The organism is Pseudomonas artemisiae, assembly GCF_057128685.1.
The window spans coordinates 55,425-110,307 of record NZ_JBSKHS010000006.1; the positions used below are offsets into that span (position 1 = coordinate 55,425).

Here is a 54,883-nt window from a genome sequence, read left to right on the forward strand (position 1 = left end):
CCGGCCGCTCAGCGACAGCGTGGCCACGGGGTTAGGTACTGTTGCCCAGGGACTGGCGCAGGCCGCTGATAACGCACCCAAGCTGACTGCCGCTGTGATTGGCTTGGGCGCTGCCATGGTTGAGGTCAGGGCCAATGTCGCTGCCGTCCGGCTGGCAAAAGGCGGGCTTAACCTGGCGCGAGGCACACTGCTGGGGAACCCTAACCTGGTGCAGCGGGTGTTCGTAACCAATCAGCCCAGCCCTGGCAGTTCGAACGTCGCAGAGAGCGGCGGTCGAGCATCAACAGGCAGGCGCAAACCTAAAGCCCGTAGCCGCCTGGGTAGCATCGCTAAAGGCATGAAGGGAGCAGCGCCACTGGCCGTGATCGGGGCAGGGCTCACCTTGGCCGATACTGCCCTGAATGCGGAAACCCGCAATGAACGGGCCGAAGGCTATGGCAGCGCTGCAGGGGGTCTGGCCGGTGCCGCTGCTGGGGCTGCCGCAGGTGCAGCAGTTGGCTCAGTTGTTCCAGTCATCGGTACAGCGGTAGGGGGCGTGCTGGGGGGACTGCTAGGTGGGTATGGTGGAAGTGAAGTGGGCGGGTGGACGGGAAGAACGCTCTTTGGTGATGATGAGGCTGACCGCCTGGAGCTGCCAGCCAAGCCGCTGATATTCCCTCTCGCCAAAGCTGCCCAGACAGTTCCTAGAGAGCAACGCATCGACATTCAGGCCCCGGTAAAGGTGATCTGCAGGGCACTGTCGATGACCCGGACAAGCTGGCGCAGAAGCTCGCGCCTCACTTCGAGCGACAGTTGAAGGACATCGCCGTACAGTTCAAGCGCGACGGGGAGGGCGCTCGGTTGTATGACGCACCGCACGTGTAGCTCTTGCAGGGAGTACCGTTTTTGGTACACTTGATCACATGAGCAATGAAGCCCCCATACTGACGGTAAGGTTCTTTTGCACGGAAGCAGGTAACGAACCAGTGCGCGATTGGCTGACTGAACTGCCACGCGATGATCGCAGATCAATAGGTACGGACATCAAAACAGTGCAATTCGGTTGGCCGTTGGGTATGCCGGTTGTACGCAAGCTTGAAGCAGGGTTGTGGGAGGTCCGAACAGATTTGGCCGATACCATTGCTCGTGTGCTGTTCACAGTGGTAGGCGATGTCATGGTATTGCTGCACGGTTTCATCAAGAAAAGCCAGAAGACGCCCACCCCGGACCTCGACATTGCCCGGCGGCGTAAGGCCACGCTACAGAGGTAGGGTATATGAACAAGCATATTGGTTCTGATTTCGACGACTTCCTCGCAGAACAAGGTATGAGCGAAGAGGTGTCCGCGGCCGCGCTCAAGCGTGTGATCGCCTGGCAACTGGAAGCATTGATGAAAGCGCAGAAGCTTTCCAAAAAAGCTTTGGCTGAGCGTATGCATACTAGCCGTACTGCAGTGGACCGGGTGCTCGACCAGAATGACCCCGGCATGACCCTAGCGACGTTGGCGAGCGCTGCGCGGGCATTGGGGCAGCGGGTGGAGGTGCGGCTAGTGCCGTGTGACATGTTGCCTATTTAATGCTGGTAGTACGCCGAATCTTGCTTTAACACTGCCACTGCTCAATTTTACGTCTTCGCTCCCCTGATACTATTAAGTGGATGGCGTTTTTCCTAGTCCGTTTGACGTCATCAGAGCCCCAGCCGCGAATGTGGTTGGGGCTTTTTTGTGGGCGCTGATCCGCCGATTATTTGAAGAGGTGCTCATGCCATATGGCATCGATGAACTGCAGTCGGGCATCCGCTACCTGGCAGAAGCAGGCGAGGCCGGGCGGCGTTCGCTGGATGGCGTCGTCGGCCCACTCAACGGCGCCATTGGGGACGTCACCGGGGCTGCGGCCCAGCTTGAGGATTTGCCCTTTGTGGGTCCAGAGGTGGGCGTGAAGTTGCAGCGCCTCCTCCGAGGGCTCAACGCGGCCCAGGCGCGGGTCAATGGCGTGGTGAATGTTTACAACCAAGCCTCCAGGCTAATTACAGGCGTAGATGAGCGCTTAGGGGCATTGAGCGAGCAGGCGGGTAAGGCAGCGGCGGCCGTCAATCGTATTGCCGGTAAGCTTGATCCCTCTCTGGCCAACTTGGTACCGACCGGCGCGATCGGTGCTTCGCCTACGCCTGGCCCCGAAGCAGTACCGCCGTTTCCGCACTTGCTCGTGATGCAGCCCATCAAGCCCGGCGTTGAGCCCTATTTTTTCAACCTCAACACGGCGGCCTTCGATTCCTTGCAACGGCAGACGGCTTACCGCTGGGCTAGCCAAGAACGCCTCACGCGCCGCCCGGCCCTGCAAGCCATAGGGCAGGCCGAAGACAAGTTGACCCTTAAAGGGGCAGTGTTTCCCTTGTTCCGTGGCGGCATTCGCCAGCTCGACAGCTTGCGCAGCATTGGCAACCAGCTACTGCCCCTAAACCTTACCACCGGCTATGGCGATGTGCTGGGCAGTTGATGCCTGCTCAAGGTCGACGAAGAGCAGGGCGGTTTATTGCAGGGCGGCATTCCACGTAAGCAATCGTTCACCCTGGAGTTCTCCCACTATGGCGACGACCTATCGAACCGCAGCCGGTGATCTGCTCGACACCCTGTGTTATCGGCACTATGGCCACCTCAATGGCACGGTTGAGGAGGTGCTCAGCGCCAATCAGGGGCTGGCTGAGATTCAACAGCCGTTTCCTGCCGGCGTACTGGTGAGCTTGCCCGACCTGCCTGCGCCGTCCGACACACGCAACCTGCAGCTCTGGGACTAAGCCATGCGCCCGCGTTACCGCATCGTGGTCGACCAGGCTGACATCACGGCGTTAGTGGCCGATCGTTTGTTACTACTGCGAACCCTTGATAGACCTGGCATGGACTCGGATGAGTTTGAGCTTCGTCTTGATGATCGTGACGGGGCTGTAGTCTTACCCAACCGCGGTAAACAGGTCGAGATATACCTGGGGTACGAGGGGCAGAAGCTCACCCTGATCAACCGCTACGCAGTGGATGAAGTTCAGGTCAGTGGCCGCCTGATACATTGCTGATTAAAGGCAAAGCTGCCGACATGCGCGGCACAGGCAAAACCGTGCGCAATGGTGCCTGGGAAGATGCACCACTGGCGCAGATCGTTTCCGATATCGCCGCCCGAAATGGTTGGAAGCCCATATGCCCGCTCACCGTGGTGGTGCCGCGCGTTGACCAGTTAGGCGAATCGGATTTTAACTTCCTCACCCGCCTGGCTCGCCATTACGACTGCACCGCCAAAGTGGCGGGGGGCAAGCTTTTGGTTATGCCGCGCCAGAGCGGTACCAGCGCCAGCGGCAAGGCTCTGCCGGCCCTAATACTCAAGCGGAGCGACGTAAGCCGCTTCCAGTTTCGCTTGGGCGACCGTGACAGCCAAAGCGCGGTACACGCGCGTTATCTAAACAAGCAGACCGGCAAGCTCGCCGTTGTGACGTTGGACAACACCGCCGCCCCAACCGGCCTGCCCTCGGTTCATAGCGACCGCCACCTTCATCCGAACAAAACCGCCGCCGAAGCCGCTGCTAAGGCTAGGCTCGCCGCATTCAATTGCTCCACCGCTGGCGTGCGCCTTGAGATGCCTGGGCGCACCGATCTCTTTGCCGAGCGCGAAATCATCGCCCAAGGCTTCAAGGATGGATTGGACGGTGAGTACCTGGTCGACCTGGTAGAGCAGATCTTCACCCAGGCTGGCTGGAGTACCGCCGTGGAATGTAACGGTGGGCGCAAAGGTAAGGCCATGGCCAAAAGCAAAAAGGCCAACAAGCCCCTGAAGGTCGAACAGCTCTAGCATTGTCATAGATCACCCAGCCCGCGCCCTGCGGGTTTTTTTTCGCCTGGAGAAAACCATGGGCAAGCCCCCACGCGGAATTCGCAACAAGAACCCTGGAAATATCGACTTCAACCCCCGCAACGACTGGATCGGTCAATTGGGGCTCGAGCAAGGGGTGTTGAAACCACGCTTTGCGTGCTTCGACACCCATGAGAATAGCATTCGTGCCCTGGCCAAGCTGCTGCTCAACTACCGCGGAAAAGATGGCATGCCCAGCATTGGCGGCCCCGGTATCGATACTATGCGAGAAACCATCAGCCGTTGGGCCCCAGGCAGTGAGAACGATACGGAGGCCTATATTAGATATGTGGCCAACCGCCTGGGCGTGAGGTGTGAGGCGGTAATAGACGTGCGCCAGCTCGAAACCCTCCGCACGCTGGTGGAAGCCATCATTGAGCACGAAAACGGCAGTAACCCATACCCAAGTCAGGTGGTGGAGGAAGGGCTGCGCAGGGCGCTGACGTGAGCGCTTTGCCCGGTAAAGCGGCTGCGTACAGCGGCGGGCTTGTGGCGGCTGCTGCCTTGGGCTTTGCCATAGCCTGGTGCTGGCAAGCGAATGCCTACACCGCCCGCTTAGCCACTAAAACCGCCAACTTTGCCCAAGACCTGGGGATGATCGCTAACGCCAGCGCTGCACGATCTCGCCAAGCCCTGGAGGCGCAACAAAGAGCCCAGCAGCTGGCCGCCGAAAGCGATGCCAAACGTACCCAGGAGAAGGCCTATGCACTGGCTAAAAACGAACGCCTGCGCCGCGCTGTTGCTGATGGGGATCGCTGGCTGCGGATCGCAGGCACCTGCAGTAACGGTAGTGAGCGCATGCCCCAAGCCCCCGGCGCCGCCAGCCTGGGCGATGGCGCCACCATCGAACTCGCTCCAATTGCTAGACGCAACCTTTTCGATATCCGAGCCGGGATCATTGCCGACCAGGCAGCCCTGACCGCCCTGCAAGACTATATCCACTCGAGTTGCCCGCTACCTTAAAAAAAGGAGCGGCCAGGCCACATGTTGACGCATGCCTCCTGGCCGCCAAACCCGCAGAACACCCCTGCAAGTCCAGCCAAGGCTCCCTGCTCTGTACAAAGCCAGAGGAGCCTAGCACCTGTTGTTCTTCACAGAGAAGGCTTGCTATATGACTAACCCTTTCATCCCTTGGATGGGCGGCAAACGCCGTCTGGCCAAACATCTGCTCCCGCTGTTTCCCGCCCACGACTGCTACGTCGAAGCATTCGCCGGCAGCGCAGCGCTATTCTTCAAACGCCCAGAGCCCGCCAAAGTCGAGGTACTCAACGACCTCAATGGCGACCTGGTGTGCCTGTACCGCGTCGTGCAAAACCACCTCGAGGAATTCATCCGCCAGTTCAAATGGGCGCTTACGTCGCGGCAAATTTTCGAATGGCAAAAGATGACCCGCCCGGAAACCCTAACCGATATCCAGCGGGCAGCGCGCTTCTTCTACCTGCAGCATCACGCTTTTGGCGCTAAGGCCACCGGGCAGACGTTCGGCACGTCCACGGTGGGCAGGCCCATCAACCTCATGCGCATCGAAGAGACCCTATCCGTCGCCTGGCAGCGGCTTGCCGGGACCTATATCGAAAATCTGCCATGGCTACAGTGCGCGGAAAAATAGGACCGTAGCCACACCTTCCATTATATGGACCCGCCTTACTGGAAGACTCAGGGGTATGGTCAGGGCTTCGGGTTGGACCAGTATGAGTTGATTGCTGAATTCATGAGGGCAGCGAAGGGCAGGGTGCTGCTTAGCATCAATGACCATCCGGATATCCGAGCGGTCTTTCGGGGGGTTCGATATGCGGAGTTTAGTATTCGCTATAGCACCACCAATCAGCGGCAGCGCCTGGCTGAGACGACAGGCGAGCTTGCGGTTATGAATTGGGGTTAGTGTTCTCGCTTCGGTTTGTAGCTGCTGGTAAGACTCCTTTTGCCTGCTGTGACTAAGCGGTGTCCCACGCCGGTCAGCAAAAGATTTAGCTTCGCTGGCACTCCTGTTACCCCACGGGGCGGTCGAAAGAATGCTTCAAAGGTCGTTCGGATACTCCTGTGCCAACGAATGGAAATTTTTGTACACCCATTGCGTCACGGTTGCGCGACTAGGCGAGGTCGATTTGAAATGCTCCTTGATCATCCATTCGGCCATCATCCGTTCTTCGCGCGTGAAATCGAGCCCACTTGGCCACTTGAGTGAGTTCAAGTAGGGCAGCATTTCATAGCCTTGGCTTCGGCTCAGGTGATGGGCGTCCTGCTTCGTTTTTGTTGGGTCATCCCCTTTACCTGCTTTCCACACGTAGGTGAATCGAAGGTCCTTACGGGTGAGTCTGGACATGGTCGTCGCTCCTTGAATTGCGTCAAGGATCAACGCGTAGCGGTTGCTAGCCTATGAGGTCGAATCTGAAACGATCAAGTCCGGGCCTGCTGGAACGTTTTCACTACGGCGGGCGGCAAGCTACCGATGAGGTGGAATGAACCGTAAGCTGACCACTTTCTGGCTTACGTGCCGTGTTGGCGTCTAACATTGTTCTATTCTCACGATCCGTGCATTCTAAGGATCTGTGGATTTTGTGAGTTGTAACTGAATCTATAGATACTGGTCATGCATACAGTATTATGGTAGGATGACCTTACCTATCGAATGTGTGCAGCTGTGTCAAGGAAAAAATTGACAGTTGGTCTTGAATTAGGCAGACTCGCGCCTCATTTTCATACGGCGGATTTACTAGGGAGGGCAAATTATGAGTAAAGATGCACGCGCTGTTGCCCAGCAAGTCCTTAACGAGTGCCGGGCTGCAGGAGACCAAGCCGTTACCCCTATGCAGCTTTTAAAGCTTGTCTATATTGCTCACGGATATATGCTCGCTAGGCATGGAGTTCCGCTCATTAATGAGCCTGTCCAGGCTTGGCAATATGGGCCAGTTGTCCGTAGCGTTTATAACGCAGTTAGAGATTTTCGGTCATCGCCGGTGACAAATGTTCCTAATGCTCCTCCAACTGCCTTCACGCAGAACGAACTTGCAGTCATCAGAGAAGTATCTCAGATTTATGGTAAAGCTGACGGCGTAACATTGTCGGCGGCTACACACCGTCCTGGTACACCTTGGAGCGTGACCTGGAACAACCAAGGGCAAAATGCTGTGATTTCCAATGATATGATTGAGGGATTCTATCGCTGGATTTTGGCCCAACCGACTCATTCAATGCTATGAGCCAGTTTGGGGGAGGTGAGAATTCTCCAGAGCGTTTTTCAAGCGCCTTTCAGCCTCTCCCATCCTCCGATGATTCGCCATTGTTGGACCCTGTCCTTGCAAACGAAGCAGAGGCCTTTGCGGAAAACGTCAACCAAGCAAGAAGCGAATTCAAGCCACCGCCTGTCTCATCTGAATCTCCACTTTTAGATAAGACCATTGCCAATGAGCTTCAGGCCTTCGCAAACGACGAAGACCAGGCTCGAAAGCGGAAGCGGGACGACGACATTCATGGGATGAGGATGTCCCATTCTTGGATGCTACTCGCTTTAGCTATTTTATGGATATTTGTAGTTTTAATGGTTGTGCTTTTACAAGGTTTTGGTAAATGGTTTACGCCGCTCTGGGGTGGTTTTAATTACATAAGTTTCAAACTCTCAGATTCTGTTGTGGTGGCTTTTATCACATCAACAACTGCAACCGTATTGGGCTTGTATTGCATTTCGGCGTACTGGTTGTATGGAAAGCCAAAGCAGGACTCCAAGCTAAATAGTGATATGAATGATAAATCCAGCTAGATTAATTAGCATTTCATTGCTGAGTATTTTATATAAAATTTAAAGCCGTGGAAAAATATGCAAATAGGTGCACTTATAGACAGACATAACCTCCCGCATTGAATGCGGTCCATCTGCTAAGCCTATAATGCAATAATTCTTAAGCTGCAATGCGCAAAGTGCTGGAGATTGGAGTTGCCTAGCCGTACGGGTGCACCTTAACTGCAGAGAAGAGGATCGGTTCCAAAACTCAATACGGGAACCGCACTAGAATGCGGCCTGTAGCTAGGCGGTATCACAAAAGTTTCGGAATCGAAAAACACCTCAAAGCTCCGTCATCTCAAGATTTCAAAATCGGTCTTGAAAACCGCCGACGGGCGACTATCCTAGAGTTCGAATCTCTACGCCTCCGCCATATTCAAACCCCTGAGAAATCAGGGGTTTTGAATCGCCCCCAGTTTCCTAGACACTCTCCAAGCTCAGAAAATAACGTTTCTCATACTCTACCGGCGATAGCTGCATAGCACTACTGTGTCGGCGTTTAGGGTTATAGAACATCTCGATGTAATCGAAAATATCACTTCGGGCTTCATCACGCGTCGCGTAGATTTTTCGTCGGATTCGCTCCCGCTTCAACAGCTGGAAAAAGCTCTCGGCTACGGCATTGTCGTGGCAGTTTCCTCGCCGACTCATACTGCTAATCACGTTGTTGGCCTTCAAGAAACTTTGCCAATCTGAGCTACTGAACTGGCTACCTTGGTCTGAGTGAATCATCACTTGCTGCTGTGGCTTGCGTCGCCACACGGCCATCAGCATGGCGTCGATGGCCAGGTCGCTGCACATCCTGGGCTTCATTGACCAACCGATGACTTGTCGAGAGAACAGATCCAGCACTACCGCCAGGTACAGCCACCCTTCATACGTGCGGATGTAGGTAATATCGGTCACCCAGACCTTGTTCGGCTCACTGACCTTGAACTGCCGGGCAAGGTGATTAGGCGAGGCCACTGTTGGCTTTGCGCCATAAAACCCTGGACGCCGTCGATAACCTGTTTGCGAACGCAGCCCCTGCGCCTGCATCAAACGTCCTACCCGATTTCGCCCGCAGCGCTCACCCAGTTCTCGAAGGTCATCGTAAATTTTGCGATAGCCATACACACCTGCGCTTTCCAGCCAGGCATGTTTGATCAAGCCCAGTAGACGTTGATCTTCTTTTGCTCGGGTAGCGTGAGGCTCGGCGAGCCAAGCGTAGTAGCCGCTGGGATGCACCTTGAGGGTTTGGCACAGGCGACGCACCGGGTAATCAGTCGAGTGCTTCTTGATAAAAGCGTACTTCAGCCGCACTCCTTGGCAAAGTACGCGGCGGCCTTTTTTAAGATGTCTCGCTCTTCGGTCACGCGCTTGAGTTCAGCGCGAAGCTGACGCAGCTCGGCTTGCTGATCATCGTCTTGCTGACGCTGATCTTGGGGCTTGCTGTAGAGCTTGATCCAGGCGTAAAGGCTGTGCACGGACATGCCCAAGCGCTGAGCCACATCAGCGACAGGTTTGCCTTTCTCGGTCACTTGCTTGACCGCTTCGATTTTGAATTCTTCGGGGTAACGCTGACGACTCATGGCACCTCCTATTTGGGCCTCATTATGAGGCTTGGAGGTGTCTACGAAACCAGGGGCGATTCATTTTTGCGTTTTTGGGGGTGGACGATTTTGGTCCTGCCACGCCCTGAATCGGCAACACGACCACTACACACTGCGCGAAACTGAAAAGCTATTAGAGGAGTGGGAACGGTGGCGAATGGCCGCGATACCCCTCGAGCGGGCGCAGCGGCACGGCCTGCGCGCGGCTGGTGTCGTAGTCGAAGGTATAACGGGCGTGTCGGGTGGCCCGCCGGCCCGCACCCACATCCAGGATTGTGCCGCTGGGTCGCGCGTCGGTTCGTAGAGGACCTGCAGGGGGCGCCGCAGTGGAGCACCGCGCTTTCCAGCAGCCTGTCGCGCAGCAGGTTCAGCAGCGGCTGGAATTGCCCGCCGCATTGAATCACCTAGCACGCCAGGGTTTGCCGGGAAATATCAATACCGTGGCGATTCAAGACGTTTTCGAAGCGGTACAACGGCAGACCGTAGGCGTATTTGGTGGTCAGCAACATGGCCAATACGCTGGAGCTGGCCAGGCTCTTTTCGGTTACCTGGGCGGGTTTGTCGGCGGTGACCGGGGCGCTTTCGCAGCCTTCGCAGACGTAGGTCTTGCGAATGTGGCGCAACACGCGAATCTGCATCGGCCCGATATCCAGTTGTTCGCTGGTTTATCCACCGATGACCTGCCTGCGGCAACTACAGGCGCAGATAAGTTCGTATTCAGGCAGTTCGTGAACGATTTCGATACGAGGCACGTTGGCTGGCAGGGCTTGCGCTTGCCACGGCGCTTGGTGGGGGCAACGACTTCTTCTTCGTCGGCATCGGCTTCAGCAGCAGGCGCGTCGAGTACGTGCTCGGCTTCCTGCGGCAAATGGCTGATCACTGTTTGCCAAAGTACGAACTCGACGATGGGCCGCTGACAGACGAAAAAATTGAAGCTATTCGGGCCGCCAGCGCTGCTACAGGTATTCCCGAAGAACGCGCTACTAAAAGGCTTTTTTGAACGATGGCGGTGTTTCAGCGACCAAGTTCGATCTCAACCGTACGGTCAAACTTTACTTCGATGCCAATTGGTTCAGTGCTGCCCCCGGCGTGCACATCAACGCTCCGCTTCCAAAAATAGGGTCCCTCCACGCCAGCTACATGCGAGCGGCGGGTGCTGCGTACAAGCACGTTACTTGATTCAGATCACCAGCCGTTCCATTCACTGGGCGATACTCTAGTCGCTGCCGTGGGAGCGTCAGCACTGTGATGGCGTTTTTCCTAGTCCGTTTGACGTCATCAGAGCCCCAGCCGCGAACGTGGTTGGGGCTTTTTTGTGGGCGCTGATCCACCGATTATTTGAAGAGGTGTTCATGCCATATGGCATCGATGAACTGCAGTCGGGCATCCGCTACCTGACAGATGCGGGCGAGGCCGGTCGGCGTTCGCTGGATGGCGTAGTCGGCCCACTCAATGGCGCCATTGGAGACGCGACCGGGGCCGCGGCCCAGCTTGAGGATTTGCCTTTGTGGGCCCACAGGTGGGCGCCAAACTGCAACGCCTACTCCGGGGGCTCAACGCGGCCCAGGCGCGGGTCAATGGCGTGGTGAATATTTACAACCAAGCCTCTAGGGTGATTACCGGTGTAGACGAGCACACAGCCGTGCCAACGGCTCAGCCAGGTTACCAGTCATTTAGTCTTTCACTATGCTGGTGCAGGATCCGGAGTACTTCAGCTCTGTCTCCTTTAACCCGATACGCTGCCAGGAAGGGGTACTGACTTGGAATAAGCTCACGGCTATCTGGCAAACGGCCGGGCCGGCCAGCGTGGGGGAAGGTTTCCAGCATTTCGAGTGTTTCGATAATACTGAGTACCGCGGCGACCCCGCCTGCTGGCCCCATCTTCACGGAGTAATGCTCATTAATCGCGTCCAGATCACTTTCCGCGTTCAGTGTCAGATAAAGCTTCAGCACGTTTCACCCACTTATGCTTGATAGTCTCGAGGTCCTTGAGATTTCCTGCATCGGCTTGTGCAATTCCTTCTGCGATAGCCTCTACGTGCCACGCCTCGTCCTCAAGATAGCGGGCGACGGCGCGTTTGAGATGGTATTGGCGATCCCTGTCGGTAGCGGCTGCTAACGCATCAAGACGCGAGATGAAATCCGGTTCAACCCGGAAGGACAACACGGGTGCTGCCATAGAATTCTCCTGGCTAATGGCGTATACGCCACTGAGAACTCTCATGGCGACTGTATACGATGTTTACAATAGAATTTAGCGTACACAGATGACTAAGCGTTTTCCAGCCTGGCGTTAGCTGGAGGGTAGCGGTCAGGCTGTGGCTATCGGTGTCGTACTGAATAACGGCGCCGTCCCGGTACTGGCGCAGGTGAAGCGACGGCGATTCACTCGGCGCGGGGAAGCGGTGGTTGAACAGGCCGACTAGCACGAATCCACAAGCGGTACGCCCACCCGGGGCGATGACAATGCATTGCTCGTTCAGGCTAGGCAGGTCCCATACCCGATCTTCTCCGGCGCGGGGCTGGAAGAACGGCAGCCAAGCCGTGACCAGGCCACCGGTGGCGACCCGACAACGGGCAGCCTTGGCATCCAGCGCGGCGACGGTGCCTGCACGGATAAGGTTTTCTAAAGCGCGGTTGAGTTCGGTGATGGGGTCCATGGGCCGATGGTGGCCTAGACCGCAGAAGAGTGCATCGAGCGGGAGGTAATCCCTGTGCTTACAGACCCCATCTAAGATCCCGCACGCAACTATGTAAGTTTAAGCCTGCGCGTTGAATAGCTGGATCAGGGTCGTCGTGGAGAGTACCAGCCGTAGCGGGTTATTAACGGAGGGTATGAACCCTAGTTTGGCATGGTAGTAATCGGCAGCCTGTTCATCTTTCGCGTCCACTACCACAAAAGCGACCCCCGACTGCTGGGAGATCAGGTAAACACGCCTAAAGAAATCGGCCATCAACCGCTGACCTAGCCCTTGGCCTTGCATGCTTTGATCAACTGCCAGGCGGCTTAGTAAGACTGCGGGCATCGGGTATCGAGGTAGCTTCTTCTTCTGCGCTTCGCTGAGTTCGTTCAGGGCTACGGAGGCATTAGCCAACGTGTAGTAGCCGCGCAATGCACCGTCTTCGAGGTACATGAACGTACGCGACACATTGCGCTTTTCGTCCTGCCCGGCCTGCTGGGCGATATAAGTGCTGAGGGCCGGATGCGCCTTGCAATCAAAGGTGGTGCGATCAATCGTTTTATCGAAAGCGACCGTGATGAACTCCATCGACTGCCCTTAGCGTAGGGTAAGCAGATTGCGGAGCCCTTCTGTAGGCTCTGGGGGATTGTCCAGCAACTGGTACGCGGTGTCAGCATCAAGCACGGTCATGCCTTCGGTATCGAGGCTAGTCACGTTCTCTTCATGAGCCACCGAGCGAACGGCCAGGGCAGCTACCACCTTTTTAAGTTCGGCTAGCTCGCGCTCGACCTGAGTAAGGTGCGGCGCACGCGTAGAACGGGAAGTCGACACGCTGCTGCTCAGGGCGCTCGAGGCGATACTTTTAGAAGCATGCCGCTCAATTACTGCGTCTGCGCTTGACAGGAAAGCGCTGGCCTTGATCTTTCCGCTGTGAACGAAGAGCAATGTCTTTTTGCCGGCGGTTTGCCGCGTTGGTTTGTGTTCAGATGATTTCACGGTATGCCTCCCGGTGTGCGCACACTTTACCACAGGGGTCGGCGCTATAAACCAAGATGCTCGATCAGCGCATCACGAACCTGATTAAGCTCCGCTTCGGTCAGCCCAAGCAATTGCCGAGTCGGATAAGCCACCTGTGCCTGCCCCGGTGCGGGCCGGTCGTGCAGGCCGAGCTGGTGGACCCGTGCGATGCGTGAAGCTCGGCCACCAAAGCCCACCGTCACGGCGGTATCGCTGGCGGTGAACTTTAGGTGCCGCGCGAGGCGTAGCCTGGTGAACATCTGCCGCTTGATGCGGCCTTTGCGTCGGTGCAGACGAGGTTTGGGCTTGCGGCGTTCATAGGGGCTGCCGTCGGGGTTACGCTGTGCCTGGATGCGGGCCTGTTGGCCTTTGTGCAGGTCGCGGGCTACGCGCCTGAGTAGCTGTTGCCGGGCGCTGGGCGTTAAGCGGTTGAGTAAGCTGCTGGCCCAGTCTTCGAGTGCTACTGCCCCTGGTAGTCGACGATGGCGTCTACCTGGGCGGCGCACCGGGCCCAGTCAGCTTCAGCGGCATTAAGGGCGGCTTGTAGATCGCCGTTACTGTTCGGCGCGGCTGGGCTCAGTGTGCAGCGCACCACGGCCGGACAGCCAGTCTCGATAAGCATTGGCGCCGGTGAGGGTGGGGCGCTGGTGCAACCGGCGAGCAACGTCAGGCAAAGGCTGGCTAGCCCAGTGGGCCAATTGGGCGTTGTCATGTTTAAGCTCCTCGATCAGACGTTGGCGCTGGGCCGCCAGTTGGGCCAGGTGGTCTTGTTGCTGGCGCAGTTTTAGTTGTGCACTGCGCTCGCGCTGCAGGCTTTCCCAGAGGGTGTCGATGGCAGCTGCGCTAAGGCGTTGAGCCTCTTCGGCGGCTTGCACCTGGGCCTGGGCGGCTTGGCGCTCAAGGAAGCCCAGGCGCAGCGAGAGCCCGACCGCTAGCAGCAGAGCCAGCCCCCAAAGCGCCTGGCGCAGCAGGCTCACGCTGCCACCTCCAGCGCTTGGGCGTGGCGTTCATAGGCCCGTGCTAGCTTGGCGTCGTAGAGGTTGCGGCGGTAGGCGGGGCCGTTGTAGCCCTCGGCGAAGGCCGCCCAGCGCTTGGCCTTTAGCGCTTTGTGCAGGGCTGGGTCTGCTTCCACGGAGCGTAGGAAGGCTTCGAACTGTGCGGCTTCGTGTTCGGCCATCGCCTCGGTAAAGGCGACGACGTTGGCATAGCCCAAACGCTCGGCGTGATACCCCATCACTTGAAAAGCGCCCCAGCTGGCAGCCTCCAGCGCCAGGTCACCTACAAGGTTCCTGGCCAGTGCTAGGCGGGTATGTTCGCCTTCGCCGCCCCCGTATCCGCCAGGTACCGGGTTAACTAAGCTGGGGTGCTGGGCCGCCAAGCTATTGCGCAGTGGCGTTTGCAGGCGTCGGTGTAGCACATGCCTTTCGAAGAGCACCTTGGGTTTGCCGTTGGGTAAGAAGCCCATGCCTAGGCTTTCGACCTCGTTCACCGCCAACATGGCGGCCAGCTCCACGCCAAGCCGTTTGGCGCCCTTGGCTAATACCCCTTGGCTGAGCAACCGCGACAGGTCGAAACCGGCAAGGGCAGCCTGGGTTTTCTCGCCCGCAATCCCGTCGGCCACCAGCCCGCGGCTGAGCTGATAGGCCTGTATGGCCGCTTGGGTCGCGTCGTCGAACAACCCGGTGACCACAACGGCCATGCCGACCTGGTTAAGGCGCTGCTGCAACTGCTGCACGGCAAGGCCACGGTGGCCGTGGCGCAGCGAACTCATGCTTTATCGGCCTGGCGAATGAAGAGGCGCAAGGCGAGGGCGCGCACGGCTTCCACCCCCAGCAGGCCGATCATGCCGCCAAAGAAGGGCCCGGCAGAACTGGCGATGCCCAGCATTTCCAACCCGGAGCTGCCTGCCAGGGCAATGGTGCCGCACAGCAGCGACTCCAGTAAGGTGCGGCGCCAGGAGCCACCGCCGTAGACCACGCGCAGGGCAGCGATCACCCCAGCAAGCAAGCCCACATAGGCGGTGGGCCAATGTTGTTGCAGCCAGGCAGCGAGCCAGGCCCAGGTATCGGGTTTGTCAGGCATGGGGGGTGTCCTTTTCGATAAGGGGTTCAGGTCCATAGCTGTATCTGCTCCTTGCGTTCAGCCAGCGGCGCGGCGTCGGGTAGTTCCACCAAGGTCCCATGGGGTAAGGTGGCGCCGTGGTCGGCCAGGCCGGGGTTGGTGGCCAATACTTGCTCAACCATGCCTGCGGTGCGCCCGTAGGCACGCCAACAGAGGGCGTCTACGGTGTCGCCTTGCTGGGCTCGCACGCGCCGAGCCATCTAGATCAGTTCCACGGTCATATGGCCTTGGCCCAGCAGGTCGCGCACGGCGTAGCGGTAGTCGCGGCGGTACTCGTCCACGGTGGGGGTCAGAGCTTCGGCGCGCTGTGCGCCATCGCCGGTGCTGTCATAACCCCGGTAGCGCTCGCAAAGCTCCGCACCAGCGGCGCAATACACGGCGCGGCGGTACAGCAGTACCCACTCGCTGTGCTCGCCCATGTGCTCGGCGGGAACATCCTCAAGGGTGGCGTAGCCCTCGGCGCGGTAGCGGTTTTTCAGCGGGCGCAGTTCCCGGTTAAGGTTCAGCATGGCGGTCAGCACGGCTTGCTCCAGGCGCACGGCGGGTACGCTGCCGTCCAGGCGCAGCACGGCCGTGACGTCCTTGGAATGGATATCCGGCCAGAAGCCGTCGTTGTCTACGGTGTTACCGGCCACAGGGCCGGCGGCGATAAAGCCACTCATGGGGGCCTCCCTAGATCGGCGGTGGCCGGGGTCCTCAACGCAGTGTTGGGAGCATGGTCGTCAGGGCAGGGCGCGGGGGCAACGCGCGGCAACTGTGGAGGGCGCAGGTACAACCTGGCGGGCTACGGGTTCGCGTGCTGGGCAGGCAGCATCGCCACCATGACGGCACTTGATCAAGCCCCTGTTCGCGACGACCGCCGCCAAGCCAAGTTCCTGTATTGGACCGGCCTGCGCGTGTGCGCCATCGCCGAGTTGCTGGGCCTGAACGAAAATTAAAAGTCGGCAGATCGGCGCGACTTTTTACTTTGCCCGCGAGGCCTTGGTCGATGCGTTGGTAACGGGCCCTCGATATTTAGGTCCCCGGTAAAGATGATCGTGCAGAGCAACGTCGACAATCCTGACACGCTGGCCCCCACCTGTAACGGAAGTTGAAGGACATTGCCGCATAGTTCAAACACGACGAGGAGGGTGCTCGGTTATATGACGCGCCGCATGTTTAGCCCTCGCTGGGAGTACCTTTTTGGTACGCTAGGCCGCATGAGCAGTGAAGGCCCATACTAACGGTAAGGTCGAACCTCGACATTGCCCGGCGGCGTAAGGCCCGCTACAGAGGTAGGGTATATGAATAAGCATATGGGTTCTGATTTCGACGACTTCCTCGCAAAACGAGGTATCAGCGAAGAGGTGTCCGCGGTCGCGCTCAAGCGCGTGATCGCCTGGCAACTGGAAACCTTGATGAAAGCACAAAAGCTTTCCAAGAAAGCTTTGGCTGAGCGTATGCATACCAGCCGTACTGCGGTGGCCCGGGCGCTAGATCAGAATGACCTCGGCATAACCTAGCGACCCTGGCGAGCGCCGCGTGGGCATTGGGGCAGCGAGTTAAGGTGCGGCTAGTGCCGTGTGAGATGCTGTAAAGCCCCAACCGCAAACATGGTTGGGGTTTTCATGGCTCTTTATCCGTTGATTGTTTCAGAAGGTCGTTCCAACCCCTATTAACCCACCACATGCCCCTGATCAACCTCTGCCGCCACCCCTATCAACCCCACCTGATCACCGCCGGCAAACACCACGCTGCGGTCATCAAGGCTTTCTCTCCAGTCACCACTGATCGCCACCTGAAACTTATGCCCTTGGGCATCTGCTTCCACATCCTGCAAATAGGTACGGTCCAGGTTGCTGTTGTAAGCCACTTTGAGGGTGGTACCGGTACCATCGCCGAAGCCGGTGTACCCCAACTGTGCCACATCGATCTTGTCGTCTACCGTAAAGCGCTCGATCAGGTCGACGAAGCTCTGGGTGGCGGTGCGGTAGCTGTCCTCGGTTGAGGTGTAGCGGAAGATATCGTCGTTCTGGTGGTTGTCGGTCCATAGGGAGATGTCGGTTCTGTCGCCCCCGTCGAGGTGGTCTGCGCCAGCGCCACCGATGATTACATCCGCGCCAGCGCCGCCGTTGATGCGGTCATTGCCGCCCAGGCCGTAGATGATTTCCGATAAGGCAGAGCCTGTAATCGTGTCTTTGTCAGAGGTACCTCCAAGGGTAGGGGGGGTGAACACCAGGTTGCCAGTGTTCAATTGGCCCACCAGGTTGCCGTCCAGGGCCAGTTCGAAGCGTTGCCCGGAGGCATCGGCGTCGTAGCTTTTAAGGTAGGTGCGGCTACCATCAGCACTGCCTTGCACGGCCAGGGTGCCGTCTTGGCCATCGCCGATGCCGGTGAAGCCCAGGCCGATCAGGTCGATACGGTCATGGACGGCGTCGAAGTCCTGAATGCGGTCACTGCCGTTCTGGAGCGCGGTGCGGTAACTGTCGCTGAGGGCGTTGAAGCGGAAGATGTCTGCGCCAGCGCCGCCTTGCAGCAGGTCGCGGCCGCCATTGCCCTGGAGCACGTCATCGCCCGCCAGGCCATGAATCACCTCAGCAGCATCAGTGCCCTTCAGGATTTCTTCGCCGGTGTAGCCGTCGATATGCAGCTTACCGTCGTGGCTGCCGAAACCGGTATCCACGCTGCCGTCAGCATTGAAGCGGATGACGCTGAAATCGCCGTTGGTAGTCCCCGTGGCGAGAATTTTGCCATTGGCCTGTACGGTCAACGCCATAGGGGTGTCGGTTTCGAAGGTTACTTTGCCGTTGTCGCCGAAACTTTTATCGAAAGAGCCGTCCGTATTAAGCCGCACCAGGTTGGCCTGGGTATCCTGGTTGCCGTGGCCCATCACGATGATCTTGCCGTCGGCCTGCACGGTAAGCACGGAGTCGTCGCCGAACCCCATGGCAGCGTCTAAATAGAGATAACCCTTGTTACCAAACCGGGTATCCGCTTGACCGTCCGCGTCGAAGCGCTGGAGGGTGAAGGTGCGATTGTCCCCGCCAACAGGGCTGTATGCGCCCCCGAACACAAACCCGCCGTCTGCCTGCACAGCGGTGGAAACGTCGCCGGTGTAGTAGTCGTCCATGGAGATGGTAACGGTCAGTGTGCCTTTATCGCCAAAGCTGTCGACCAAGGTACCGTCATCGCCAATCTTGGCCACTGTGGCCTCGTCAAATCCGCGGGCGCTGATCTGGAAGGTCCCATCTGTGTTAGCCGTGAGGTCAAAGCCTGTGAAGTCGTGGCTGATATCGATTGCAATAGCGCCTTTTTGACCAAAACCAAGGTCCCGCGTCCCGTCGCTGTTAAAGCGCTCCACCTGTATGCCGGTTTTCTGTTCCGTGGCGACCAGCACCTTGCCGTCGGCTTGCACCGCCGTGAGTTCATAGCGCGAAGCGGGGGCTATCGCCGCAGGCACGATGTCCACGCCCCCATCATTGAAGCGGGTGTCCAGGCTACCGTCTGCGTTCAGGCGGATAACCGAGTGATTCTGCTCGTAGCCATAGCTCTCCTCACCGGCGGCGCCGGGGTAACCCCATGCCAGGTACTGGGTATACCCTCCCAGCAGGATCTTGCCGTCGGGTTGAATAACAATGCTTTGGTTGTCGTCAAACTGGCCGGTGAGGTCCACCTGTACCGTACTTGGGCCGGTTCTAACGGTATGGGTGCTTGCAGTGCTATTGGCGGTTGTCATGGGGTAATCCTTTAAGGGGATGAGCCCATCACGTTAGTCGAGGTATATGGATTTGCACGCTGCTTCAAAGGTGGGGTTGGGCGTGGCGGATGGGTGGTTTTGAGGGCAGCTGGTTCGCGGCTAAAAAATTTAGAAGCCAGCGCCGAAAATTTCTGATTTCTGTCCCCCCAACAACCCTTAACTGGCAAACGCGCGATAATGTGGGGGTTGATGATGATAAGATTTTTCGAAATCTCAACAAGCCGCAAATGGGTTCTATTAGACCTGGTTACAGTGCATAGGGATCGACTTCGTAAATTACGTTTAGCGCTTTTGCAGGAGGCTCCAGCAAAGGTTCGTAATCAAACCTATATCCAGAGAGCACTTTGTTTAGTCGACTATCAAAAGTTTCATTGCCAGAACTTTGTAATATTTTAATGATAGCAATTAAGGTGCCCTCAGTGTACCTAATCTGGATTTTGGCAAGCTGGGGATTCAGAGCCCTTGGATCTGGTCCGAGCAAGAATTGACGCTGAGCAGCGAGTCTATTAAATAAGGATTTTTCTACTTGGCCAATCCAGATATCTTCATAAAGTGATTTCTGTGAATCATTTAATTGAATGCCACGTGCCTGAAGGCGGTGGATGCCTTCCAAAGCCCTATCATCCCGCCCCAAGGCTTTTAGATAAAATTCCACAGCGCCAGGTAAGTCTATAGCGCCGCCTTTTCCAAACTCCAAAAGTTGGGCTAACCGGATAGAGCTTTCATGATTTTTGGTGGTATTAAATGACTCTAAGTAGTAATCTCGAGCAGCTTCGAAATTTACAGGGCCACCTATTCCATCCTCCGCCATTCGTCCAAGATAAAAATACGCTATTCCTTCGTTTTGAGCCGCCTCAAGATAAAGTGCCTTGGCATGGTAAGTGTCTTGTTTGATGCCAATTCCCCGCTCGTAAGAATAGCCTAGATAGAGCTTGCAGGTTGTGTTTCCGCGCTCGGCAGTCTTAATCAGATACTGAACATTGTTAATCTGAGAAAGGGCTGCGTAGGCCCGCAGGCACAGGATATCCTCGATTTGCTGAGCAGATAGATTTGTGTTCTCACTTGAAGAGGGAGACTGGCATCCAGTTAGAAAGTAGGCTAGCGTCAGAATCAGAATCAAGATCTTCGCGGCGCTACTTTTCATTGGCGATAGCCCTTCAAGGCATGAAAGAGTTTGTGGAAAGGTAAATATACGGCTTCTGTTGTAGTGAGTATTATTTTACATTTAATTCGGCAGCCAAAGCCTTGAGGTTTTATAAAAAATACTCAATTGGAAAATGCATACGGTCTGCCACCCTCTGGGTAATGGAAATGATGCTAGTTCACCCCCAGCGGGATAAGCCGACACCATTTCATTGCTTCTGTGGCTTGACCAGCCGGTACATGGGCATACCGGGAAAAAACTCCTCTCCACTGAAACGAGCGTCCTCGACGGCACCTAGTGTCCTGCCATCTGCAAATGGAGATTCCCCAACTTCATGGCTTATGAAGTAGGCCATGCCTTTTTGAAGATTGATTTCAAATGCGGTATTTTTCATTGTGCTGAGAATTGGAGGAGAGGTGGACTCTATTTTGTAATGACCAGCAGGTAGCACGACAGAAAAATAACCGCCAGCGACCAAGAAAGCCGTAGGCTTGCCATTGATCGTTATTTTGGGCGCAACAGATCCGTACATGGTAGTGTTGTTCCTATAGAAATAAAGGGTAGCCTGATCAGTCACCACGGGTAGGGCGCCTGTGAAGAAAGGACGCCCCTCAAGTGATGGTCCCGTGCAGCCGCCAAGCAAGACGATTAACGCGATCCAGAATATAGCCCTTAATTTCACTTTCGTAATTCCTATTACTTGCGGTTTAAAATGGATTGCAAATCCCTTTGCCGTGATCCTTCGCATCGGAGCTAGGCCAAGGAAGGAAAGCGCTTTGCGGCGTTATATTAGTGATATTGTATCGCTCAAGTACAGGGTACTTAACTTTCAGTATGTTTATAGAGTTATCATGGTTGATATTTGAGAGGCAGTAAGTTAATGCGTTGACATACAGGTCGCCTATGTATGCTATTTCTCCCGGCTTAACCGTAAATATAACAGGTGTAGGCCGTGGGATTGATGTTCCAAAGTAGAACTTGTAGCGCCAGCTTTTTATTTCATACTGGCCCGCTGGGACCTCGTACATGAATAAATTGCCAAGAAGATTAGGTGACGGCGTATCGTCTTCAACCCCAAGCGTTTGTAGCTGAATAGAGCTTGTAGGTTCGGATACCTTGACTACAGAAACCTGCAGCCCATGGGGCTGGGTAAGATAGCCCTCCACTATCGTGCCTATCAGGACGGCCTTGGTAGGATCAGGAGGACGATTCCCCTCATAACGAGGCGTAGTTGTCTCGCAGCCAGACAGTATTAAACCTGCTGCGAGGATTCCTATACAAGAAAACCTATATTGACTAGCTTTCCTTATCATTGAAAACTCCATAATTACAATGTTTCTAGGTGCGCATGATCGGGACTGTAATTCTTTAGTGGTGCTGCGCGTCCCTGCATGCGTGTTTGCTACTGATCAGGTCGGGTTGCAAGACTGAAGATCTATAAGGTGCGAAAAATAGTCGCTGCGCTAAGGCGTTGCAACAAAATATTTTGAAGGCCAGCAACAGTATTGGTCTACGTAGTTTATGCCTCGCTCAAACAGGTCTTGTCGTGGACGACATCGTCAAGCCAGTTCGCCATTTTTCTGCACAAGAGAATAGCACGCTCGGCCGCGTGCACGGCTATGGCTGAAGCTATCAGTCACAGGCTTGAGAAAGATCTGACGTAACGTGGATTTTTTCCTAAAGCTTTCCGTTATCCCGACGATAACGATGGCGAGAAGAGGCAATGCGTTCTATTCCTATGCAGCGTGAGAGCGGACACCCTGATTGCGGGTTATAAGCACAAAGGCCCTATGCACCCATGCTAGTCGGCGCATGAGATGATTTGTCTTAGTATGTATTTGAAAAACTGAATGTCGGATTTCGTAAAAAACATGGAGTACGTCGTGACCGCAGTAGCAATGGTACCACAGAAGCGAAAAGTTAAATTTTCCCTCGCCTTAGGGATTTTGATTTTCCCTTCAATATTTGGCTGGTTTTTGTTTAGGAAAGGACACTCCACTCTGGCGCGCGTGCTTGGGTTTCCATGGTTAGCGCTTGGTTTGATGAATACTTCATTTTTTGGCTATTGTGCCTTCCAGGCTTTTGATAGCTACAAGCACAAGGCTGTAATCAGTTCAGTGCAGACCTCGGCTTTTCAAGGCTCAGCCCAATTTTTATTATCCAATATTGAAAATAATGCATAGGATTTTTATCGTGGTTCAGTCAGGGGTAATGAAAAGCTTAGGGATCGATTTCTTCGTCATGCTCTAGCTTTTCTGGATTTAAGGAAAGCCCAGCGCCACGCTGAATCGCCCCTGGTTTCGTAGACACCTTCAAGCCTCATGATGAGGCCCAAATAGGAGGTGCCATGAGCCGTCAGCGCTAACCCGAAGAATTCAGGATCGAAGCCGTCAAGCAAGTGACCGAGAAAGGCAAATCTGTTGCCGATGTTGCTAAGCGCTTGGGCATTTCCGTGCACAGCCTTTACGCCTGGATCAAGCTCTACAGCAAGCCCCAAGAGCATGCTCTGGTTATCGTCGAACTGGCCCGTGAGGTCCACCTGAACGGTGCCCGGGTCCGTTCTAACGGTATGAGTGCTCACAGTGCTCACAGTGCTATTAGAGGCTGTCATGGGGTAATCCTTTAAGGGGATGAGCCCATCACGTTAGTCGAGGTATATGGATTTGCACGCTGCTTCAAGGGTCGTGGTGGGGGTGGTTTTTAGCTATGTGGCACAGCGCGCGAATCTGTTGCGTCTCAAAGAAGGTTTATTCCGAACCCAACATCAACCGCGTTATACCTCTGACTATCAGCCAATAAACTGCTACGAAGCGTTGACGCTAACAGCGCATGTATCATGTACCAGCAACGCCAGTTTTGGTCGAAGTAGACACGCGTCGGAAAGCTGGCACGGCAATGCTGCCTCGTCAGGCAAAGCGTGATAACAAGGAGCGATACGAATGGCACCGCTTAATATCCATTTTATCGACGCGCGCGGTTCGCTTGCCGACCAATGTCGCTGGCTTCGCACCTGTCTGTTAGAGACGTATGAAAGACAATCGCAGTGATGCCTCTGCGCCCGCTGGATGTGGTCGTAAAAGCAGGCAGCCGTGTTATTCCAGAAAAGGGCATCTTCGCTATGCGCCTGAACCAGGGCTTATTTTTATAACCGTTGACCCTGCCAGCGATAGCTTCATCGCCAATGAAGACGTTTCCCTTGAGCGTATGTTTGCCCATGAGCTTCATCATGCTGGCCATTGGGATGGGCCCGGCTATGGACCGTCATTGGGCGAAGCGCTTGTTTCGGAAGGCTTGGCGGGCACTTTTGCCCAACAGCTTTGTAGTGGTTTACCCGAACCATGGGAGCGGCTGGAAATGTCTGCCATTAGCTGCCACGCTGCGCTCGCAGCCACCTATTGGCATCGAACAGATTATGGTCATGAGGCCTGGTTTTTCGGTGCTGGCAGCCTCCCCAGGTGGTTAGGCTATTCCCTAGGGTTTCAGCTCGTTAAGCGCTTTCCTGGTAGAGCATAACGGCAGCAGCCCTTCGAGCCTTGTGACCTGCGATGCACAGGCGTTTCGCGGCATGCTCCCGCTTATTCAAAGCAGCCAGGCGTGACTGCGAAGGTGATTAGGCCTAAGGGGGTGCCAAAGCAGCCCCGCATTAATTCACTTGGAAGGCGATAGGGCTTATGAAACCCTGGCCGGGGACGGTTGGTTAGGTATTAAAGGACTTTCTATGGCTTTTCATCTATGGATTACATTCAGCTTGGCCTACCTGGCGACAACCTTGTCCCCTGGCCCAAACGTACTATTGGTCGTGCGAAACGCGCTACGTTATGGGCCTTCAGCCATCGCGGAACACTACTAGGTAACCTCGGCGCGCAGTTGCTGGTGACCAGCGGCGTGGCGCTTGGCGTAGGGGCGATGCTCGTTGCTATTCCTACAGCATTTCTGGTTTTAAAAGTCGCAGGGGCCGGGTACCTGATTTACCTCGGGCTGCGCCAACTGTTTAGCCGCGCGCACACCGCTCAACCGAAGAATGCGTTGGCCGCCTCTGCGTCCTCCTCGAATTGGAGCGTAGGTACAGAAGCCTTTTTAGTATCGGTCAGTAACCCCAAGACGCTGATTTTCCTCTGTGCTTTTTTGCCTCAATTCCTTGATCATGATCGCCCCATTTTAGGGCAGTTCATGGTGATGTACGTGACCGTCGCGGCGATCGTTGTGATCGTCCATTCGGCTTACTGCTATGCGGCGTCCCGTTTCAGCAAGCGCCTCGCCGCTGCTCGCTGGGTTTCATCTTTGAAGCGCATTACGGGTGCGCTTTTTATTGGTTTGGGTGTTCGTTTACTGAATACCAAAGCGTTAGGGGCAAGCCCGCTTTAATAGGCGGCAGGGTGCTAACTGAGCCTGCAGACGCTTACGAAGCTATCACCCCCGTCAAAGCTGCAGAGCAAACCCCTCAATCACCCCAGCCAACACCATAACCGGCTCATTCACCGTGCGCTTGACCGAATGCACCAGCCCGATATCTCGGTAAAAGGTGTGCTCACCAAGGTCCAGGGCCCGCACCCCTGGGGGCCATGCCTTATGCCCCAAGGTTTCTGGCACCAGCGCCACGCCCACGCCCACGCCATTGCCTACCAGTTTTGCGATGGCTTCAAGCTCATCCAGCTCGCACACCTCCTGGGGACTCAGGTGCAGTGTGCGTAGAAAGCGATCAACCTGCCGCCCGCCGAAGGACGCTCGGTCGTACCGAATAAACGGCTGGGACGTGATCAGGCCCTGCCAATCGTCATTGGGGGCTTTTTTAGGCACCAGCAGCCGATAAGGCTCCCTTGCCAGCGGCACCCATTTGAGGTCGCTCTGGAGCGAGAAGGCAGGGTGGATGATCACCGCCAGCTCGATCTCGCCAGCATCCACTTGATCCAGCAGCTCCATGGATAACCCTGGCAATACCCGTGTACGAAAATTCGGGCACTGGCGGCAGAAGGCTGCCAATGCGCCGGGCAGCAGCCTGCGTTGGATGGAGGCGATAGCGCCCATGGTTACGAGCTGGGGTGCTTGGGTTTGGGGGGTAAAGGAGCCGAGGTTGTTGTAGAGCTTGACCATCTCCTGGGCTTGAAGAAGCGTCTGGTGGCCGATGGGATTAAGTACCGCGTTGCGCCCGGTGCGGTCGAACAGTTCCAGCCCCAATTCAGCCTCTAGCCGCGCGATTTGGGCGCTGACGGCCGCTTGGGTCAGGCCGATCTTTTGCGCCGCAGCGGCAAAGGTGCCTTCGCGGGCAACCGCGATCAGGGTTTTGAGTTCGCGGATCATTGATAAAAATCTCTTGTATAAACCAAAAAAATATATTGTTTTTTTTGTTTATGGGCCAGCCCTATGATGAGGCCACGGGGTCGGGCGCTGGAGTTGATCCAGCGGGCCCGGAGCCTCGTTAAAACGACAAGACTGGAGCCTGCGATGAGCCTTTCTCCGTTTCACCTTGCAATCCCCGTTTACGACTTGCCCGCTGCACGCTCCTTCTACGGTGAAACCTTTGGTTTGGCGGAAGGGCGCTCCAGCGAACACTGGGTCGATTTCGATTTCTATGGCCACCAGCTGGTGATTCATGAGCACCCGAAAACCGCTAGCCAAGAAGCCGTACACACCAACGCCGTGGATGGCCACGATGTACCGGTGCCGCACTTCGGCATCATTCTGGGTTGGCAGGAATGGGAAGCCCTTGCCGACCGGCTCAAGGCCCGCGCAACCAAGTTTGTGATCGAGCCCTATGTGCGCTTCCAGGGCCAGGTAGGGGAACAGGCGACCATGTTCTTGTTCGACCCGTGCGGCAACGCGCTGGAATTCAAAGCCTTCAAGGACATGAGCCAACTGTTTGCCAAATAATCCAACAGGCGGCACGACACTCGGTTTGCCCTGTGCAAACGCATAAACAGGCGGCTTACGCCCCTTACTAATAATTGAGCAGCCGCTGGAACTCCTCTCAGAGGCCGTAAGCTTCGGCATTGTTCAGGTGCCCTCCAGCGGGCAGCCCATCGTACGGATGGCGAATAGGGCCGACACCAGGCAACCAACGGCGTACTGTTCGCCAGCTCCGCTGGCTACGACAGCAGCCCGCTTGTGCGATGAGGGTCAAGACGGTATCTACGGTCACCGCCCCCCATTGCGTCACGCCAGGTGCTGGCCTGCATCGGCCGGCGCACCCAAGGCCGCTGAAATCCGTTGGGCGGTGCGGCGCAGCTCGGCTACGTAGTCGGCCTTGCGTGCCTCAGGGAATCGAAAGCATGGGAATGACACACTCAGGCCCGCTACAACCTGGCCAAAGCGATCGAACAGCGGCGCGGCAATGCAACGCATGTTGTCTTCGAACTCTTCCCGGTCTTCGGCGAACCCTTGTTCCCGCACCTGGCGCAGCTCGTTTAAGTAGGCCGCCAAGCTTGGCAGGGTATGCCGGGTACGGGCTATGAACTCCTCTCTAGCCATTAGCCGGCGCACCTCGGCGTCATCCCGCCAGGCCATCAGGGTTTTGCCGATGCCCGTACAGTACAAGGGCGCGCGTCGGCCGATCCGGGAGTACATGCGCAGGTTGTAGCGTGAGTCGATCTTGTGCACGTAAACGATCGCGCCGTCGTCGTGGATGCCTAGATGCACCGTCTCGCCGGTCAGCTCGTTGAGGTGGCGCATGCCTTGCTCGGCTTCACGAATCAAATCCAGCTGCGGCAGCGAACGGGCGCCCAACTCGAAAAGCTTGACCGCCAGGCGGTAGCGGTCCTCGCTGTCCTGCACCACATACCCCAGGCGTTTGAGGCTTTGCAGGAAGCGATACACCGTGGCCTTGGACATGCCCACCCGTTGGGCCAGTTCGGTCAGCCCACTGTCGTCCTCTTGCTCACCGAGTGCTTCAAGTACCGCGAGGGTCCGGCCCACTGCGCTGACCATGTCATGACTGGCGGCGGTGCATTTGTCGTCCATAGGTCCTCATCTACCTCTAATTCTGAAACAGCGGTTCATCTTGCTTGACGACACGGCGGATTTCCATAGAAACTGCCATCCAATAAGAATGAACCGCTGTTCCAGTTTCGTGAATTCATCACGGGAGGACGAACCAGGCGATGGAGGTAAACGACAATGCTCACCTGTCTATTGGCCCTTGAGCCCAGCCCAAACGCGCTGATCGCCAAGGAGGGCCCATGACGCTGATGTCCAAGCCTAACCCCCGCGTGGCCTTGCTCGGTGAATGCATGGTCGAGCTTCAGCAGCGGCCGGGAGGAGCGATGGTGCAAGCCTTCGGCGGCGACACCCTTAACGTCGCCGTGTACTTGGCGCGGCTGTGCGCGGGCACGGCGACGGTGGATTACGTCACCGCCCTGGGCGACGATGACCTCAGCCAGGCAATGCGCGCCCGCTGGCAAACAGAAGGGGTGAGCGATGCCCACACCCGCACCTTGCCAGGGCGGCTCCCAGGCCTTTACCTGATCCAAACAGACGACAGCGGCGAGCGGCGCTTTCTCTATTGGCGCGGGGAGTCTGCCGCGCGGCTGTGCTTTGATGGCGCCGAAGGCCAGGCGCTGCTCGAGCGCCTGGCGGGCTACGACGCTATTTACCTCAGCGGCATCAGCCTGGCGATTCTCAGCGAGGAAGGCCGGGCGAACCTGCTGGCAGGCCTTCGCCATTGTCGGGACCAAGGCGCGCGCATCGTATTCGATAACAACTACCGGCCACGGCTGTGGCGCAGTGCCGAGGAAGCACGGCAGCTTCACCGCCAGGTGCTGGCACTCACTGACCTGGCGCTGATTACTTGGGAAGACGACGCCCAGTTGTTCGGGCTGCCTACGCCAGCCGCGCTTTTTGAGATGTACGCAGCGCTTGGCGTCAAGGAGGTTGCCCTCAAGCGCGGTGCCCAGCCCTGCATTATAAGCGGCCCCGAAGGGGTGGTGGAGGTGCCCAGCGAACGGGTGGCCAACATCGTGGATACCACAGCTGCCGGTGATTCTTTCAGTGCCGCCTACTTGGCCTGTCGCCTGACCGGTGGCTCGGCGGAGCTGGCTGCTGCCTGGGGACATCGCCTGGCCGGGGCAGTCATTGGCCACCCTGGGGCGCTGATTCCACGCCAGGCCATGCCCGCGATGCCTGCGCTTAACGCCCATCCCGTTTCGCCTGCCAAAGAGGCTTGAGCCATGAAGATTATTGATGCCCGCGTGATCGTGACCTGCCCAGGGCGCAACCTGGTTACTTTGAAAATCCTCACCGATGAAGGCCTCTACGGGATCGGTGATGCCACCCTCAATGGCCGCGAGCTGGCGGTGGTTGCCTACCTTGAAGAGCATGTGATCCCTGCGCTGATCGGCCGGGACGCCCACCGTATCGAGGACATTTGGCAGTACCTGTATCGTGGGGCCTACTGGCGCAGGGGGCCGGTCACCATGACCGCCATCGCGGCGGTGGACGTAGCCTTGTGGGACCTCAAAGCCAAGGCGGCGAACATGCCGCTGTACCAATTGCTGGGTGGCAAGAGCCGCGAGCGGGTGATGGTCTATGGCCACGCTACCGGCAGGGATATCGAAGCCTGCCTGGATGAAGTGGCCCGGCATGTAGAGGCGGGCTACAAGGCGGTGCGGGTGCAGTGCGGCGTACCTGGCATCCCCACGACCTACGGCGTGGCCAAGCGCGAAGGGGAGCGCTACGAGCCTGCGGACAGCGACCTGCCCGCCGAGCATGTATGGGACACCGCCAAGTACCTTAACTACGTGCCCAAATTGTTTGCTGCGGTGCGCGAGCGCTTTGGCGACGACCTGCACCTGCTGCATGACGTGCACCACCGCCTTACGCCGATCGAGGCCGGCCGGCTAGGTAAGCGTGTGGAGGAATTCAATCTGTTCTGGCTGGAGGACTGTACGCCCGCCGAGAACCAGGAGAGCTTTCGCTTGATCCGCCAGCACACCACCACGCCCTTGGCGGTGGGCGAGGTGTTCAACTCCATTCATGACTGCCGTGAGCTGATCCAAGAGCAGTTGATCGACTACATCAGGGCCACCCTGGTGCATGCCGGTGGTATCACCCACGTTAGGCGCATTGCCGATTTCGCCGCGCTGTTCAACGTTCGCACCGGCTTTCATGGGGCGACGGACCTGTCCCCGGTGTGCATGGGCGCGGCGCTGCATTTCGATACCTGGGTGCCGAACTTCGGCATTCAGGAGCATATGCCCCATGAGGCGCGGATCGACGAGGTATTCCCCCATGCCTACCGCTTCGAGGACGGCCACTTCACCCCAGGCGAGGTACCGGGGCATGGCGTGGATATCGACGAAGCCCTGGCGGCCAACTACCCCTACAAACGTGCCAGCCTCCCAGTCAATCGGCTGGTCGACGGCACCCTCTGGCACTGGTAAGGCGCCCCGCGCCCTAAGGAGAACAACATGAGAGCATTTCAAGTACGAGGCCCCCACGAGTTCAGCGTGGAGCAGGTCGCCGAGCCCGAGGTCGCGACAGGTGACGTGCGGGTGGCCGTGGCCTATGCGGGCATTTGCGGTTCGGACATGCACATCATCCACGGGCAAAATGCCTTTGTGCGTTTCCCCCGCATCACCGGCCATGAATTTGCCGGCGTCGTGGAGCAGGTGGGCGAGGGCGTCACGGGCCTGGCGGTCGGGGATAAGGTCTGCATCGACCCAGTGATCAATTGCGGCCGCTGCTACCCCTGCCGGATTGGCCGGCCTAACGTGTGCACGCACTTGCAGGTGCTGGGTGTGCACCGTGACGGCGGTTTCAGTGAGCTGGTCAGCGTACCGGCCGCCAACGCCCATCGCCTGCCCGACGGCATTGCCTTGGAGCAGGCCGCGCTGGTGGAGCCCTACACCATCGCCCTTAACGTGCTGGACCGTATGCAGGTATTCCCCGGGGATGCCGTGCTGATCTATGGCGCCGGGGTGATTGGCCTGACAGTGGTGCAAATGGCGCGCGCCCTGGGCCTGACCGATATCACCGTGACCGATGTGATCGATGACCGCCTGGCCACCGCCCGCCAGCTGGGCGCCACGCGCACCCTCAACGGCCGTACCCAGAACGTAGAAGAGGTGATGCGTGAGGTGACCGGCGGGGAGGGCGTGCCCTTGATCGTGGACGCGGCCTGCATCCCCGAGCTGTTGCCGCAGATGGCACGCATCGCTTCGCCTGCCGGGCGCATCGGCCTGCTGGGCTTCTCCGCCACCCCCAGCGACCTGGTGCAGTTGGAGGTCATCAAGAAGGAACTCACCTTGGTGGGCTCACGGCTGAACAACCGCAAGTTTGCCCGGGTACTGGAGTTGATGGCCAGTGGCGCGCTGGACGTGCAGGCCCTGATCAGCCATCGGGTGCCCTTCGCCGACATGCCCTCGGCTATCGAGTTGATCGAGCAGCACCCGGAGCAAACCCGAAAGGTGCTGGTAGAGCTCAACGCCCCTCGTGCCTGACCGGCCCTACCGCCCTCACCGACACAATCACAACTCACGGGAGGTTATCGCAATGAATAGTCACGGACGTGGCCTGATCCTGGTCATGCTGTTTCTGGCAGGGATCATCAATTACCTGGACCGCTCGGCGCTGTCGGTCGCGGCGCCCTTGATCCAGAAGGACTTCGCCCTGTCCCCCGGCGAAATGGGTTTGCTGTTCAGCGCCTTTTTCGTGGGCTATGCGGTGTTCAACTTCATCGGCGGCTGGGCCGCGGACCGCTTCGGCGCCAAGACCACTTTGGTGGTGGCCATGCTGCTGTGGTCGGCCTTCAGCGGGCTAACGGTGCTGGTGGCAGGCTTTGCCGCGCTGCTGGTGGTGCGGGTGCTGTTCGGCATGGCCGAGGGGCCGCTGGCCACGGCTACCAGCAAGGCCGTCAACACCTGGTACGAACCCCGGGTGCGGGCCCGCACCATTGGCCTGGCGTTGTCCGGTACGCCCTTGGGCGGGGCGATCTCAGGGCCGGTCGTGGGCTTTGTGGCGGTGACCTACGGCTGGAAAGTATCTTTTCTGGTGATCATGCTGATCGGCTTTGTGTGGGCAACCGTCTGGTACTTCTGGGTCAAGCCCAAACCCACCGGGGAGCTGGCTGAACGCATTGCCGCCGAGGAGCGCAACATTGCCGTGGTGGACACTCAGGTACGGCCCTTGGGCTATTACCTGCGCCACCCTACGGTACTGGTCACTGCCTTTGCGTTCTTTGCCTACAACTACACCCTGTTCTTCTTCCTGACCTGGTTCCCTACCTACCTCACCCAGGCCCAGGGCCTGAACATGAAGGACATGAGCATTGCCACGGTCATCCCTTGGTTGATGGGCTGCGTAGGGCTCGCCCTGGGCGGCTTCTTGTCGGACTTCGTCTACCGCAAAACCGGTCGGATCATGTTTTCCCGCAAGGTGGTGCTGGTCAGTTGCCTGCTCGGCTGCGCGCTGTGTATCGCCCTGGCGGGCCTGGTGAGCACCCTCTACGCGGCGGTCACCCTGGTGGCGCTGTCGGTGTTCTTCCTCTACCTCACCGGTGCGATCTACTGGGCCATCGTGCAGGACACCGTACCCGCCGCGCGAGTAGGTTCGGTTGGGGGCTTTATGCATTTTCTGGCCAACACCTCAGGGATCATCGGCCCTACCGTGACTGGCTTTTTGGTGCAGTTCACCGGGGCCTTCACCAGTGCGTTCTTGCTGGCCGGTGCGCTCACGGTGGTCGGTGCGCTGTGCGTCGCCCGCTTCGTCAAGCCCCTGGCAGGTAGCCGTGAATCCACGCCCGCTCAGCCCGTCGCCGCTGGGGTGTCCCGGTGAGCCGGGTAGAACGGGTCGAGTCGACCTGGGCGCATGCAACGATCAGCATCGTTCACCTGGGCCTGGGCGCTTTTCATCGGGCCCATCAGGCGGTGTACCTGGAACGTAACCTTGCTCGGCACAACGGCGGCGAATGGGGGATTTGCAGCGCCAACCTGCGTTCGGGCAGCGCGCTGGTCGAGGCCTTAAGCGCCCAAGGTGGGCGCTATTCAGTGGCCGAGTACAGCGACCGATCGCAGGTGACGCTGCGGGCTATTCGCGCAGTATGGGAAGTGCTGTTCGCGGGCGATCAAGGGCTGGGGCGGGCGCGGCTATTGGCCCGTTTGGCCGACCCCGTGGTGCGCATCGTGACCCTCACCGTGACCGAAAAAGGTTACTGTCTGAACCCGGCCACTGGCGAGCTTCGCCTGGATGACCCGCTGATACAGGCCGACCTCGCCACGCCGAGTGAGCCCCGCAGCGTACCGGGCATCCTGCTCGAAGGCCTGCGCCGGCGCAAAGCGGCCGGGCATGAGCCGTTCACGGTACTGTGTTGTGACAACATGCCCCACAATGGCCAGCGTACGCGCCAGGCGGTAGTGGGGCTGGCCCAACAGCTGGACCCGGCGCTGGCGCGCTGGATAGCGGGCACCGTGGCCTTTCCCAGCAGCATGGTGGACCGCATCGTGCCCGCCATGGACGATGGGGCTCGCCAGCGGTTGCAGGCCTTGGGCTGCGACGACCCCGCCGCGGTGGTGTGCGAAGCCTTCAGCCAGTGGGTGATCGAAGACCACTTCCCTACGGGCCGCCCGGATTGGGAGGGCGAGGGCGTGCAGATGGTTACGGACGTACGCCCCTTCGAAGACATGAAGCTGCGCCTGCTTAATGGCAGCCATTCATTGCTGGCCTACGTAGGCGTGCTGGCGGGGTTCGAAACGGTTGCCCAAGCTATCAAGGACCCTTGGCTGGCGCGCCTGGTCGCGCGTTATATGCACGATGAAGCCGCGCCTACCCTGGATATGCCGAAGGGGGTGGATGTGGCCAGCTATGCCGAGGCGCTGGTAGCCCGGTTCGGTAACGATGCCCTCGAACACCGGCTGCGGCAGATCGCGATGGACGGCTCGCAAAAGCTACCCCAGCGCTGGCTGGTGGGAGCTGAGCATTTGCTGGGCCAAGGCAAACGCATCGACTGTACCGCCCTGGGCGTCGCTGCCTGGGTTCGCTTTACCGAACTGCAAGGCCCCGCGCTGGACGACCCCCTGCGCGAACGCCTGGCACAGTTGCCCAGTGGGCCGGCAAGGGTCGATGCCCTCTTAGGCTTAACCGAGGTGTTCAGCCCTTCATTGGCCCAGGCCCCAGGGTTCCGCTCTGCTGTCGCCTCGGCCTATGAAGCGCTGGTTACACAAGGGGTAAGGGCTGTGCTCCAACCGTAGATACCGTCTTGGCCGTCATCGCACAAGCGAAAGCGTGGTAGGAGCCAGCACAGCTGGCGAACAGGGGGTCATAGGGTGCCTGTGCCGTCTCTTCGCGAGCGTGCGCTCGTTCCTACAGGCAATAGAGGACAGAGCCACATATCTCGCAATCGGCCTTGGCGCCAACCGCGTTGCCGCGGCCGGGTTAAATACCGCGGCGCGACCGATTTGCTGGCTGGCGCCAGCTCCCACAAAGGATGTAGCGCCCGTGGCCCCGGCGTTTAAGCCCGCTGGCTGGCCCGTATCAATTCATACGCCCGCCGTGCCAGCGGGTTGACGGTATTGGGCCGAATCCACAGGTGGTAGGTGACGTCCGGCAACCTCGGTAGCCCGTCGGCTTCCCCCAGCACGCGCATGTCTGCCCCGAGCATTTCCATGCTACGGGCTGTCACGCCTAGCCCCGCCCGGGTGGCGGCCTTGATGCCAATCAGGTTGGACGCCAGGTACGCCTGGCGCCAGGCAATGTTGGCCTGCTCCAACGCCTCTATGGCATAACGCCGGTAAATGCTCGGTTCATCTACCAGAATCAGCGGGATGGGTTCGCCGCGCACATGAATGTATTGCGCCGAACAGATCCACCACACCGGCGAGGTGCGCAGGGCGAAGCCTTCCAGGCTCGCGTCTTCGCGGGTGGAGATCACCATATCCACCTTGCCCCGATGCAGGTCCTGCATCAGAAACGGGCTGCGGCCCACATCGATTTCCAGCCGCAACCGCGGCGCCGAGCGGGCGATATGGCTCAGGATTGGCGGCAGGATGGTATCGGCGATGTCGTGGGGCGAGCCGATGCGCAGCACACCGCTCCAGCTCTGTTCCTGTAGGGCGTTCAGAGCGTCGTCGTTGAGCGACAGCATCTGCCGGGCATGGCGCAACAGCTGGCGGCCCGGTTCGGTCAGGTGTTTTTGCCGACCTTGCTTCTGAAACAGGCTTACGCCCACCTGCTGCTCCAAGCGCTGCATCTGTTGGGTGACCGACGACTGGGTGCGAGACAGGTGCACCCCGGCCCCGGCAAAACTGTGGTGGTCGACCACGGCGATGAAGGTGCGTAGCAGTTCTAGGTCGAGGGTAGGGGGCATGGCAAGCGCCTCGGTGGCAAGGTGACTTATATCAGCGGTAGCCATCAATACATTAAAACCTGTTATGTATTTTTGAAAGCTTTCCGGAAAAGACTAGCGTTATCCCCCTATTTAAGAGGGCTCCACGCGGCCAAGGCGTGCGATGGGTTAAACAGTTATAACCATATTTGATATTTGCATTTCCGCTGCATGATTTCTCTCCCTAGGATGCAGGGCCTTACACCGCGCCCAGGCGAACCGCCGCCGGGGGCAAAGGCCGTTACTACTCAGGGGAACACCATGTCGAACACGCGCTTGCCCGTGGCCCGTTCATTGCTGGCCATTGCCGCAACCCTCGCCACGCTGGGCGCCACCGCTACTGCCCAGGCGGACGCGACCTTGAGCAAGATCGAGCAACGCCACCGCGTGGTGGTTGGGGTGCTGTTGTCCGGCGGGCCTTTTGGCTCCATCGACCCAGGTACCCAAACGCCTGAGGGGCTGAATGTGGACATGGCCGAGGACATCGGCCGCTACCTGGGCGCCGAAGTGGACCTGGTGCCTGTGCTGCCGGCTAACCGCGTGCAATTCTTGCAACAAGGCAAAGTGGACTTGCTGATCGCCAACATGGAGTGGACGGCCCAGCGCGGCGAGCAATTGGGTTTTGTGCCTACGCCGTTCTATCGGGTGGGCGGGGTAGCGGCCGTGCCTGCGGACAGCAAGGTCACCCGTTGGGAAGACCTCGCCGGCCAGCCGGTCTGCACCTCCCAGGGCAGCAGTTACGTCAAACCGCTGAGCGAAATGGGCGTTCAGCTCAAGGCGTTCAAAAGCTCGTCCGAATCCCTGCTGGCGCTACGGGGCCATAGCTGCGTGGCCGCGGTACATGACGCTACCCTGATCAACCCGCTGGTCGCCGACAGCGCCGAATGGCAGGGCTACCGCGCCATTACCCCCGAACTGAACCCAGCACCGTCGGTGATCTGGACCCGCCCTGGCGAAACCGACACCCAGGCCAAGCTCGACACCCTGGTCAAGCAATGGCACCGCACTGGCTGGCTGATCGAGGGCGAGAAGCGCCATCACATCAGCCCGGCGTCACCCGCGCTGGTGGAACTGCATAACACGTTCCAGGCCTCAGGGGCTTGAGGCGATGGTTCTTTTCAGTGGCTCTCTGACCAGGCGTTCGATCATGAGCGGTTTCTTCTTAAGCAAGCAGTTGGGTGCCATTGGCCTATCGGTGGCCTTAGCCTTGGGCGCTACGTTAGCCCAGGCGGACGCGACGCTGGACAAAGTCCACGACCGTCACAAGATCAGCGTGGGCGTGCTGCTCAGCGGCCCGCCCTTCGGTACCATCGACCCCAAGACCGGCGAGCACCTGGGCTACAACGTAGAGCTGGCCAAAGGCATCGCCCAGCAATTGGGCGTCAGCCTGGAGACCGTGTCGGTGCTGGCCCCCAACCGGGTGCAGTTCTTGCAGCAAGGCAAGGTCGACATTCTGATCGCCAACATGCAGTACACCGATGAGCGCGCCAAGAGCCTGGACTACGTGCCTACGCCTTATGAAGAGGTCGGGGGCGCGGCGCTCATTCGCAAGGGCGCAGGTATTACCCAGTGGGAAGGCTTAAGGGGCAAGCCGGTGTGCGTGTCCCAGGGCAGCAACTTCATCAAGCCCCTGCAAGAAGACTACGGTGCCCAGATTAAAGCCTTCCGCAGCCAATCTGAATCCCTATTGGCGCTGCGGGGCAATGGCTGTGTAGCGGCGGTGCATGTGAGCCCTACCATGCACGCACTGTTGAGCGACGGAGAATGGGCGGGCTTTGAAACCCCTTTACCCGGCGACCTGATCCCATCCAAATCGGTGATTTGGGTACGCAAGGGCGAGCAGGATACCCAAGCCGCGCTGGACGCGATCGTCCGGGATTGGCACCGCAGCGGCTGGCTGCTGCAACTGGGCGAACGCACCGGCATGGCGCCTTCCCAGGCCCTGCGTGACCTGCACGAAAGCCTGCGCAGCGCACCGCCGCGCGCCGCGCGCCGCTCAATAAGCCGGCAGGAGATTGAATATGAGCCGTGAGCTGTTTCACCTGTTACAGCACCACCTGGGCGCCGGCTATGTGAGCGCAGGGGAAACGTCCCTTGCTCAACTGACCGATAAGCAGGGCACTTATGTGGGCCAGGCCCTCGCGGTGGTGCGCCCGGCCACTACCGAAGAGGTGGCGGCCGTGGTGCGGGCCTGCGTGGCCCACGGTGCGCCCATTGTTGTGCAGGGCGGCAACACCGGTTTGATGGGCGGCGCGACCCCGGACACCACTGGCCGAGCAGTGCTTCTGATACTGGACCGGATGAACCGCGTACGGCAGGTGGATACCGACAACGACACCTTGACCGTGGAAGCCGGGTGCATTCTGCAGAACGTGCAGCAGGCCGCGCGCCAGGCCGGGCGCCTGTTCCCCTTGAGCCTGGGTGCTCAGGGCAGTTGCACCATCGGCGGTAACCTGGGCACCAACGCCGGCGGCACCTCGGTACTGCGCTATGGCAACACCCGGGAGCTTACCCTGGGGCTGGAGGTGGTCACCGCCGAAGGCAAGATATGGAACGGCCTGCGTGGGCTGCGCAAGGACAACACCGGTTACGACCTGCGGGACCTGTACATCGGCAGCGAAGGCACGCTGGGGATCATTACCGCCGCCACCTTGAAGCTGTTCCCACTGCCCAAGGCCCAGAGCACTGCCTTCCTGGCATTCGACTCGCTGGCCCAGGCGGTGAGCTTTCTGTCCCACGCTCGGGCAGGTTTCGGCGCCAGCCTTACCGCCTTCGAGCTGCTGACCGCCGATTGCCTCAGGCTGCTGCATGAGCAGTTTCCACAAGGCCCCAGGGCCTTTATCAACGCCGGGCAACCCTGGTACGCCTTGTTGGAGTTATCCGACAATCACAGCCAGGCCCATGCCCGCGAGGCTTTCGAGCAGGTGCTTGGTTCAGCTTTGGAAGAGGGCCTGCTGGCTGACGTGGTGATCGCCGAAAGCCTGGCCCAGAGCGAAGCGCTGTGGCTGATGCGTGAGAACATGAGCGAGGCGCAAACGCGCGCCGGCCGCAACATGAAGCACGATATCTCCCTTCCTGTTTCACGCATGGTGGAGTTCGTCGAACACACCGATGCCTTGCTGCAGCGGCACTTCCCTGGGGTGCGTAACTTCACCTTTGGCCACTTGGGCGATGGCAACCTGCATTACAACGTGGCCCACCCGCTGAACTCCACGGTCGAGGCACATATGGCCCACTATGCCGAACTCAGCGCCCTGGTTCATGACAGCGCCCACGCCTTTGGCGGCTCGATCAGCGCCGAGCACGGCATTGGCCAGCGCAAGCGAGCCCTGCTGCCGCGCTACAAGAGCGCCGTGGAGCTGGACCTGATGCGCCGGATCAAGCAGGCGCTGGACCCGCTTAACCTGCTCAACCCAGGCAAGGTGCTGCCCAGCCCAGACCAAGGGAGCGCCGCGCCATGAGTATTGGCCTGTCCCAGCGCGTACAGCGGGTGTCGCTCTCCGCCAACGCCGCAGCCAAAGCCCAGGCCACGGCCTTGCGAGAAAGGGGCCGAGACATCCTGGACCTGACCACGGGCGAGCCAGACTTCGACACCCCCGAGCACATCAAGCAGGCGGCCTACGCAGCCATCGACGGCGGGGCGACCAAGTACACGCCCACCCCCGGCGTGAAGGCATTGCGCGAAGCGATCCAGCGTAAATTGCAGCGGGACAATCACCTGGCGTATGAGCTGCCTTCCATCGTGGTCGGCAATGGTGCCAAGCAGGTCATTTTCAACGCCTTCGCCGCTACCCTGGACGACGGCGACGAGGTGCTGGTACCCGTGCCCTACTGGCCGTCGTTCCCGGACCTGGTCAAGGTCAACGGCGGCACGCCTGTGTTTATCGAATGCGGCTTGAAGCAAGGCTGCAAGCTGACCCCGGCCCAACTGGAGCAATACATTACCCCGCGTACCCGCTGGCTGATTCTCAACAGCCCCGGCAACCCCAGCGGCGCCGTTTACAGCGGCGCAGAGCTGCTGGCGCTGGCTGAGGTACTGCGCCGCCATCCCCAGATAGCGGTGCTGCTGGACGAACTGTACGAGCATATTCGCTTCGATGGCCAACCGCCCTTGAGCCTGCTTAACCTTGCACCAGACCTGCAACCGCGCGCGCTGCTGGTAGGCGGGGTGTCTAAAACCTATGCGATGACTGGCTGGCGCATCGGCTTCGGTGCCGGGCCACAGGCCCTGGCCCAGGCGATGACGGTTATCCAGTCTCAGTCCACCTCGGGCGCATCGTCCGTGGGCCAGGCGGCCGCCTTGGCCGCCTTCGAGGGCGGGCTGGATTTTCTCCCGGCTCAAGTGCAGGCGTATCAGGCACGGCGGGACCTGCTGGTCGATGCGCTGGCACAGGTCAGCGGGCTGGAGGTGCTCAAGCCGGAGGGTGGGTTCTTCGTGTTCGTACGGTGCGCCGGCTTGCTCGGCCGCCTGCGGCCCGATGGGCAGCCCTTGAAGGATGAGGCTGACGTGGTGTCATACCTGTTGGAGCACGGCGTGGCAGGGGTGGCGGGTAGTGCCTACGGGCTGTCGCCCTGGTTCCGGCTGTCCATCGCCACCGCTACCGGCAGCGTGATCGAAGCCGGGCGCCGCATTGCCCAGGCTTGCGCGCGGTTGCAGCGCGGGGTGGCCTTATGAGCCCGTGGCTTGAAGCCTTTGTTCGGTGGACAGCCGGGTTAGGGCTGAACTACAGCTTTTTGCTCGATGCCTATCAGCGGGGTTCGTTGGTCAACGGCGCGCTGACCACGGTATGGCTATGCCTGTTTACCATCGTTGGCAGCCTGCTGGCCGGGGTTACCCTGGCCGCGATGCTTACCAGCGCCAAGGCCTACCTGGCCAAACCGGCCCGGGTGTTTATCGAGGTCACCCGCAACACCCCCACGCTGGTACAGCTGTACTGCGCGTTTTTGGTGCTGAACATGCTACTGACCCAGGCAGTGGGCGCGGCGAACCCGCTTACCCCCTTTGCTTGGGTGGTGCTGGTGATTTCACTGCACAAGGGGGCTTTTCATGCCGAGGCCTTGCGTGCCGGCATCGAAGCCGTGCCCAGTGTCACGCTGGAAGCGGCCAGTTCCCTGGCGTTCAGTAGCCGCCAGCTGCTGTGGAATGTGCAGTTGCCGCTCGCCCTGCGTTTCGCCCTGCCATCGCTGATCAACAACCTTATCGACTTGGTGAAGATGACCGCGGTGGCCTCGGCCATTGCCGTGGGCGATATCACCTACGCCTCGATCATGATCTGGACCCAGAGCGATAACGTACTGGAATTGATGCTGCTGCTGTTGGCGTTCTTCGGCCTGCTCAGTTTCGTTGTTAACTGCGTGGGCCGGGCCCTTGAAGCCAAAGTAAGGATGCCAGGCTATGGCCATTGATACCTCCACCGGGGTGGTGCTGCCCTGGCCACGTCGGCACCTGGGCCCCCTTGGGTTACTCGCGCTGGCAATAGTGTTTTGCGTGTTCGTGGTGCCGAATAGCCCAGCGCTGGCGGCGCTGTATGAGTGGGCTCCCGCGCTGGCGGTGGGTTTTGGGCAGAACATCCTGATCAGCCTGTTGGCGATTGCCCTAGGCTCGGTGCTGGGGCTACTGATCGGCGCCTTGGCGGTCTCGCCACTGTGGATTACCCGCTTGCTGGCACGGGTATGGGTGCAGGTGTTTCGCAACGCGCCCTGGCTGGTGCTGATCTACTTCACCACCTATGTGTTCCCGTTCGAGCTGCACATTGGCCACCACTGGGTTGCTTTCCCGGACTGGGTAAAGGTCACCCTCGGCCTGGCGTTGCCGGCCAGCGCCAACGTGGCGGAGATTTTTCGCGGGGCGATCGCGTCCATCCCCAGCACCCAGTGGGAAGCCTCACGCTCGCTGGCCTTCACCCGGGGGCAGATGTTCCGCTCGATCATCCTGCCGCAGTGCTTCAAGCGCATGTTGCCGCCCTGGATGAACCTCTACGCGGTGATCACCATGGGCACCGCCTTGGCCTCCCTGGTGGGCGTGCACGACCTGATCGATACCGCGCAGATCGCCAGCAACACGGTCAACCAAACCGCCTTTACGGTGCTGATCTATTTCAGCGTACTGGCGCTGTTCTTTGCCTATTGCTATCCGATTTCCCGCCTCACTCACTACCTGGAGCGACGGTATGCCTTCTCTTGAAACGCGCGCCGAGCCACCCCTGATCAGCCTGCGCGACATTCACTTGTCATTCGGCGGCAACCACGTCCTCAAGGGGATCGACCTGGACGTGCAGCGCGGCCAGGCAGTATCGATCATCGGCCCTTCGGGGTCGGGCAAGTCCACCATTTTGCGTTGCATCACCGGCTTGCTGGCGCCACAGCGCGGCACCGTCCGCGTGGGCGATACCCAGGTGCATACCCTGACCAAGGAGGCCCAACGTATCGAACTGCGCAAGCGCGTGGGTTTTGTGTTCCAGCAGTACAACCTGTTCCCGCATTTGTCCGTGCTGGAAAACCTGATAATCGCCCCGCGCAAGGTGCTTGGCCGCAACGTGGCCCAGGCGGAGGCGGACGCTCGGGCATTGCTGGCCAAGGTGCGCATGGAGCACAAGGCCGGCGCCTACCCTGGGCAGTTATCCGGCGGGCAGCAGCAGCGGGTAGCCATTGCCCGCGCCTTGGCCATGCGCCCTGAGCTGATGCTGTTCGACGAAGTGACGTCGGCCCTGGACCCAGAAACAGTAGGCGAAGTGCTCACGGTAATTGGCGAGTTGATCGACGAGGGCATGACCTGTGTGCTGGTGACCCACGAGATGCGCTTCGCCGAAGACATCAGTGACGTGGTGTATTTCACCGAGAACGGCCTGATCGTCGAACACGGCAGCGCCGAGCAGGTGTTCCAGCAGCCTGCCAGCGAGCGCACCCAGGCCTTCCTGCGCCATGCCCTGGACACTGCCGGGCGCCGCTTCGCACCTGGGGGCGACCCCTACCTGTTGAGCAATATCGGCCGCTACAGCCTGTCGGTCTGACCGTTTGCACGATCTATCGCGCCCCGCGCACTTATAAAGGTAACCCTGATGAGCATCGAAGACCGCAGCCACGTGATCGAGGCGTTCCTCCAGCAGATTCGTGTGATTCACCAACGGCCCGTGGACCGCGAAGCCTTGAAGCAGATCGTCAGCCTGCTCGAAGGCTTGGCCGAACGCCGAGACCTGTTCAACTTCGAGGCCTTCCCGCCGCCGGTTGCGGGGCAGGGTGACACCGCCTTTCGCTACCGCCTGAACGACAACGGCGAAACCCCAACGCTGTATATGAACTCCCTCCTACCAGGCAAACGCACCTTGCCCCACAACCATGAAACCTGGGCGGTGATCGTGGCCGTGGAAGGCCAAGAGATCAATTACGTATGGGCGCGTACCGACGATGGCGGCGACCCGGGCTTTGCCCGGTTGGCACTGGAAAAGGAAGTGGTGGTCCAGCCTGGCACCTCTATCGGTTTTCTCGGCGAGGACTTGCACGGCATCAAGGTGGAAGGGGATAGCCCCACGCTGCACTTCCACCTCTATGGCCGCCCGCTGGAGTCCCTCAACGGCCGTTATGGCGTGAACACCGATGGCAAGGTGCTCAATTACAACGCCTCGCAAATGGCCCCGTCGATCAAGGCCTACTTATGATCGACCTTTACTACTGGCCCACGGGCAACGGGTTGAAGGTGGGCATTTTGCTGGAAGAGCTTGAACAGCCTTACCGTTTGTTGCCCATCAATATTCGCGCTGGCGAGCAGAAGCAGCCTTGGTTCCAGGCGATCAGCGCCAACGGGCGGATGCCAGCGATGATCGACCACGCCCCGGCACAGTTAGAGGCGCCCCTGAGCCTGTTTGAGTCTGGGGCGATTCTCAATTACCTGGCGAACAAGGCTAGGCGCTTTTTGCCGGCCGAAGGCACGCTCGAACGCCATCGGGTGCAGGAGTGGCTATTCTGGCAGGTGGGGCATATCACGCCGTACTTGAGCCAGCTACAGGTGTTCAAGGAAAAGGCGCCAGGCCCCATTCCCTTTGCCCTGGACCTGTTAAACGCCGAAGCCACGCGGCTGTATGGCGTGCTGGACACACGGCTGAATAACGTGCCCTACGTGGCGGGTGACTATTCCATTGCCGACATGGCGATTTTCCCGTGGATTCAGCCCCTGCGTCAGGGGCAAGACCTTGCCGCCTACCCGAACATCCATGCCTGGCGTGAGCGCATCAAGGCCAGGCCCGCCGTGCAGCGGGCCTATGAAAAGGGCAGGGCCATCGCCCCGGGTGAAAAGTCGCTGGCATTGCAGTAGCCCCGCGTTGTTAAACAGGATCACGAGACCTCCATGAGCCAATACGTCACTGCGCAACACTTAAACGGCTGGTTGTTCGACGGGCAGGAAATCGCCCTGTTCGATGTGCGCGAGCATGGCCAATACGGCGAAGCCCACCTGTTCTATGGGGTGAACCTGCCGTATAGCCGACTGGAGATCGAAGCTGCGCGCCTGGCGCCTAACCCCCGTGTGCGACTGGTGATCTACGACCAGGCCGGTAACGATGTCTCGGCCAGGGCCGCGCACCGCTTGCAGCAGTTGGGCTACACCCGCGTCCATGTGCTTGAAGGGGGCGCCGAGGGCTGGAAGGCGGCGGGGTTGGAGCTGTTCGCCGGGGTGCATGTGCCCTCCAAGGCTTTTGGCGAACAGGTTGAAGCGCTGAGCCATACCCCGCATATCAGCGCCACCGAACTGGCCGCGCGGCAAGCGGCGGGTGAGCCACTGGTGCTGCTCGATGGTCGGCCGTTCGAGGAATACCGCAAGATGACCATCCCCGGCTCGATCTGCTGCCCCAACGGTGAGCTCGGCTATCGCCTGCCCAGCGTGGTGCGGGACGACACCACGCCCATCGTGGTCAATTGCGCGGGCCGCACCCGCAGCATCATCGGCGCGCAAACCCTGATCGACCTCGGCGTGAAAAACCCGGTCTTTGCGCTAGAAAACGGCACCCAGGGCTGGTACCTGGCCGACCTGCCTCTGGAGCAGGGCAGCGCTCGACGCTACCCAGAGGCGGCTCCCGCCACCGCGTTGATGGCGCAGCAAACGGCCGCGCGGCGCCTGGCCCAGCGCGCCGGTGTGTGCTGGGTAACGGCTGAGCAGGCGCAGGCTTGGGCACAGGATGCCGCCCGTAGCCTGTTCCTCTGTGATGTGCGTACGCCTGAAGAATTCGCCCAGGGCAGCTTGCCGGGCGCTCAACACACTCCAGGCGGGCAGCTTGTTCAGGCTACCGACCTGTATGTCGGGGTGCGCCGGGCGCGGCTGGTGCTAGTGGACGACGACGGCGTGCGCGCGCCCATCGTGGCCAGTTGGTTGCGCCAGGCCGGCCACGAGGCCTACGTGCTCGACGGTGGCCTGCACAGCGGCTTGGCCTTGCCTGCGCCAGCCCCGACCCTGGCCCCGGCGTTGGCTGAAATCAGTGCCCAAGCGGTGGCCGATGCCTTGCGCGATCACCCCCTCGCCCTGGTGGACCTACGTGGCAGCATGGCGTATCGCAAGGCTCATATTCCAGGGGCTCAGTGGTCGATCCGGCCCCGCTTGGCCGAGGCCCTGGCAGGGCAGACCCAGCCTGTGGTGCTGATCGCGGACCAGCCTCAAGTCGCGGCCATCGCTGCCCTTGAGTTGCCTGCCGAGCAAGCCAAGCGGGTACGTTGGCTGGACTTCAACGGCTGGCGGGCCGCAGGTTTCGCTACCGCTGAACAGGCCGATAGCCCGCCCAATGAGCAGTGCATCGACTTTCTGTTTTTCACCCACGATCGGCACGCGGGCAACAAAGACGCCGCGCGCCAGTACCTGGCCTGGGAAATGGGCTTGCTCGCGCAAATGACTGAGCAGGAGCTGGCCAGCTTCGCCCCCCTGGCGTCGCAGCCCAACGCCCAGGGCGTACGTACCCGCCTGGTGCAGGCTGCCCGCGGCCGCAAGGGCAGTGGCGCGCGGGGGGTCAACCCGCCAGTGGCGCGCATGAGCACGGTGCTGTTCGACAGCCTGGGGCAAATGCGCGAGGCCCGTAAACGTCGCGACACCGAGCGGGTGCTGAGCTATGGCGCCCGGGGCAACCCCACCGCCTTCGCACTGGAGGATTTGATCACCGAACTGGAGGGCGGTCATCGCACCCGCCTGTTCGGCACCGGGCTGGCCGCGGTGGCGCAGGTGTTTTTAGCCTACCTGCGGCCAGGCGACCATGTGCTGATCACCGACGGGGTGTATTCGCCGGTACGCCAGGTGGCCGAGCAGTTCCTCGCGCCATTCGGCATCCAGTACAGTTACTTTGAGGCCCATGGCCGTGGGCTGGAGGACAAACTGCAGGCCAACACCAAGATGGTCTATGCGGAAATCCCCGGCTCCTTGCTGTACGAGCTGGCGGACCTTCCCGCCATGGCGGCGCTGTGCAAGGCCCGGGCACTGTTGTTAGCAGTGGACAACACCTACGGCTCCGGCTACCAGTACCGCCCACTCGCCTTGGGTGCCGATATCTCGGTTATGGCGCTGACCAAGTACGTGGCGGGCCATAGCGATGTGGTGATGGGCAGCGTGTGTACCACCCAGGCGGCCTGGCAGGCACTGGCGGCGATGAGCGATACCTTCGGCACAACCGTCAGCCCAGACGACGCGTACCTGGTACTGCGCGGCGCGCGCACCCTGGCCACACGGCTGGATGCTCATCAGCGCCAGGCCCTGGAAGTCGCGCGCTGGCTGCAGCAGCACCCCCAGGTCAAGCGCGTGTATTACCCGGCGCTGCCTGACCACCCCGACCATCAACTCTGGGCACGGGATTTCAGTGGCAGCAATGGGTTGTTGAGCTTTGAATTCAACGACCCGGACCCTGCACACCTAGGGGCCTTTATCGACGCCTTGCACCTGTTTGGCCTTGGCGCGTCTTGGGGCGGGTTCGAAAGCCTGATCATCGCCGCAGATCTGCAAGACCGGGCCCATCCCCGCTACACAACCCTCAACCCCTTGGTGCGGCTGCATATCGGCCTAGAAGACGTAGGCGCGCTGACCGAAGATCTGGAACGGGGCTTTGCCGCGATTCTTTGAGGCGGGGCAAGCGCCCAATGGCGTGCTGTTCGCCAGCTCTGCTGGCTACCTCCGGCTATCAACTGTGCGCCCTGGCCTGCGCTCAGGGACCTGCCACCTCGATCACCACATTACGGTTTTGGCGGAAGGGCCGGAGCAGGGTGTCGTCGGCGGCGGTGTCGGTGATCAGCGTCCAGGGTACCTTGACCGGCGACCAATGCTGCTGGGAGGCGCGCCCCAGTTTGGTAGCGTCGGCCAGCACAAACACCTGGGCGGCGCGGGCCATCATGTTGGTTTTAAGGTATGCCTGCTCAGCGCTGGCTTCGCACAGGCCTAGATCCGCCACTACCCCGTCGGCACTTAAAAACACCTTGTCGGCGCTCAAATGCTCCAACGCCGCCAGGGCGGCCGCGCCGAAGGTAGAGAGGCTGGAAGTGCGCAGCTCGCCCCCCAGCAGAGTGATTTTCCCACTGGGCAGCTTCGACAAGGCCGTTAACGCCAACACATTGTTGGTGATGATATGCAGGCCTTGCCGGGCTTCCAACAATTCGGCCAGGGCACAGGTGGTAGTGCCTGCGTCCAGAAAGAGGGTGTCGTTATCGCGGATATGCGCCAGGGCGGCGCGAGCGATGGCCAGCTTCTGTCGGCTGTGCTGCTGACGACGTTCATCCACCGAGCTTTCCGGTTCCCGCAACCCTACATGGGCAGCGCCGCCGTAGGTGCGCACGATAAAGCCTTGCTCGGCAAGGGCGCTGAGGTCGCGGCGCATGGTGGCTTCAGAAACATTTACATGCTTGCACAACGCATCCACGTTCACGGTGCCGGAGAGCACCAGGTCTAGGATGGCCTTGCGGCGGTTTGCAACCTTCATAAAAATTCCGATCAAGCTGATTCTGCGCCCTTTATACGGTTTTTTGTGAGGGGTGGAAACGCTTTAACTCAGGCCGTGCGCGGCTAGCCCAGGGGTGGCCAGGCCGCGCGTTGGCGTTATTGAGCCACCGCAGGTTTAGTGACGGCAGGTGTGCTTCGCTCCTCGATCGGTTTGATGTCCCCCAGCAGGAACAGGTAGTTGGCGATGGCTACCACGATCAGCGCGGCGGAGAACAGCAGGGCAGGCACGAAGGACCCCGTGAGGGTCACGATCATCCCAGTGATGATTGGGCCAACCACGCCGCCCATGTTCGACACCGTGTTTTGCAAACCGGCCAGCATGGAGGTCATGCCACGGGGCGCGATGTCACCCGGCATAGCCCACACCTGAGTTGCAGCCACCGTGGTGCCAGACTTAGCGATGCACAACAGCACGATGGCTACCCAGGCCGATTCGGCGAAGGCGGCAAAACCGATGCAGGACGCCATCAGCAAACCCACCACCAGGAAGGTTTTGCGGATTCGCGTCAGCGACCACTGCCCGCGCTGGTAAATTCGATCCGATAGCCACCCGGCAAACACCTCGACCACCATTGCTATCAACAGCGGCAGCGCCGCCATAAAGCCCATGGAGATCAAGTCCATGCCCCGTTCTTTGACCAGGTAGGTGGGCAGCCAGGTAATGAAGAAGTAGGAATTGTAGTTGATAAAGAAAAAGCCCAGGCACATGGCCCACACGTTGCGATAACGCAACAGGTCGTACCAGCGCATGGTGGGCTTGTCGCCGTCTTTCTCCTGGCGACGCTGGCCGGCGCGAATGTATTCCAATTCCGCGGCATTGACCCGAGGGTGGCGCTCCGGGTCGTTCTTATAAAAGGCAAACCACACCAACGCCCAGATAATGCCAATGCCGCCGCTGAGCACAAAGGTCATTTTCCAGCCGACCCAGGCGATCAGCCATACAATCAGCGGCATGGCAATAGCACCACCGAACTTGGAGCCGCTGTCGAAGATGCCCGAGACCGTGGCCCGCTCTTTGTCGGGGAACCAGCGCGAGGCGATACCGGCGTTGCTGGGATAGGCCGCCGCTTCGCCGATCCCTAAGCCAATGCGCAAGGCGAACAGGGATTTAAAGCCCGTGGCCACGCCTGTCAGCGCCGTGGCCACGGACCACCACAATACCGCGCCGCCCAGGGTAATCTTCTGGCCGAAACGGTCGGCCAGCCAGCCGGCGGGCAGCTGCAGCAACGCGTAGGACCAGAAGAACGCCGACATCACCAAGCCCATTTCCGTGGTGCTTAGGGCATATTCCTGGGCAATAAAGGGCGCGGCGGCGGACAACACTACCCGGTCGATGTAGTTGATAGCGATGGCGGTCCACATCAATCCTGCGATCCACCAGCGTATAGAGGAGGCTTTATTATTGTTTTGCATGGTTCCAGCTCCGGTAGGGAATTCTCGAGCAGCAACGTCTATCGCCCCGGCCCTTCAATGCAGCCCGTAGAGGCGGGCTGGAATGTTCAGAGGGCCGCGGCCAAGCCCTACAAACCGTTGACCACATGCTCTGGCCTGGTTTGCGAAGCCAGCACGGCCACTACGTTGCGGCTGCACGCGAGGCTCAGCAGGTCTAGGGCGCCAGGGGTGTAGCCGGCGATATGGGGCGAGGCGATGACGTTGGGCAGGGCATAGAGCGGGTGCGCGTTGGCAGGCTCCTCTTCGAACACATCCAGCGCCGCGCCGCCAAGCCGGCCGGCTTCGAGTGCCTTGAACAGTGCGTTCTCGTCGATGATCCCGCCGCGCGCGGCATTGATCAGGTGCGCCCCTGGCTTCATCAAGGCCAGGCGCCGGGCGTCAAGCAGGTGCCGGGTCGCTTCGTTCAGGCCAATGTGCATGGACACGTAATCGGCCTCGGCCAGCAGACTGTCCAAGGGCAGCAGCTCGATCCCCTGGCTTTGGACGAAGGCAGTATCCGGGTAGGGGTCATGGGCAATGACCCGCATGGAGAACCCCGTTGCGCGCCGGGCCACTTCCTTGCCGATATTGCCCAGGCCAATGATGCCCAGGGTTTTGCTGTGCACGTCGGTGCCGAACAGGCGCGGCCAGGCCCCGGCCTTGGTTTGTTGGTCGGCCAAGGGCACCTTGCGCGCCGAGGCCAGCAGCAGGGCGAAGGTATAGTCGGCCACTGCATGCTTGTTGGAATCCGGCACGTTGCACACCCACACATTTCGGGCCTGGGCCGCGGGCAAGTCGATGTTGTCTACCCCAACTCCGTGTTTGCAGACGATACGCAGCTGGGGAAGGGCGTCTAGCACGTTGGGGGTAATGGCGTTGAACGCCACGATAGCGGCCTGGGCATCGGCAGCCTGGGCGATAAAGTCTTCTTCACTGATATCAGCGGGCAGTTGCACGCATTCAATGCCGTGCTGGCGTAGCAGGTCGATAGGTTGGGTCGAATACTTGGCGAACGATGGAGACGTCGAAACGACTTTCATGGGAAGCCCTCACTCTTATTGTTGTAATGCATCAGGCAGCACAGGGGCAGGGTAGCGCCCGTGTGCTGTACCGGTTTATGGCAGTAGGCAGTGATACAACCGCTCGATGTCCCCAAGGCTCAGCACCTTGGGGTTGTTGGCCATCAAGCGCGTGACCTTCGAGGCGGCGACCGCCATGTCCGGAACATGGGCCTTGTCCACGCCATAGGCGGTAAGGTCCTGGGGAATGTTCAGCACGCCGGTCCATTGACGAATCTGCTCGATCAGTTGGGTCGCGGCCTGAACGTCCGAATCCTGGGCCTGGGCAACGCCACAGGCGATGGCCGCGCGCTTGAGCCGGGGTGCGCAGCTGTCCAGGTTGAAGGCCATCACATGGGGCAGCAGCATGGCATTGGCCACCCCGTGGGTGACGTGGAACTTGCCCCCTAAGGGGTACGCCAGGGCATGAACCGCCGCGGTGCCCGCCGCGGTGAGCGCCAAGCCGCCATACATAGACCCCAGCAGCATATCGCCGCGCGCCGACACTGACCCCGGTTGCTGGTAGGCCTCCACGATGCTGCCTGCGATCAGCCGCATGGATTCCAACGCGAACATGTCGCTGACCGGGTTGGCCTTGGTGGAAATAAACGACTCCAGGGAGTGGGTGAAGGCGTCCATCCCCGTCGCTGCCGTGATCGCCGGTGGAAGCCCGAGGGTCAATACAGGGTCGAGAAGCACCAGCGTCGGCAGCAAGTGGCGGCTGACCACGCCAATCTTGAGCTCTTCGTCTGGCAGGGTAACGATGGCGTTGGGCGTTACCTCAGAACCAGTGCCCGAAGTAGTCGGCACCAGGACCATCGGTTTGCCAGGCAGCGGCACCTTGTCGATGCCGAGCATGTCGCGCAGCGGCATTGGGTTGGTGAGCAGCACCGCGAACAGCTTGGCCGCATCCAGCACACTGCCGCCGCCGATGGCCAATAGGGCATCAGGCGCGAAGGGTGCGACATGGTCACGGAAAATCTGCTCGATGTTATCCAGGGTGGGCTCGATCTCGACGGTATCGAGCATCTTCACCTCAACCCCCCGCGCGGCGAGCTGGGTCATTACCCGGTCGGTCACGCCCAGGCGATGCATGGCGTTCTGGGTCACCAGCAGTACCCGCCGCACGGGGGTGTCCAACACCGCAAGCTTGTCTGCCAGCAGCTCAAGGCTGCCAGGGCCGTGAACGATATGCTTGACGGTCTGGAAATGGAAAACGGTAGTCATGGCAAGCGCTCCTTGGGGATCGGTAACGGGTTAGCGATACACGGCCAGAAGGGCGGCCAGCTTTGCCTCGGTGGCGGCGTCCAAGGGTTGCACTGGCGCGCGGCACGGCCCAACGGGCACATTGAGCAGGTCCGCGGCTTTTTTCAGCACCACCGGCATGGTGCCCAGCGCAAAGGCATCGCGCAGCGGGCGCAAGGCTTCTTGGGCCTGGCGCGCAGCGTCGTGGTTGCCTGCCTGGAAGTTGTTCCAGATAGACATTACCAGGCGCGGCACGGCGTTAGCGGTGGCCGCCACGGCGCCGTCGCCCCCGGCTAGCAGGTTCCAATAGATCAGTGAATCGGTACCGGCAAATACCGCGAAATCATCGCTGCGGTATTTGATCATTTGCACCAGGTTGTCGAAATTCCCGGCGCTGTCCTTGATGCCCTTGATCATGGGGTGCTGGCTCAGCGCGGCGACCGCGCCAATGCCGATGGACATGCCGGTCTTGGCAGGAATGTTGTACATCATGATGGGCAGGCTGGAGGCATCGCCGATGGCCTCGTAGTGTTTGATCAGTTCCGCCTGGGACACGGCGTTGAAGTAGGGTGTGATCACCGACAGCGCATCTACGCCCAAATCCGCCATCTTTTTGTTCATTTCGATCACTTCGGCGGTGCCGAAAGCACCCGTGCCCGCCACCACTGGCACCCGCCCAGCGGCCGCTTTGACGGTCAATTCGGCGATGCGACGTTTCTCGTGCTCCGAAAGCGCAAAGAATTCGCCGTTGGTGCCCAATACGAACAAGCCATGCACGCCTGCTGCTATCAGGTTCTCGATCAATGCCGCCAGCGCTGCTTCGTCAATGCGGTGATCTGGGGTGAACGGGGTAACGAGGGCTGGAACGATGCCTTGGAATTTCATGGGAGGGCCTTTTGTTTTTGTATGGGCCCATCATGAACTGAGTGATCGGATCGCGCAATATGCTCGCTGATAACGATTTAACTGAGCAATCTACTCATTCTCGAACGCCCTAGTCCGCCTTCAACGCCAGGGCTGAGGCGTATTTGAGTAGAACAGGCGCCTGACTCACGCCCCTATTTGCAATCCCCCGCCTTCCGATAACCAGCAGCTACAGCCTCGCGTTCGGATTTGAAAAACACCTGGTTCTTGGCGGACACCTTGGCGTAACTGGGGCAGCCGACAGGGAGGTGATACAGGTGGCTATTGCGGTTGGCGATGATCGAGGTTGCCCCCGCGCTGGCCGCTGCTTTAGGCGCGGCCGCTGGCGCGGGTTTAGCGGAAATAGGGCTGATAACACCGTCGCCCACCGGCTTATAGCCCAGGGTCCAGGTACGCTCATGGGTAGTGAAGGGGTTGGCGTGGCCCATGATGGCGGCTATGCGGCTGTTGCGTTCGACTTCCCAGGCGTTGACCGGGAATTGCTTATCCCAGGCCATCAGCACCTGTTGCTGCTGGCGCGACATGCTTAGCTTGTAGCGATCGAACATGTAGAAGGTGGTACGCGCGACCAGGCCTTTGACTTCGTCACGGGGCTCGGCGCTGCGCTGCTCGAAGTCCACTTTGGTTTTGCACTGGCCATATTGGGGCGCAACCCCGGACACCATGGCGTAATTGAAATTGCTGCGATCCCCATTCACTTCGCCTACGGAAGGGTAGAGGTTGAACAGGTCCGCTTCCATCGCCCGGAATACTGGGTCGTCACTCACGCAATGGGCACGACCGCCGTTCTGCCAGCACTGGCGCTGTTGGCCGAAGGTCCAGGCCGGCACGATATGTTCCCACTCGGTGCGGGCAGAGCGGTTTTCCTGAGTGCGGGTTTGCAAGCCGCAAGAGCCTGCATCGATACGGCCGCCGGATTTTCCCACCCAGGTCCATTTGCACCCGCAGTACAACTCGCCCAACGCGCTATTGCCTTGGTCGAAATACACCTTTTGCTTGGCCACCACCTTAGCCTCGCTGAAGGTCGCCGGTGGCTGCGCAAATGCAGGCAGGTTGGCCGAAAAGAAAAGGATAAAAGCGAAGAGTATCTTGTTCATTGATCGCGCTGCTGAGTATTGAGGCGCGCATTATAAGCGTAATCAATATAATGCCATACTGTAAAAGCCGTGGTTTAGTTGGTATGCAACGAGTTTACGCCTGGCAAACTCTGAGTGAGAGCCCTTATCTTTCGGCAGGGTAAGTAAGCAATATGCCATCACTGCGTGTGAAAACCAGTGCCCACAGATGGCGCATATTGCCATTTGGCACCCCGATTCGGGGCGTCTAAGGCTTATATTCTAAGTGATTAAAAACTTCACCAAAGCTTCCTTGACTTGCTGTATGAAGCATGGTCTTTTTGACAGGTGAATCGGTTTTGCTTCTCTCCATTGGCATCATACAAAGAGATAACTTATGGATAAGGCTTACGAAGGAAAGTGCGTTTTGATCACGGGCGCTACAGGGTTCATCGGTGCTTTGTTAGTTAAAACCCTTTCCGAGAAGCTCAAGGGTGTGAAACGGATCTACTGCCTTTACCACTCCAGGGCACCGGGCGAGGCCAGTGCCTATGATGAACGCGTGGTATGGATAAAAGGCGACGTTACCCAGGCCAGGTGGGGTATCACGCAGGAACCGTTGCAGAGCCTGCGCGAGCAAGTGAACATTATTTTTCACCTGGCCGCCTATACCCGGTGGGACGTCAGCTTGCAGGACCAGGTACAAGCCAATACCCTGGCCGCCCTACAAGGCGCTGAGTTGGCCACTACCTTTGAAAACCTTGAGCTGTTTCTCGTAACCTCCAGCTATTGGGCTCAGTGTAATCGCGTGGGCGCAGCTGCTATCGAAGAGCAGGTATATCAGGACCACAACGCTCAAGCTGAACTAGACCAGATCTTGCAAAACGGTAGCCACCCCAGGCTGAGCGAGTGGCCGAATGCGTATGCCTATGCCAAAAACCTGATGGAGCGCCTGTTGCAGCAGCAATACCCAAAGTTGCCCATCATGGTTGCGCGTATTACTTCCGTTACCGGGGCGTGGGAATACCCTTACAAAGGCTACTGTGACTTTTCCATCTCATTGCCAGCCTTTATACGCGCCGTGGTAGTGGGGGGCGTCAAGTACTTCCCGCTGTCCATGAAAGTGGCGATCAACGACATGATTCCCGTGGATATTTGCGTGAACATGTTATTGGCCAACGCGGTGGAGCCAACCAACAGCACGTTCGAGGTGATCAATTGTTCGTCCGCTACCCGCAATATACCGACCTTGGGCGAAGTGACCGAAATGGCGGGGCCTGTGACCTACTACTCGAACCGGGAAGCCTTCGAACAAGGCTTGCAACGCCTGGATGAGCGGCAAGCCAAGCTCAATAAAGTGATCGTCAACGCCTACGGCTTTGCCATGAGTACCCGGTTTACCTTCGATGACACTCGAGCGCGCAGGCCTTTGGCCTGGATGGCCCCCGAAGCCCAGGCGCGCTTTCCTATCGACATGGCTGCGGTGGACTGGAAGTCCATCATCACCACCATGAAAAACACGCTGCTGGTGACCGCGGGCGCGGCGGTGCCGTGCCAACCTGCCGTGATCGCGTAGAGGGTGTCAGGCATGCTCAAGGTTAGGGCTGGCTGCCACGATCTGGTTCCTGCCTAAGCGTTTAGCCTCGTACAGGGCACCATCGGTCAACACGATCAAGTGCTCTGCCCGCGGCATGCTGTGACAGGCCTGGGCAAACCCAATACTCAAAGTTACCCTGGGCAGGTCACCTCGGGCCGTGAAGGCCTCCATTACCTCATGCTTGAGCCGCTCCAGCACTGCCTGGGCCTGGGCCACCGTGGTGTTTCGCAGTACCAGCCCAAACTCGTCCCCGCCTATGCGGCCGGCCACGTCGGTGGCGCGGCTGCGTTCGCGCATCACCGTGGTCAGCAACTGGATCACCTCATCACCTACCGGATGACCGTGTTGATCGTTGATCGCCTTGAAATGGTCGATATCGATCAACGCCACGGTGATCGGCCGCTGACGCTGTTGGAAAGCCGCGAATTCTTCTTTGAGCAGGGCTTTCCACGCCCCTTGATTCAATAGCCCGGTCAAGCTGTCCAAGCGGCTGAAGGCCTTGAACTGGCGCTTGTGTTCGGCAAGTTTTGCCGCTAGCTGGTAGGCAGCACCCGCCACGGCCTGGGGGTAGACCGCGAGCATTGGTAGGCAGGCATATACCTGCAGTGGGGACGTTTCAGGGAGGAAGGCCGCCCCCAAGAGCGCCGTAAAGCTCACCGTGGTGGCCACCATCATCGGTAGACTCAACGCCAGCAGCCTTGGCCCACCGACTGCAATGCAGTTCATGCAAAACATCGACACCAGTAAGGTGCAGGGCAGGGCATTGAATTGCATGGCTGCGACCCATAAGCCGCCGAAGGCAGACTCGGCGACCATATTGCGCCGTTCTATCACATAGGGCACCGGTACGCCCCGCGCCAGCAGGTAAGCCACGTGGGGCCAGATGAAACTATGAAATACCAACAATGCCCATACCCAGGGCGGTGTCGGGTAAGTGCGCAGCACCGCCGCCACCGCCCAGAACCCGATGGCCGAACCCACGATGCGTGGAACATAGAGGCGTTTTGCGAAGGAACTTGAAGTGGAAGGCATAGGGCGCGCGGTTCTGATCAAGGAAAGTTCGGCTCATCCAGGGTGGCCCATGGAGCATGTAGCCTGCCGTCAGTAAGAAGGGTGTCGCCCGCTCAGGCTCGATCTTTAATACCCGTGACTGTCCTTGGAATGTGCTGAACCATCGGCCTATGGCTTTGTGCTATTACTGTGGCGTACGTTAGCGCTCCGCTAAGGGGGCGTCAACATAACCTTTACCGACCTTATGAGCGGTCGTTTGGCGCTTGGTTTGGGAGATGGGTTGTTCGCCAACTGTGTTGGCTCCTACAGGGGTGGTCAGCGGCACTCCTGGTAAGGCCTGACGTCCAAGGCTATTCAACC

General features: G+C 59.3%; 56 protein-coding genes and 8 pseudogenes (1 of these 64 running past the window's edge). 35 read left to right on the top strand and 29 right to left on the bottom strand.

What is annotated here, in order from left to right; all coding sequences use genetic code 11:
• The 9 genes and pseudogenes from ACWKV4_RS09310 to ACWKV4_RS09350 all read left to right on the top strand — a co-directional run.
• Positions 1–796, top strand: partial view of a hypothetical protein gene (locus ACWKV4_RS09310; protein ID WP_483831789.1) — the 3' portion only. The gene continues 161 nt to the left of window position 1, outside the view; the window shows 796 of its 957 coding nt (coding positions 162–957); the start codon falls outside the window, past its left edge; its stop codon occupies positions 794–796.
• Positions 797–902: 106 nt separating this feature from the next.
• A complete protein-coding gene (locus ACWKV4_RS09315) occupies positions 903–1,250 on the top strand; it encodes a type II toxin-antitoxin system RelE/ParE family toxin (RefSeq protein ID WP_483831790.1) in 348 nt (115 codons plus the stop codon).
• 5 nt (positions 1,251–1,255) lie between these two features.
• The gene (locus ACWKV4_RS09320; RefSeq protein ID WP_483831791.1) at positions 1,256–1,555 is read left to right on the top strand and encodes a Fis family transcriptional regulator; all 300 of its coding nucleotides are present in this window, start codon (positions 1,256–1,258) and stop codon (positions 1,553–1,555) included.
• A gap of 184 nt (positions 1,556–1,739) precedes the next feature.
• Positions 1,740–2,594 (top strand): annotated as a pseudogene (locus ACWKV4_RS09325) (phage tail protein).
• Positions 2,563–2,772, top strand: a complete 210-nt coding sequence (locus ACWKV4_RS09330) for a tail protein X (protein WP_483831792.1) — start codon at positions 2,563–2,565, stop codon at positions 2,770–2,772. Before ACWKV4_RS09325 ends, ACWKV4_RS09330 begins: the two are co-directional and overlap by 32 nt.
• Before the next feature lie 3 nt (positions 2,773–2,775).
• A pseudogene (locus ACWKV4_RS09335) lies at positions 2,776–3,812 on the top strand (phage late control D family protein).
• A gap of 58 nt (positions 3,813–3,870) precedes the next feature.
• Entirely contained in the window at positions 3,871–4,320 is a 450-nt protein-coding gene (locus ACWKV4_RS09340) for a structural protein P5 (RefSeq protein ID WP_483831793.1), read from the top strand.
• Positions 4,317–4,835, top strand: coding sequence for a lysis system i-spanin subunit Rz (locus ACWKV4_RS09345; RefSeq protein WP_483831794.1), 519 nt, complete (start codon positions 4,317–4,319; stop codon positions 4,833–4,835). The genes ACWKV4_RS09340 and ACWKV4_RS09345 overlap by 4 nt, the downstream gene beginning before the upstream one ends.
• A gap of 148 nt (positions 4,836–4,983) precedes the next feature.
• Positions 4,984–5,754: pseudogene (locus tag ACWKV4_RS09350) on the top strand (DNA adenine methylase).
• Positions 5,755–5,889: 135 nt separating this feature from the next.
• On the opposite strand, the gene ACWKV4_RS09355 reads toward ACWKV4_RS09350, so the two are convergent.
• Positions 5,890–6,195 carry a hypothetical protein gene (locus ACWKV4_RS09355; protein ID WP_483831795.1) on the bottom strand — a complete coding sequence of 102 codons (306 nt, stop codon included), beginning with the start codon at positions 6,193–6,195 and terminating at the stop codon, positions 5,890–5,892.
• A 406-nt stretch (positions 6,196–6,601) separates the two neighbouring features.
• Between ACWKV4_RS09355 and ACWKV4_RS09360 the strand changes: the two genes are divergently transcribed.
• Both ACWKV4_RS09360 and ACWKV4_RS09365 read left to right on the top strand, forming a co-directional pair.
• The gene (locus ACWKV4_RS09360; RefSeq protein ID WP_483831796.1) at positions 6,602–7,072 is read left to right on the top strand and encodes a Panacea domain-containing protein; all 471 of its coding nucleotides are present in this window, start codon (positions 6,602–6,604) and stop codon (positions 7,070–7,072) included.
• Complete coding sequence (locus ACWKV4_RS09365; protein WP_483831797.1) at positions 7,069–7,629, top strand: hypothetical protein; 561 nt, start codon at positions 7,069–7,071, stop codon at positions 7,627–7,629. The genes ACWKV4_RS09360 and ACWKV4_RS09365 overlap by 4 nt, the downstream gene beginning before the upstream one ends.
• Before the next feature lie 441 nt (positions 7,630–8,070).
• Here ACWKV4_RS09365 and ACWKV4_RS09370 read toward each other — a convergent pair.
• From ACWKV4_RS09370 to ACWKV4_RS09435, 14 genes and pseudogenes are all read right to left on the bottom strand, one after another.
• Positions 8,071–9,221 (bottom strand): IS3 family transposase gene (locus ACWKV4_RS09370; protein ID WP_483831798.1). Its coding sequence is split into 2 segments (ribosomal slippage): positions 8,071–8,987 and positions 8,987–9,221, totalling 1,152 coding nucleotides; the frame shifts between segments, so codons are not numbered across the junction.
• A gap of 178 nt (positions 9,222–9,399) precedes the next feature.
• Positions 9,400–10,128, bottom strand: a pseudogene (locus tag ACWKV4_RS09375) (transposase); the annotation flags it as partial.
• A gap of 776 nt (positions 10,129–10,904) precedes the next feature.
• A complete protein-coding gene (locus tag ACWKV4_RS09380; protein WP_483831927.1) occupies positions 10,905–11,123 on the bottom strand; it encodes a type II toxin-antitoxin system RelE/ParE family toxin in 219 nt (72 codons plus the stop codon).
• A 34-nt stretch (positions 11,124–11,157) separates the two neighbouring features.
• Positions 11,158–11,421, bottom strand: coding sequence for a CopG family ribbon-helix-helix protein (locus ACWKV4_RS09385; RefSeq protein ID WP_483831799.1), 264 nt, complete (start codon positions 11,419–11,421; stop codon positions 11,158–11,160).
• Between the two features lie 13 nt (positions 11,422–11,434).
• Complete coding sequence (locus tag ACWKV4_RS09390; protein WP_483831800.1) at positions 11,435–11,902, bottom strand: phage baseplate assembly protein V; 468 nt, start codon at positions 11,900–11,902, stop codon at positions 11,435–11,437.
• Between the two features lie 99 nt (positions 11,903–12,001).
• Entirely contained in the window at positions 12,002–12,511 is a 510-nt protein-coding gene (locus ACWKV4_RS09395; RefSeq protein ID WP_483831801.1) for a GNAT family N-acetyltransferase, read from the bottom strand.
• A 9-nt stretch (positions 12,512–12,520) separates the two neighbouring features.
• A complete protein-coding gene (locus ACWKV4_RS09400; protein ID WP_483831802.1) occupies positions 12,521–12,754 on the bottom strand; it encodes a hypothetical protein in 234 nt (77 codons plus the stop codon).
• Positions 12,755–12,963: 209 nt separating this feature from the next.
• Positions 12,964–13,446: a phage virion morphogenesis protein gene (locus tag ACWKV4_RS09405; RefSeq protein ID WP_483831803.1), complete on the bottom strand. Its 483-nt coding sequence runs from the start codon at positions 13,444–13,446 to the stop codon at positions 12,964–12,966.
• A pseudogene (lysC, locus tag ACWKV4_RS09410) lies at positions 13,401–13,571 on the bottom strand (Rz1-like lysis system protein LysC); the annotation flags it as partial. The pseudogene lysC and the gene ACWKV4_RS09405, both read right to left, overlap by 46 nt.
• On the bottom strand, positions 13,495–13,917 hold the full coding sequence (gene lysB, locus ACWKV4_RS09415; RefSeq protein ID WP_483831804.1) for an Rz-like lysis system protein LysB: 423 nt from the start codon (positions 13,915–13,917) through the stop codon (positions 13,495–13,497). The gene lysB and the pseudogene lysC, both read right to left, overlap by 77 nt.
• Positions 13,914–14,711 carry an N-acetylmuramidase domain-containing protein gene (locus ACWKV4_RS09420; RefSeq protein WP_483831805.1) on the bottom strand — a complete coding sequence of 266 codons (798 nt, stop codon included), beginning with the start codon at positions 14,709–14,711 and terminating at the stop codon, positions 13,914–13,916. The genes lysB and ACWKV4_RS09420 overlap by 4 nt, the downstream gene beginning before the upstream one ends.
• Positions 14,708–15,022: a phage holin, lambda family gene (locus ACWKV4_RS09425; protein ID WP_483831806.1), complete on the bottom strand. Its 315-nt coding sequence runs from the start codon at positions 15,020–15,022 to the stop codon at positions 14,708–14,710. The genes ACWKV4_RS09420 and ACWKV4_RS09425 overlap by 4 nt, the downstream gene beginning before the upstream one ends.
• 26 nt (positions 15,023–15,048) lie before the next feature.
• Positions 15,049–15,261 carry a tail protein X gene (locus ACWKV4_RS09430; RefSeq protein ID WP_483831807.1) on the bottom strand — a complete coding sequence of 71 codons (213 nt, stop codon included), beginning with the start codon at positions 15,259–15,261 and terminating at the stop codon, positions 15,049–15,051.
• Entirely contained in the window at positions 15,262–15,723 is a 462-nt protein-coding gene (locus tag ACWKV4_RS09435) for a head completion/stabilization protein (RefSeq protein ID WP_483831808.1), read from the bottom strand.
• Between the two features lie 159 nt (positions 15,724–15,882).
• On the opposite strand from ACWKV4_RS09435, the gene ACWKV4_RS09440 reads away from it, so the two are divergent.
• From ACWKV4_RS09440 to ACWKV4_RS09450, 3 genes and pseudogenes are all read left to right on the top strand, one after another.
• Positions 15,883–15,999, top strand: a complete 117-nt coding sequence (locus ACWKV4_RS09440; RefSeq protein WP_483831809.1) for a terminase gpP N-terminus-related DNA-binding protein — start codon at positions 15,883–15,885, stop codon at positions 15,997–15,999.
• Positions 15,995–16,066, top strand: a pseudogene (locus ACWKV4_RS09445) (terminase large subunit domain-containing protein); the annotation flags it as partial. The gene ACWKV4_RS09440 and the pseudogene ACWKV4_RS09445, both read left to right, overlap by 5 nt.
• A 278-nt stretch (positions 16,067–16,344) precedes the next feature.
• Positions 16,345–16,637 (top strand): annotated as a pseudogene (locus ACWKV4_RS09450) (Fis family transcriptional regulator).
• Between the two features lie 78 nt (positions 16,638–16,715).
• On the opposite strand, the gene ACWKV4_RS09455 reads toward ACWKV4_RS09450, so the two are convergent.
• From ACWKV4_RS09455 to ACWKV4_RS09470, 4 genes are all read right to left on the bottom strand, one after another.
• Positions 16,716–18,776, bottom strand: coding sequence for a calcium-binding protein (locus tag ACWKV4_RS09455; protein ID WP_483831810.1), 2,061 nt, complete (start codon positions 18,774–18,776; stop codon positions 16,716–16,718).
• A 268-nt stretch (positions 18,777–19,044) separates the two neighbouring features.
• Positions 19,045–19,941 (bottom strand): tetratricopeptide repeat protein, encoded by an 897-nt coding sequence (locus tag ACWKV4_RS09460; RefSeq protein WP_483831811.1) that lies wholly within the window; start codon positions 19,939–19,941, stop codon positions 19,045–19,047.
• Between the two features lie 208 nt (positions 19,942–20,149).
• On the bottom strand, positions 20,150–20,623 hold the full coding sequence (locus tag ACWKV4_RS09465) for a DUF2846 domain-containing protein (protein ID WP_483831812.1): 474 nt from the start codon (positions 20,621–20,623) through the stop codon (positions 20,150–20,152).
• A 25-nt stretch (positions 20,624–20,648) separates the two neighbouring features.
• Positions 20,649–21,254 (bottom strand): hypothetical protein, encoded by a 606-nt coding sequence (locus ACWKV4_RS09470; protein ID WP_483831813.1) that lies wholly within the window; start codon positions 21,252–21,254, stop codon positions 20,649–20,651.
• A gap of 570 nt (positions 21,255–21,824) precedes the next feature.
• Between ACWKV4_RS09470 and ACWKV4_RS09475 the strand changes: the two genes are divergently transcribed.
• From ACWKV4_RS09475 to ACWKV4_RS09490, 4 genes and pseudogenes are all read left to right on the top strand, one after another.
• On the top strand, positions 21,825–22,124 hold the full coding sequence (locus ACWKV4_RS09475) for a hypothetical protein (RefSeq protein WP_483831814.1): 300 nt from the start codon (positions 21,825–21,827) through the stop codon (positions 22,122–22,124).
• A 197-nt stretch (positions 22,125–22,321) separates the two neighbouring features.
• Positions 22,322–22,441: pseudogene (locus tag ACWKV4_RS09480) on the top strand (transposase); the annotation flags it as partial.
• Positions 22,442–22,968: 527 nt separating this feature from the next.
• Positions 22,969–23,454, top strand: a complete 486-nt coding sequence (locus tag ACWKV4_RS09485; protein ID WP_483831815.1) for a DUF2268 domain-containing putative Zn-dependent protease — start codon at positions 22,969–22,971, stop codon at positions 23,452–23,454.
• A 219-nt stretch (positions 23,455–23,673) separates the two neighbouring features.
• Complete coding sequence (locus ACWKV4_RS09490) at positions 23,674–24,306, top strand: LysE family translocator (protein WP_483831816.1); 633 nt, start codon at positions 23,674–23,676, stop codon at positions 24,304–24,306.
• Positions 24,307–24,360: 54 nt separating this feature from the next.
• Here ACWKV4_RS09490 and ACWKV4_RS09495 read toward each other — a convergent pair whose 3' ends face one another.
• Positions 24,361–25,239, bottom strand: a complete 879-nt coding sequence (locus tag ACWKV4_RS09495) for a LysR family transcriptional regulator (protein WP_483831817.1) — start codon at positions 25,237–25,239, stop codon at positions 24,361–24,363.
• 144 nt (positions 25,240–25,383) lie between these two features.
• On the opposite strand from ACWKV4_RS09495, the gene ACWKV4_RS09500 reads away from it, so the two are divergent.
• Entirely contained in the window at positions 25,384–25,809 is a 426-nt protein-coding gene (locus ACWKV4_RS09500; RefSeq protein WP_483831818.1) for a VOC family protein, read from the top strand.
• 282 nt (positions 25,810–26,091) lie between these two features.
• Here ACWKV4_RS09500 and kdgR read toward each other — a convergent pair whose 3' ends face one another.
• Complete coding sequence (gene kdgR, locus ACWKV4_RS09505; RefSeq protein ID WP_483831819.1) at positions 26,092–26,895, bottom strand: DNA-binding transcriptional regulator KdgR; 804 nt, start codon at positions 26,893–26,895, stop codon at positions 26,092–26,094.
• A 218-nt stretch (positions 26,896–27,113) separates the two neighbouring features.
• On the opposite strand from kdgR, the gene ACWKV4_RS09510 reads away from it, so the two are divergent.
• Genes ACWKV4_RS09510 through ACWKV4_RS09530 form a run of 5 tightly spaced genes read left to right on the top strand, consistent with a single transcriptional unit; the run spans position 27,114 to position 33,116 of the window.
• The gene (locus ACWKV4_RS09510; RefSeq protein ID WP_483831820.1) at positions 27,114–28,097 is read left to right on the top strand and encodes a sugar kinase; all 984 of its coding nucleotides are present in this window, start codon (positions 27,114–27,116) and stop codon (positions 28,095–28,097) included.
• A gap of 3 nt (positions 28,098–28,100) precedes the next feature.
• Complete coding sequence (gene manD, locus ACWKV4_RS09515) at positions 28,101–29,312, top strand: D-mannonate dehydratase ManD (protein ID WP_483831821.1); 1,212 nt, start codon at positions 28,101–28,103, stop codon at positions 29,310–29,312.
• A 27-nt stretch (positions 29,313–29,339) separates the two neighbouring features.
• Positions 29,340–30,371, top strand: coding sequence for a Zn-dependent oxidoreductase (locus tag ACWKV4_RS09520; protein ID WP_483831822.1), 1,032 nt, complete (start codon positions 29,340–29,342; stop codon positions 30,369–30,371).
• 52 nt (positions 30,372–30,423) lie between these two features.
• Complete coding sequence (locus ACWKV4_RS09525) at positions 30,424–31,704, top strand: MFS transporter (RefSeq protein WP_483831823.1); 1,281 nt, start codon at positions 30,424–30,426, stop codon at positions 31,702–31,704.
• Entirely contained in the window at positions 31,701–33,116 is a 1,416-nt protein-coding gene (locus ACWKV4_RS09530) for a mannitol dehydrogenase family protein (RefSeq protein ID WP_483831824.1), read from the top strand. The genes ACWKV4_RS09525 and ACWKV4_RS09530 overlap by 4 nt, the downstream gene beginning before the upstream one ends.
• A 260-nt stretch (positions 33,117–33,376) precedes the next feature.
• On the opposite strand, the gene ACWKV4_RS09535 is transcribed toward ACWKV4_RS09530, so the two are convergent.
• The gene (locus tag ACWKV4_RS09535; RefSeq protein ID WP_483831825.1) at positions 33,377–34,231 is read right to left on the bottom strand and encodes a LysR substrate-binding domain-containing protein; all 855 of its coding nucleotides are present in this window, start codon (positions 34,229–34,231) and stop codon (positions 33,377–33,379) included.
• 279 nt (positions 34,232–34,510) lie between these two features.
• On the opposite strand from ACWKV4_RS09535, the gene ACWKV4_RS09540 reads away from it, so the two are divergent.
• The 10 genes from ACWKV4_RS09540 to metC are packed head-to-tail and all read left to right on the top strand — an operon-like array spanning position 34,511 to position 45,332.
• Positions 34,511–35,353 carry a transporter substrate-binding domain-containing protein gene (locus ACWKV4_RS09540; protein ID WP_483831826.1) on the top strand — a complete coding sequence of 281 codons (843 nt, stop codon included), beginning with the start codon at positions 34,511–34,513 and terminating at the stop codon, positions 35,351–35,353.
• A gap of 43 nt (positions 35,354–35,396) precedes the next feature.
• Positions 35,397–36,281, top strand: coding sequence for a transporter substrate-binding domain-containing protein (locus ACWKV4_RS09545; RefSeq protein ID WP_483831827.1), 885 nt, complete (start codon positions 35,397–35,399; stop codon positions 36,279–36,281).
• Positions 36,271–37,710: an FAD-binding oxidoreductase gene (locus ACWKV4_RS09550; protein ID WP_483831828.1), complete on the top strand. Its 1,440-nt coding sequence runs from the start codon at positions 36,271–36,273 to the stop codon at positions 37,708–37,710. Before ACWKV4_RS09545 ends, ACWKV4_RS09550 begins: the two co-directional genes overlap by 11 nt.
• Positions 37,707–38,924 (top strand): aminotransferase class I/II-fold pyridoxal phosphate-dependent enzyme, encoded by a 1,218-nt coding sequence (locus tag ACWKV4_RS09555; RefSeq protein ID WP_483831829.1) that lies wholly within the window; start codon positions 37,707–37,709, stop codon positions 38,922–38,924. The genes ACWKV4_RS09550 and ACWKV4_RS09555 overlap by 4 nt, the downstream gene beginning before the upstream one ends.
• Entirely contained in the window at positions 38,921–39,655 is a 735-nt protein-coding gene (locus ACWKV4_RS09560; protein WP_483831830.1) for an amino acid ABC transporter permease, read from the top strand. Before ACWKV4_RS09555 ends, ACWKV4_RS09560 begins: the two co-directional genes overlap by 4 nt.
• A complete protein-coding gene (locus tag ACWKV4_RS09565) occupies positions 39,645–40,433 on the top strand; it encodes an amino acid ABC transporter permease (protein ID WP_483831831.1) in 789 nt (262 codons plus the stop codon). The genes ACWKV4_RS09560 and ACWKV4_RS09565 overlap by 11 nt, the downstream gene beginning before the upstream one ends.
• Positions 40,420–41,259 (top strand): amino acid ABC transporter ATP-binding protein, encoded by an 840-nt coding sequence (locus ACWKV4_RS09570; RefSeq protein WP_483831832.1) that lies wholly within the window; start codon positions 40,420–40,422, stop codon positions 41,257–41,259. Before ACWKV4_RS09565 ends, ACWKV4_RS09570 begins: the two co-directional genes overlap by 14 nt.
• 48 nt (positions 41,260–41,307) lie before the next feature.
• The gene (locus ACWKV4_RS09575; RefSeq protein ID WP_483831833.1) at positions 41,308–41,904 is read left to right on the top strand and encodes a cysteine dioxygenase family protein; all 597 of its coding nucleotides are present in this window, start codon (positions 41,308–41,310) and stop codon (positions 41,902–41,904) included.
• The gene (locus ACWKV4_RS09580) at positions 41,901–42,557 is read left to right on the top strand and encodes a glutathione S-transferase N-terminal domain-containing protein (protein ID WP_483831834.1); all 657 of its coding nucleotides are present in this window, start codon (positions 41,901–41,903) and stop codon (positions 42,555–42,557) included. The genes ACWKV4_RS09575 and ACWKV4_RS09580 overlap by 4 nt, the downstream gene beginning before the upstream one ends.
• Positions 42,558–42,590: 33 nt before the next feature.
• Positions 42,591–45,332: a cystathionine beta-lyase gene (gene metC / locus ACWKV4_RS09585; RefSeq protein WP_483831835.1), complete on the top strand. Its 2,742-nt coding sequence runs from the start codon at positions 42,591–42,593 to the stop codon at positions 45,330–45,332.
• A gap of 82 nt (positions 45,333–45,414) precedes the next feature.
• On the opposite strand, the gene ACWKV4_RS09590 is transcribed toward metC, so the two are convergent.
• The 6 genes from ACWKV4_RS09590 to ACWKV4_RS09615 all read right to left on the bottom strand — a co-directional run bounded on the left by ACWKV4_RS09590 (position 45,415) and on the right by ACWKV4_RS09615 (position 51,957).
• Positions 45,415–46,182 (bottom strand): DeoR/GlpR family DNA-binding transcription regulator, encoded by a 768-nt coding sequence (locus ACWKV4_RS09590; RefSeq protein WP_483831836.1) that lies wholly within the window; start codon positions 46,180–46,182, stop codon positions 45,415–45,417.
• Between the two features lie 116 nt (positions 46,183–46,298).
• Positions 46,299–47,615: an MFS transporter gene (locus ACWKV4_RS09595; protein ID WP_483831837.1), complete on the bottom strand. Its 1,317-nt coding sequence runs from the start codon at positions 47,613–47,615 to the stop codon at positions 46,299–46,301.
• A 107-nt stretch (positions 47,616–47,722) separates the two neighbouring features.
• Complete coding sequence (locus ACWKV4_RS09600; RefSeq protein WP_483831838.1) at positions 47,723–48,673, bottom strand: phosphoglycerate dehydrogenase; 951 nt, start codon at positions 48,671–48,673, stop codon at positions 47,723–47,725.
• 75 nt (positions 48,674–48,748) lie between these two features.
• Entirely contained in the window at positions 48,749–49,918 is a 1,170-nt protein-coding gene (locus ACWKV4_RS09605; protein ID WP_483831839.1) for an iron-containing alcohol dehydrogenase, read from the bottom strand.
• Positions 49,919–49,948: 30 nt separating this feature from the next.
• A complete protein-coding gene (dapA, locus tag ACWKV4_RS09610) occupies positions 49,949–50,821 on the bottom strand; it encodes a 4-hydroxy-tetrahydrodipicolinate synthase (protein WP_483831840.1) in 873 nt (290 codons plus the stop codon).
• A 173-nt stretch (positions 50,822–50,994) separates the two neighbouring features.
• Complete coding sequence (locus ACWKV4_RS09615; protein WP_483831841.1) at positions 50,995–51,957, bottom strand: endonuclease; 963 nt, start codon at positions 51,955–51,957, stop codon at positions 50,995–50,997.
• A gap of 355 nt (positions 51,958–52,312) precedes the next feature.
• On the opposite strand from ACWKV4_RS09615, the gene ACWKV4_RS09620 reads away from it, so the two are divergent.
• Complete coding sequence (locus ACWKV4_RS09620; RefSeq protein ID WP_483831842.1) at positions 52,313–53,491, top strand: SDR family oxidoreductase; 1,179 nt, start codon at positions 52,313–52,315, stop codon at positions 53,489–53,491.
• Positions 53,492–53,497: 6 nt separating this feature from the next.
• Here the strand turns inward: ACWKV4_RS09620 and ACWKV4_RS09625 are convergent, their stop codons facing one another.
• Complete coding sequence (locus ACWKV4_RS09625) at positions 53,498–54,544, bottom strand: diguanylate cyclase (protein WP_483831843.1); 1,047 nt, start codon at positions 54,542–54,544, stop codon at positions 53,498–53,500.
• Positions 54,545–54,883: the final 339 nt, after the last annotated feature.

Coding starts and splice junctions, on each gene's coding strand:
- ACWKV4_RS09315 (WP_483831790.1), top strand. CDS start 903: ATGAGCAATGAAGCCCCCATACTGACGGTAAGGTTCTTTTGCACGGAA.
- ACWKV4_RS09320 (WP_483831791.1), top strand. CDS start 1,256: ATGAACAAGCATATTGGTTCTGATTTCGACGACTTCCTCGCAGAACAA.
- ACWKV4_RS09330 (WP_483831792.1), top strand. CDS start 2,563: ATGGCGACGACCTATCGAACCGCAGCCGGTGATCTGCTCGACACCCTG.
- ACWKV4_RS09340 (WP_483831793.1), top strand. CDS start 3,871: ATGGGCAAGCCCCCACGCGGAATTCGCAACAAGAACCCTGGAAATATC.
- ACWKV4_RS09355 (WP_483831795.1), bottom strand. CDS start 6,195: ATGTCCAGACTCACCCGTAAGGACCTTCGATTCACCTACGTGTGGAAA.
- ACWKV4_RS09360 (WP_483831796.1), top strand. CDS start 6,602: ATGAGTAAAGATGCACGCGCTGTTGCCCAGCAAGTCCTTAACGAGTGC.
- ACWKV4_RS09365 (WP_483831797.1), top strand. CDS start 7,069: ATGAGCCAGTTTGGGGGAGGTGAGAATTCTCCAGAGCGTTTTTCAAGC.
- ACWKV4_RS09380 (WP_483831927.1), bottom strand. CDS start 11,123: ATGGGGCCAGCAGGCGGGGTCGCCGCGGTACTCAGTATTATCGAAACA.
- ACWKV4_RS09385 (WP_483831799.1), bottom strand. CDS start 11,421: ATGGCAGCACCCGTGTTGTCCTTCCGGGTTGAACCGGATTTCATCTCG.
- ACWKV4_RS09390 (WP_483831800.1), bottom strand. CDS start 11,902: ATGGACCCCATCACCGAACTCAACCGCGCTTTAGAAAACCTTATCCGT.
- ACWKV4_RS09395 (WP_483831801.1), bottom strand. CDS start 12,511: ATGGAGTTCATCACGGTCGCTTTCGATAAAACGATTGATCGCACCACC.
- ACWKV4_RS09420 (WP_483831805.1), bottom strand. CDS start 14,711: ATGAGTTCGCTGCGCCACGGCCACCGTGGCCTTGCCGTGCAGCAGTTG.
- ACWKV4_RS09425 (WP_483831806.1), bottom strand. CDS start 15,022: ATGCCTGACAAACCCGATACCTGGGCCTGGCTCGCTGCCTGGCTGCAA.
- ACWKV4_RS09430 (WP_483831807.1), bottom strand. CDS start 15,261: ATGGCTCGGCGCGTGCGAGCCCAGCAAGGCGACACCGTAGACGCCCTC.
- ACWKV4_RS09435 (WP_483831808.1), bottom strand. CDS start 15,723: ATGAGTGGCTTTATCGCCGCCGGCCCTGTGGCCGGTAACACCGTAGAC.
- ACWKV4_RS09440 (WP_483831809.1), top strand. CDS start 15,883: ATGACGGCACTTGATCAAGCCCCTGTTCGCGACGACCGCCGCCAAGCC.
- ACWKV4_RS09455 (WP_483831810.1), bottom strand. CDS start 18,776: ATGACAACCGCCAATAGCACTGCAAGCACCCATACCGTTAGAACCGGC.
- ACWKV4_RS09460 (WP_483831811.1), bottom strand. CDS start 19,941: ATGAAAAGTAGCGCCGCGAAGATCTTGATTCTGATTCTGACGCTAGCC.
- ACWKV4_RS09470 (WP_483831813.1), bottom strand. CDS start 21,254: ATGATAAGGAAAGCTAGTCAATATAGGTTTTCTTGTATAGGAATCCTC.
- ACWKV4_RS09485 (WP_483831815.1), top strand. CDS start 22,969: ATGAAAGACAATCGCAGTGATGCCTCTGCGCCCGCTGGATGTGGTCGT.
- ACWKV4_RS09490 (WP_483831816.1), top strand. CDS start 23,674: ATGGATTACATTCAGCTTGGCCTACCTGGCGACAACCTTGTCCCCTGG.
- ACWKV4_RS09495 (WP_483831817.1), bottom strand. CDS start 25,239: ATGATCCGCGAACTCAAAACCCTGATCGCGGTTGCCCGCGAAGGCACC.
- ACWKV4_RS09500 (WP_483831818.1), top strand. CDS start 25,384: ATGAGCCTTTCTCCGTTTCACCTTGCAATCCCCGTTTACGACTTGCCC.
- kdgR (WP_483831819.1), bottom strand. CDS start 26,895: ATGGACGACAAATGCACCGCCGCCAGTCATGACATGGTCAGCGCAGTG.
- ACWKV4_RS09510 (WP_483831820.1), top strand. CDS start 27,114: ATGACGCTGATGTCCAAGCCTAACCCCCGCGTGGCCTTGCTCGGTGAA.
- manD (WP_483831821.1), top strand. CDS start 28,101: ATGAAGATTATTGATGCCCGCGTGATCGTGACCTGCCCAGGGCGCAAC.
- ACWKV4_RS09520 (WP_483831822.1), top strand. CDS start 29,340: ATGAGAGCATTTCAAGTACGAGGCCCCCACGAGTTCAGCGTGGAGCAG.
- ACWKV4_RS09525 (WP_483831823.1), top strand. CDS start 30,424: ATGAATAGTCACGGACGTGGCCTGATCCTGGTCATGCTGTTTCTGGCA.
- ACWKV4_RS09535 (WP_483831825.1), bottom strand. CDS start 34,231: ATGCCCCCTACCCTCGACCTAGAACTGCTACGCACCTTCATCGCCGTG.
- ACWKV4_RS09540 (WP_483831826.1), top strand. CDS start 34,511: ATGTCGAACACGCGCTTGCCCGTGGCCCGTTCATTGCTGGCCATTGCC.
- ACWKV4_RS09545 (WP_483831827.1), top strand. CDS start 35,397: ATGAGCGGTTTCTTCTTAAGCAAGCAGTTGGGTGCCATTGGCCTATCG.
- ACWKV4_RS09550 (WP_483831828.1), top strand. CDS start 36,271: ATGAGCCGTGAGCTGTTTCACCTGTTACAGCACCACCTGGGCGCCGGC.
- ACWKV4_RS09555 (WP_483831829.1), top strand. CDS start 37,707: ATGAGTATTGGCCTGTCCCAGCGCGTACAGCGGGTGTCGCTCTCCGCC.
- ACWKV4_RS09560 (WP_483831830.1), top strand. CDS start 38,921: ATGAGCCCGTGGCTTGAAGCCTTTGTTCGGTGGACAGCCGGGTTAGGG.
- ACWKV4_RS09565 (WP_483831831.1), top strand. CDS start 39,645: ATGGCCATTGATACCTCCACCGGGGTGGTGCTGCCCTGGCCACGTCGG.
- ACWKV4_RS09570 (WP_483831832.1), top strand. CDS start 40,420: ATGCCTTCTCTTGAAACGCGCGCCGAGCCACCCCTGATCAGCCTGCGC.
- ACWKV4_RS09575 (WP_483831833.1), top strand. CDS start 41,308: ATGAGCATCGAAGACCGCAGCCACGTGATCGAGGCGTTCCTCCAGCAG.
- ACWKV4_RS09580 (WP_483831834.1), top strand. CDS start 41,901: ATGATCGACCTTTACTACTGGCCCACGGGCAACGGGTTGAAGGTGGGC.
- metC (WP_483831835.1), top strand. CDS start 42,591: ATGAGCCAATACGTCACTGCGCAACACTTAAACGGCTGGTTGTTCGAC.
- ACWKV4_RS09590 (WP_483831836.1), bottom strand. CDS start 46,182: ATGAAGGTTGCAAACCGCCGCAAGGCCATCCTAGACCTGGTGCTCTCC.
- ACWKV4_RS09595 (WP_483831837.1), bottom strand. CDS start 47,615: ATGCAAAACAATAATAAAGCCTCCTCTATACGCTGGTGGATCGCAGGA.
- ACWKV4_RS09600 (WP_483831838.1), bottom strand. CDS start 48,673: ATGAAAGTCGTTTCGACGTCTCCATCGTTCGCCAAGTATTCGACCCAA.
- ACWKV4_RS09605 (WP_483831839.1), bottom strand. CDS start 49,918: ATGACTACCGTTTTCCATTTCCAGACCGTCAAGCATATCGTTCACGGC.
- dapA (WP_483831840.1), bottom strand. CDS start 50,821: ATGAAATTCCAAGGCATCGTTCCAGCCCTCGTTACCCCGTTCACCCCA.
- ACWKV4_RS09615 (WP_483831841.1), bottom strand. CDS start 51,957: ATGAACAAGATACTCTTCGCTTTTATCCTTTTCTTTTCGGCCAACCTG.
- ACWKV4_RS09620 (WP_483831842.1), top strand. CDS start 52,313: ATGGATAAGGCTTACGAAGGAAAGTGCGTTTTGATCACGGGCGCTACA.
- ACWKV4_RS09625 (WP_483831843.1), bottom strand. CDS start 54,544: ATGCCTTCCACTTCAAGTTCCTTCGCAAAACGCCTCTATGTTCCACGC.